At 71.8% G+C, this 40,396-nt stretch carries 41 protein-coding genes and 2 pseudogenes (1 of these 43 cut by a window edge); 20 read left to right on the top strand and 23 right to left on the bottom strand.

Annotation, left to right across the window (positions count from 1 at the left end):
- Together ACIBST_RS05710 and ACIBST_RS05705 are read right to left on the bottom strand one after the other, a co-directional pair.
- Nucleotides 1-116: pseudogene (locus tag ACIBST_RS05710) on the bottom strand (YbhB/YbcL family Raf kinase inhibitor-like protein); the annotation flags it as partial.
- A 204-nt stretch (nt 117-320) separates the two neighbouring features.
- Complete coding sequence (locus ACIBST_RS05705; RefSeq protein WP_397169437.1) at nt 321-518, bottom strand: epoxide hydrolase N-terminal domain-containing protein; 198 nt, start codon at nt 516-518, stop codon at nt 321-323.
- Nucleotides 519-697: 179 nt separating this feature from the next.
- Here ACIBST_RS05705 and ACIBST_RS05700 point away from each other — a divergent pair, with 179 nt between their 5' ends.
- Together ACIBST_RS05700 and ACIBST_RS05695 are read left to right on the top strand one after the other, a co-directional pair.
- Nucleotides 698-1,957 carry a carotenoid oxygenase family protein gene (locus ACIBST_RS05700; RefSeq protein WP_397169411.1) on the top strand — a complete coding sequence of 420 codons (1,260 nt, stop codon included), beginning with the start codon at nt 698-700 and terminating at the stop codon, nt 1,955-1,957.
- Between the two features lie 20 nt (nt 1,958-1,977).
- Nucleotides 1,978-2,859, top strand: a complete 882-nt coding sequence (locus ACIBST_RS05695; protein WP_397169409.1) for a GntR family transcriptional regulator — start codon at nt 1,978-1,980, stop codon at nt 2,857-2,859.
- On the opposite strand, the gene ACIBST_RS05690 is transcribed toward ACIBST_RS05695, so the two are convergent.
- From ACIBST_RS05690 to ACIBST_RS05665, 6 genes and pseudogenes are all read right to left on the bottom strand, one after another.
- Nucleotides 2,782-3,279 carry an HIT family protein gene (locus ACIBST_RS05690; RefSeq protein ID WP_397169407.1) on the bottom strand — a complete coding sequence of 166 codons (498 nt, stop codon included), beginning with the start codon at nt 3,277-3,279 and terminating at the stop codon, nt 2,782-2,784. The two genes, ACIBST_RS05695 and ACIBST_RS05690, sit on opposite strands and share 78 nt — an antisense overlap.
- A gap of 26 nt (nt 3,280-3,305) precedes the next feature.
- Nucleotides 3,306-3,887, bottom strand: a complete 582-nt coding sequence (locus ACIBST_RS05685) for a site-specific integrase (RefSeq protein ID WP_397169406.1) — start codon at nt 3,885-3,887, stop codon at nt 3,306-3,308.
- A 120-nt stretch (nt 3,888-4,007) separates the two neighbouring features.
- Nucleotides 4,008-4,169 (bottom strand): chromate resistance protein ChrB domain-containing protein, encoded by a 162-nt coding sequence (locus ACIBST_RS05680; RefSeq protein ID WP_397169405.1) that lies wholly within the window; start codon nt 4,167-4,169, stop codon nt 4,008-4,010.
- A 5-nt stretch (nt 4,170-4,174) separates the two neighbouring features.
- Nucleotides 4,175-5,128 (bottom strand): annotated as a pseudogene (locus ACIBST_RS05675) (hypothetical protein); the annotation flags it as partial.
- Nucleotides 5,129-5,140: 12 nt separating this feature from the next.
- Nucleotides 5,141-5,284, bottom strand: a complete 144-nt coding sequence (locus ACIBST_RS05670; RefSeq protein WP_397169404.1) for a hypothetical protein — start codon at nt 5,282-5,284, stop codon at nt 5,141-5,143.
- A 48-nt stretch (nt 5,285-5,332) separates the two neighbouring features.
- Nucleotides 5,333-5,710: a tyrosine-type recombinase/integrase gene (locus ACIBST_RS05665; RefSeq protein WP_397169402.1), complete on the bottom strand. Its 378-nt coding sequence runs from the start codon at nt 5,708-5,710 to the stop codon at nt 5,333-5,335.
- A 168-nt stretch (nt 5,711-5,878) separates the two neighbouring features.
- Here ACIBST_RS05665 and ACIBST_RS05660 point away from each other — a divergent pair, with 168 nt between their 5' ends.
- Nucleotides 5,879-6,562 (top strand): substrate-binding domain-containing protein, encoded by a 684-nt coding sequence (locus tag ACIBST_RS05660; RefSeq protein ID WP_397169401.1) that lies wholly within the window; start codon nt 5,879-5,881, stop codon nt 6,560-6,562.
- Nucleotides 6,563-7,177: 615 nt separating this feature from the next.
- Here ACIBST_RS05660 and ACIBST_RS05655 read toward each other — a convergent pair.
- Entirely contained in the window at nt 7,178-8,221 is a 1,044-nt protein-coding gene (locus ACIBST_RS05655; protein WP_397169399.1) for a LacI family DNA-binding transcriptional regulator, read from the bottom strand.
- A 153-nt stretch (nt 8,222-8,374) separates the two neighbouring features.
- Between ACIBST_RS05655 and ACIBST_RS05650 the strand changes: the two genes are divergently transcribed.
- The 6 genes from ACIBST_RS05650 to ACIBST_RS05625 all read left to right on the top strand — a co-directional run bounded on the left by ACIBST_RS05650 (nt 8,375) and on the right by ACIBST_RS05625 (nt 16,625).
- Entirely contained in the window at nt 8,375-9,634 is a 1,260-nt protein-coding gene (locus tag ACIBST_RS05650; RefSeq protein WP_397169397.1) for an extracellular solute-binding protein, read from the top strand.
- A gap of 63 nt (nt 9,635-9,697) precedes the next feature.
- Nucleotides 9,698-10,588, top strand: a complete 891-nt coding sequence (locus ACIBST_RS05645) for a carbohydrate ABC transporter permease (RefSeq protein ID WP_397169395.1) — start codon at nt 9,698-9,700, stop codon at nt 10,586-10,588.
- Nucleotides 10,585-11,493 (top strand): carbohydrate ABC transporter permease, encoded by a 909-nt coding sequence (locus ACIBST_RS05640; protein ID WP_397169394.1) that lies wholly within the window; start codon nt 10,585-10,587, stop codon nt 11,491-11,493. The genes ACIBST_RS05645 and ACIBST_RS05640 overlap by 4 nt, the downstream gene beginning before the upstream one ends.
- Before the next feature lie 24 nt (nt 11,494-11,517).
- Nucleotides 11,518-13,836 (top strand): glycosyl hydrolase 2 galactose-binding domain-containing protein, encoded by a 2,319-nt coding sequence (locus ACIBST_RS05635; RefSeq protein ID WP_397169392.1) that lies wholly within the window; start codon nt 11,518-11,520, stop codon nt 13,834-13,836.
- The gene (locus ACIBST_RS05630; RefSeq protein WP_397169390.1) at nt 13,833-14,603 is read left to right on the top strand and encodes an ROK family protein; all 771 of its coding nucleotides are present in this window, start codon (nt 13,833-13,835) and stop codon (nt 14,601-14,603) included. The genes ACIBST_RS05635 and ACIBST_RS05630 overlap by 4 nt, the downstream gene beginning before the upstream one ends.
- Before the next feature lie 456 nt (nt 14,604-15,059).
- Entirely contained in the window at nt 15,060-16,625 is a 1,566-nt protein-coding gene (locus ACIBST_RS05625; RefSeq protein ID WP_397169389.1) for a cellulose binding domain-containing protein, read from the top strand.
- Nucleotides 16,626-16,864: 239 nt separating this feature from the next.
- Here ACIBST_RS05625 and ACIBST_RS05620 read toward each other — a convergent pair whose 3' ends face one another.
- The 4 genes from ACIBST_RS05620 to ACIBST_RS05605 form a co-directional block, all read right to left on the bottom strand.
- Complete coding sequence (locus tag ACIBST_RS05620; protein ID WP_378789034.1) at nt 16,865-17,125, bottom strand: hypothetical protein; 261 nt, start codon at nt 17,123-17,125, stop codon at nt 16,865-16,867.
- 170 nt (nt 17,126-17,295) lie between these two features.
- Entirely contained in the window at nt 17,296-17,430 is a 135-nt protein-coding gene (locus ACIBST_RS05615; protein ID WP_397169435.1) for a hypothetical protein, read from the bottom strand.
- A gap of 195 nt (nt 17,431-17,625) precedes the next feature.
- Complete coding sequence (locus ACIBST_RS05610) at nt 17,626-19,701, bottom strand: DPP IV N-terminal domain-containing protein (protein WP_397169388.1); 2,076 nt, start codon at nt 19,699-19,701, stop codon at nt 17,626-17,628.
- Complete coding sequence (locus ACIBST_RS05605) at nt 19,698-21,101, bottom strand: MFS transporter (protein ID WP_397169386.1); 1,404 nt, start codon at nt 21,099-21,101, stop codon at nt 19,698-19,700. Before ACIBST_RS05605 ends, ACIBST_RS05610 begins: the two co-directional genes overlap by 4 nt.
- Before the next feature lie 130 nt (nt 21,102-21,231).
- On the opposite strand from ACIBST_RS05605, the gene ACIBST_RS05600 reads away from it, so the two are divergent.
- Both ACIBST_RS05600 and ACIBST_RS05595 read left to right on the top strand, forming a co-directional pair.
- Nucleotides 21,232-22,407: a sensor histidine kinase gene (locus tag ACIBST_RS05600; RefSeq protein ID WP_397169385.1), complete on the top strand. Its 1,176-nt coding sequence runs from the start codon at nt 21,232-21,234 to the stop codon at nt 22,405-22,407.
- Nucleotides 22,404-23,057, top strand: a complete 654-nt coding sequence (locus tag ACIBST_RS05595) for a response regulator (protein WP_397169384.1) — start codon at nt 22,404-22,406, stop codon at nt 23,055-23,057. The genes ACIBST_RS05600 and ACIBST_RS05595 overlap by 4 nt, the downstream gene beginning before the upstream one ends.
- A gap of 68 nt (nt 23,058-23,125) precedes the next feature.
- Here ACIBST_RS05595 and ACIBST_RS05590 read toward each other — a convergent pair whose 3' ends face one another.
- Together ACIBST_RS05590 and ACIBST_RS05585 are read right to left on the bottom strand one after the other, a co-directional pair.
- Nucleotides 23,126-24,397: a serine hydrolase domain-containing protein gene (locus ACIBST_RS05590; protein ID WP_397169383.1), complete on the bottom strand. Its 1,272-nt coding sequence runs from the start codon at nt 24,395-24,397 to the stop codon at nt 23,126-23,128.
- A gap of 215 nt (nt 24,398-24,612) precedes the next feature.
- Nucleotides 24,613-24,963: a hypothetical protein gene (locus ACIBST_RS05585; RefSeq protein WP_397169381.1), complete on the bottom strand. Its 351-nt coding sequence runs from the start codon at nt 24,961-24,963 to the stop codon at nt 24,613-24,615.
- Between the two features lie 202 nt (nt 24,964-25,165).
- On the opposite strand from ACIBST_RS05585, the gene ACIBST_RS05580 reads away from it, so the two are divergent.
- Nucleotides 25,166-25,429 (top strand): hypothetical protein, encoded by a 264-nt coding sequence (locus ACIBST_RS05580; RefSeq protein ID WP_397169379.1) that lies wholly within the window; start codon nt 25,166-25,168, stop codon nt 25,427-25,429.
- Here the strand turns inward: ACIBST_RS05580 and ACIBST_RS05575 are convergent.
- Nucleotides 25,426-26,367 (bottom strand): oxidoreductase, encoded by a 942-nt coding sequence (locus ACIBST_RS05575; RefSeq protein ID WP_397169378.1) that lies wholly within the window; start codon nt 26,365-26,367, stop codon nt 25,426-25,428. The two genes, ACIBST_RS05580 and ACIBST_RS05575, sit on opposite strands and share 4 nt — an antisense overlap.
- A 74-nt stretch (nt 26,368-26,441) precedes the next feature.
- Between ACIBST_RS05575 and ACIBST_RS05570 the strand changes: the two genes are divergently transcribed.
- Nucleotides 26,442-27,062, top strand: a complete 621-nt coding sequence (locus tag ACIBST_RS05570) for a TetR family transcriptional regulator (RefSeq protein ID WP_397169376.1) — start codon at nt 26,442-26,444, stop codon at nt 27,060-27,062.
- Nucleotides 27,063-27,161: 99 nt separating this feature from the next.
- On the opposite strand, the gene ACIBST_RS05565 is transcribed toward ACIBST_RS05570, so the two are convergent.
- Entirely contained in the window at nt 27,162-27,311 is a 150-nt protein-coding gene (locus ACIBST_RS05565) for a hypothetical protein (protein ID WP_397169375.1), read from the bottom strand.
- Nucleotides 27,312-27,735: 424 nt separating this feature from the next.
- Here ACIBST_RS05565 and ACIBST_RS05560 point away from each other — a divergent pair, with 424 nt between their 5' ends.
- Together ACIBST_RS05560 and ACIBST_RS05555 are read left to right on the top strand one after the other, a co-directional pair.
- A complete protein-coding gene (locus tag ACIBST_RS05560; RefSeq protein ID WP_397169433.1) occupies nt 27,736-28,533 on the top strand; it encodes a DJ-1/PfpI family protein in 798 nt (265 codons plus the stop codon).
- Nucleotides 28,473-28,688, top strand: a complete 216-nt coding sequence (locus tag ACIBST_RS05555) for a hypothetical protein (protein WP_397169438.1) — start codon at nt 28,473-28,475, stop codon at nt 28,686-28,688. The genes ACIBST_RS05560 and ACIBST_RS05555 overlap by 61 nt, the downstream gene beginning before the upstream one ends.
- Here ACIBST_RS05555 and ACIBST_RS05550 read toward each other — a convergent pair.
- The 5 genes from ACIBST_RS05550 to ACIBST_RS05530 all read right to left on the bottom strand — a co-directional run bounded on the left by ACIBST_RS05550 (nt 28,624) and on the right by ACIBST_RS05530 (nt 35,659).
- Entirely contained in the window at nt 28,624-29,250 is a 627-nt protein-coding gene (locus tag ACIBST_RS05550) for a S26 family signal peptidase (protein WP_397169373.1), read from the bottom strand. The two genes, ACIBST_RS05555 and ACIBST_RS05550, sit on opposite strands and share 65 nt — an antisense overlap.
- Before the next feature lie 16 nt (nt 29,251-29,266).
- Nucleotides 29,267-31,117 (bottom strand): ABC transporter ATP-binding protein, encoded by a 1,851-nt coding sequence (locus ACIBST_RS05545; RefSeq protein ID WP_397169372.1) that lies wholly within the window; start codon nt 31,115-31,117, stop codon nt 29,267-29,269.
- Complete coding sequence (locus ACIBST_RS05540; RefSeq protein WP_397169371.1) at nt 31,114-31,653, bottom strand: TlpA disulfide reductase family protein; 540 nt, start codon at nt 31,651-31,653, stop codon at nt 31,114-31,116. The genes ACIBST_RS05545 and ACIBST_RS05540 overlap by 4 nt, the downstream gene beginning before the upstream one ends.
- 529 nt (nt 31,654-32,182) lie before the next feature.
- Nucleotides 32,183-32,386 carry a hypothetical protein gene (locus ACIBST_RS05535; protein WP_352366027.1) on the bottom strand — a complete coding sequence of 68 codons (204 nt, stop codon included), beginning with the start codon at nt 32,384-32,386 and terminating at the stop codon, nt 32,183-32,185.
- Nucleotides 32,387-32,596: 210 nt separating this feature from the next.
- Complete coding sequence (locus tag ACIBST_RS05530; RefSeq protein ID WP_397169369.1) at nt 32,597-35,659, bottom strand: BTAD domain-containing putative transcriptional regulator; 3,063 nt, start codon at nt 35,657-35,659, stop codon at nt 32,597-32,599.
- Between the two features lie 404 nt (nt 35,660-36,063).
- Here ACIBST_RS05530 and ACIBST_RS05525 point away from each other — a divergent pair, with 404 nt between their 5' ends.
- The 5 genes from ACIBST_RS05525 to hypF are packed head-to-tail and all read left to right on the top strand — an operon-like array spanning nt 36,064 to nt 40,186.
- The gene (locus ACIBST_RS05525) at nt 36,064-36,459 is read left to right on the top strand and encodes a PadR family transcriptional regulator (RefSeq protein WP_397169368.1); all 396 of its coding nucleotides are present in this window, start codon (nt 36,064-36,066) and stop codon (nt 36,457-36,459) included.
- Nucleotides 36,456-37,049 carry an SIS domain-containing protein gene (locus tag ACIBST_RS05520; protein ID WP_397159171.1) on the top strand — a complete coding sequence of 198 codons (594 nt, stop codon included), beginning with the start codon at nt 36,456-36,458 and terminating at the stop codon, nt 37,047-37,049. Before ACIBST_RS05525 ends, ACIBST_RS05520 begins: the two co-directional genes overlap by 4 nt.
- Complete coding sequence (locus tag ACIBST_RS05515) at nt 37,046-37,261, top strand: HypC/HybG/HupF family hydrogenase formation chaperone (protein WP_358295829.1); 216 nt, start codon at nt 37,046-37,048, stop codon at nt 37,259-37,261. Before ACIBST_RS05520 ends, ACIBST_RS05515 begins: the two co-directional genes overlap by 4 nt.
- The gene (locus tag ACIBST_RS05510) at nt 37,258-37,920 is read left to right on the top strand and encodes an SIS domain-containing protein (protein WP_397169366.1); all 663 of its coding nucleotides are present in this window, start codon (nt 37,258-37,260) and stop codon (nt 37,918-37,920) included. The genes ACIBST_RS05515 and ACIBST_RS05510 overlap by 4 nt, the downstream gene beginning before the upstream one ends.
- On the top strand, nt 37,910-40,186 hold the full coding sequence (hypF, locus tag ACIBST_RS05505) for a carbamoyltransferase HypF (protein WP_397169364.1): 2,277 nt from the start codon (nt 37,910-37,912) through the stop codon (nt 40,184-40,186). Before ACIBST_RS05510 ends, hypF begins: the two co-directional genes overlap by 11 nt.
- Nucleotides 40,187-40,247: 61 nt before the next feature.
- On the opposite strand, the gene hypE is transcribed toward hypF, so the two are convergent.
- A protein-coding gene (gene hypE / locus ACIBST_RS05500) for a hydrogenase expression/formation protein HypE (RefSeq protein ID WP_397169362.1) crosses the window boundary here: on the bottom strand, nt 40,248-40,396 show its final stretch. The gene runs 991 nt beyond the window's last position; the window shows 149 of its 1,140 coding nt (coding positions 992-1,140); the start codon falls outside the window, past its right edge; the stop codon is at nt 40,248-40,250.

Below are 40,396 nucleotides of genomic sequence, written 5' to 3'. Positions count from 1 at the left end.
ACGGTGGCGGGGATGTCGGCCACGGCCCAGTGCCAGAACCCGGAGCCGGTCGGCGCGTCCGGGTCGTACACCGTGACGGCGTAGCTCTTCGTCCCCTCGGGGGCGCCGTTCCAGGCCCTCCGCTCGGGTCGGTGTCATAGGCCGCAAAGTAGAGGCGTATCCCGAGGTCAGGGCGTCGTACCGGTGCCTGTCGGAATCCACGTACCGAACCGTTCACCGACGTTGATTCTCGACACGAGTTTTCGACACTCACCACCTGCGACCTCGCGGCTTTCGGCGCGAGTGTCGACAGACGAGGGTCTGTCGACACTCACAAGCGGTTACAGAGAGCTACTTTGCACTTCATGGCACCGACCCGAGCGCCGGGCCTCTTCGAACGCACCCAGATAACGCCCGTACTCGGCCAGCCGGCGGACGCGCTTGACGCTCACGCCGTACTCGTCGGGCAGTTCCTCGGCGAAGCGGGTCAGGTCGAGGCGGGTCTGGAGGTCGTCCAGGTCGGCCTGGGGGATCTCAATGCGGAATCGGCAGGATGTCGGAACTCATGCCGTTCATCCTGGTCAGCGGGCGTTCTCGGCAGTAGTTCCCCGTGCATCGATCAGCATACAGATTGCACACCGGGTCCTGCACTAGTGCACATCACGGCATTTCCCCCTGCTGCACCAGGGGCTGGCGAGCTCTTGCGTACGGTGTCCACATGAAGTACCTGGAAGGGCCCTTCGCGCCCGTTACCGAGGAAGTCACCGCCTTCGACCTGCCGGTCACCGGGCGGATCCCGGCCGAGCTCAACGGCCGCTACCTGCGCAACGGCCCCAACCCGCTGGGCGTCGAAGACCCCGTCGTGCACGTCTGGGGCATGGGCCAGGGCATGGTGCACGGGATCCGCCTGCGCGACGGCCGGGCCGAGTGGTACCGCAACCGCTTCGTGCGTACGCCGGGTTTCGCCCCCATGGTTCACGTGATCGAGCACGCGCGACGCACCTTCGCCCTGGCCGAGGCCGGCCTGCCGCCCGCCGAGCTGGACGAGGAGCTGAACACCGTCGGCGTGTGCGCCCTGGGAGGGACCGCCGAGGGGTTCACGGCGGGCGCGCACTCCAAGCACGACCCGCTCACCGGCGAGCTGCACTCGCTGGCGTACATGGTGGGCCAGACCTTCGTCCAGCACATCGTGACCGGCGTCGAGGGGAACGTCGTCCGGGCCACCGGCATCCCCCTGACGCGGACGCCGTTCCTGCACGACTTCGCGCTCACCGAGAACCACGTGGTGTTGTGGGACACGCCGCTGGGCTTCGACGGGTTCGACTGCCGGTGGCTGCCGGGGCACCCGACGCGGGTGGGCGTGATGCCGCGTACCGGCGGCGACGTGCGGTGGCTGGACGTCGAGCCGGTCCACGTCAGCCACACGCTCAACGCCTACGACGACGGCGACTCGGTCGTGGTCGACCTGGTCACCGCCGAGGGCCCGTTCGACCCCGCCGACCCCGGGGCGATCCGGCCCGTGCTGGACCGCTGGACGATCACCCCTGACAAGGTCCACCAGCAGCGCATGGACGACCGCCCGCAGGACTTCCCCCGCCTGAACGAGACCCGTGCCACCCGCCCGTACCGGTACGGCTACTCGGCCGCGGCCGCCCTGTACGGCGTCCCGTTCGCCCCCGAGGGCCCGCCGCCGGACGACGCGTTCACCAACGCCCTGGTCAAGCACGACCTGGAACGGGGAACGACCGAGGTGCACGGCTTCGGCGACGACGAGGCGGTCGGCGAGGCGGTCTTCGCCCCCACCGGCCAGGGCGAGGACGAGGGTTACCTGCTCACGTACGTGCACAACCCGCGCAGGAACGCGAGCGACCTGGTGATCCTCCCGGCCCAGGACTTCACCGGCGAGCCCGTCGCCCGCGTCCACCTCCCCGTCAGGGTGCCGCTCGGCCTGCACGGCAACTGGCTGCCCGACCGCTGAGGCGTGGCAGCATGGCCGACGTGAACGATCCGCAACCGCCGTACCTCCGGATCGTCGCCGACCTCGAACGGCGTATCGCCGACGGGGAGCTGCGGCCCGGCGATCCCGTCCCTACCACCCGGGCGATCATGCGCGAATGGGGGGTCGCGATGGCGACGGCCAGCAAGGCGCTCGCCGCGCTCAAGCAGGCGGGCGCCATCGAGTCCACGTCCCGGGTCGGCGCGGTGGTCGCGTCCCGGAGGCTGCCCGCGCGTTCGGCCGGAGGGCTCGAACGCGACCGCGTCGTCCGCGCGGCCATGGAGATCGCCGACGCGGGCGGCCTGGCCGCGCTGTCCATGCGGGCGGTGGCGGCCGAGCTCGGGGTCGCGACCATGGCCCTCTACCGGCACCTGGAGGGCAAGGCCGAGCTCACGCAGCTGATCGCCGACGCCGCGTTCGCCGAGATCGGCTATCCGGAGCCGCCGCCGGGATGGCGTTCCCACCTGCGGGTGGCCGCGCAGTTGCAGTGGGCGGCCTACCAGCGTCATCCCTGGCTGCCGCGGCTGGTGTCCATCACCCGGCCGGGGACGCTGCCGGGGCAGCTCGCGTACGGCCTGTGGACCCTGCGCGCCCTCGACGGCCTCGGCCTCGACCCGGGCACCCGCATCCACATCTACGCCACGGTGGTCAACTACGTGCGCGGGACGGCGATCAACATCGAGAGCGAGGCCGCAGCCGAGCTGGACACGGGGATGACCAGCAAGCAGTGGGGCAAGGCCAAGCTGTCGGTCGACGGGCCGCTGATCGCCCGGGTCACGGACCCGGGCGCGGAGCTCGACCTGCAATCACTGTTCGCGTTCGGCCTGGAACGCCTGCTCGACGGCCTGGCCACGGTCATCGTCCCCCGGAAGCTCCGCCGCTGACCGGATCGTCGCGGCGGCCCTGATCCCGTCGGCCAGCGACGACAGCGACGACAGCGGCACCTCCCGGTGCGTCCACGCCTGCCTGAGGTCCTCGGTGCTGTAGCGGGGAAGCAGGTGCAGGTGGAAGTGGAACACGGTCTGCCAGGCGGTGGGGCCAGTGGCGTGCCAGATGTTCATGCCGCCGGGTTCCAGCGCGCGCCGCAGCAGGGCGGCCGTACGCACGGCCCCCTGCATCAGCAGGCCCGCGCGCTCGGGGCCGATGTCGGTCAGGTCGCGGCAGTGCTCGCGCGGGACGACCAGGGTGTGGCCGCGGGTCGCCTGCGAGAGGTCGAGGAAGGCGACCGCGTGCTCGTCGGAGTAGACGATCTCCGCGGGGACCTCGCCTGCGATGATCCCGCAGAAGGTGCACGTTCCGGCCATGGTCGTCCTTTCTCCGGCTGGTCGAGTCAGAGCGTACCGGGGAAAGATCTTGGTCGGGCACTTCCGACGATCTTGCGTGGTGGCCACCTACCTCGTGGCGGCCGGTCGCGGCCGCGCTTCGCGAGACGAGGGAGGAATCCGCCTCGCCCGTGACCTTGTCCGCGACCTCGCCCATGCCTCGACCTCGCCCACGGTCGCGTGCCCCTTCGTGAGCTCGTCCGCATCGCCCAGTCATAGAAGCTGGAGACCGCGGCCAGGATCCGGTCCACCGTGGCCGGCGACAGCAGCCTGCCCGGCCCGTCCTTTCCCTCCGCGACCACCGCCAGACCGAGCCGCTGCGCCGGACGATGGCTTGGCACCCGCCGCAGGAACGCCAGCAAAGCCAGCATGTGCGGCGCCCGGAAGTCCTGCCAGTCCAAGCCCTCCCGATCGAGGAAGGTGAACAGGTACTTCAAGTCGTATTCGTACGCGCTCAGGGTGTTCGGCGAGAACTCCCTGTCCCGCAGGTGATCCAGGAACCGGCAGACCGGCCCCACCGGCTCTCCCTCATCGTCGATCAGTCGCACCCGGCGGACGATGCCGCCGTCCCGCTCCTTGATGACCCGCATCTCGGCCTCCTCGCCTTGCGGCAGCAGGGATGTGGGTCAACGTATGCGACGAAGACGCGTCAAAGAGGAGAAACTCCAAGGTCATCCAAGGGATTGTCCAGATAAGAACGTGCTGGGCCGCTACTCCTCGCCCTGCCCGAGCTGCCGGGAGGATTGCGACCGCTGGGCGATCCAGGCGATGTCCACGACGACGACATCGGCGGCTGAGACGTCAGGGTCGATGAAGCGGCGGATCAGCCAGGGCCAGGCGATCCGGTCGGTCTGGGGCCACGTCCTGGTCACCTAGATCACGATGGGCCTCCAGTGGGGAGTTCGACGCGGCGGAAGATCCGCCACAGGGTCAGGTCATAGAGGGTCTTGGCGGTCCCGGCGATGAGGAACGGCCAGGCCAGACCGAGGGGCTGCAGCAGCCCGGCCAGCGCGGGACCGGCGGGCCGGGTCAGGTAGCGGGCGGTGTTGGTGACGGCGGCTGTGGTGGTGCGCTCGGTGGCCGGGACCATGGCCATGACGTAGGCCTGGCGGGTGGGCACGTCCATCGAGGACAGGCAGGCGCGGGCCAGCAGCATCCCCGCCGCCACTGGGAACCCTGGGGCGAAGGCGACGCCGATGAGCAGCAGGTTACTCGGCAGGTGAGTGAAGACCATCGTGTTCAGCAGCCCGATTCTGGCCGCGATGACCGGCGCGAGCAGGAAGGAGGCGGTCTGCAGGACGGCGCAGCCCGCGGACAGCAGCCCGATGCTCGCCGTGTCAGCTTGGTAGTGGACGCCCAGCCAGTAGGCCAGGTAGGCCTGCACGACGAAACCCCCGGCCAGGCTGTCCACGGCGAACAGCGCCGCCAGCCGGACCACGACCGGGCGGGGCCGGACCGGTCCGGAGACCTGAACCGAGGCCGCCTCGAGCAAGGCGGGAAGTCGCAGGGCCAGCAACGCACCAGCCACGCCCACGGCCAGCAACACAGCGCCGAGCAGCGACCGCGAGGGCGGGAGCGCGCCCAGCAACGCGCCGGCGGCCCCGGCGGTGGCGGCGACGGCGTTGTAGAGGCCGAAGCCGCGCACGGCCACGCCGCTGCCATCCAGCATGACCTGCTCCACGGTGGTGAACGGCCCGGACTCGACCACCTCGACCGACAGCGCGCCGGACAGGGCGGCCAGGCTCAGCAGCCACACCGGAGCTCCGACCGCGATCAGCAACCCGCACAGGGCCAGGGCCAGGTACAACACGGCGTAGGAGCGGCGACGGCCGAACCGGTCGCCTCAGCGGGCCAGGGCGATGCTGGCCAGCGCGCCTCCGGCCATCACGGCCGCCAGCACGAGACCGACTCCGGCGGCCTGCAGCCCCTCGGCCCGCAGCAGCGTGGCGAGCTGGACGGCGGCCAGTCCGTACGCCAGACCGCGCAAGGCCTGCGCTGCGAAGATCAACCGCGCGGCACTCACGCGGGTTCGCCCTCACCGCTTGCGGGCGGCAGGATCGCGTCCAGCCTGCCAGCGCCCGAGAGCTTCACTCGAGACCCGGGCATAGCGGGCCAGCGAAGCGACCGAGGTGTGCCCGGAGAAGGCGAGCAAGGTGGAAGTGTCGGCCCCATCCTCGGCCGCGTGGGTCAGCGCCGAATGCCGTAGTTGATGAAGCGTCCAGCCGCCGGTGGCCTCCTCGAACAGCTCAGCTGCCCGCCGCCCGTTCTCACCGACCAGCTCCATGCCCTCGGCGCGGGCCTGGTCCACCAGCCGGGCCACCAGCTCCCGATCCGTCGATTCCTCCGGCTTCTTGCGCGCCACCGTGGCGTCCTCCAGGTCGATCTCCGTCGATGCCTGGATCACAGTACTCATCAGGTGCGTCCTCCATGATCAGGAGTCACACCGTTCTTTGTACAGTCCCCGCACGCCAGACCACCGTAACCGAGGACCCGTTGCGTCGGCTCAAGCGCCGCCCGGTCGAGGTCGACCGTGGCGGCTGCTGTATGAGTCCGCGGCACGGGCGTCCGCCCGACATCGGTGATGACGGTCTTGGACCGGCTGCCGTTGCGCATGTTGCCGCTGTCCTTCGTGGCGATCGGCCACACCGCTGGCGCTGGAACCGGCACCGCGACCGGCACCTGGGTCGACCTGGACTACGAAGGGCTCGTGGCGAGCTGCGTGCACCACCTGGCCGATCTCGGGCATCGGACGATCGCCCTGCTCAACCGGCCCCAGGAGTACCTGGACTCCGGCTACGGCCCCGCCCGCCGCGCCCTGGACGGCTTCAACGCCGCCGCCGCCGCACGCTCCCTCACCGCGACGGCGTTCTGCTCCCCGGACGACGCCACAGCCGCGGAGACCCGCACGTACGACCTTCTCGCCGCTCACCCGCAGGTCACCGGCATCGTCACGATCAACGAGGCCGCCCTGCCCGGCCTGGAGCGCGCGCTGTGGCGCTCGGGGCGCGCGGTGCCCCGGCAGTTCTCCGTCATCGGCATCGTGGGGCGCCATTGGGCGGAGGCGTTCCACCCGCCCCTCACCGCGGCCGACGTGCCCGTCTCCGACATGGCCGAACGCGCCGTCGGCCTGCTCGCCGAACGGATGGTCCACCCCGGGACGCCGGCCCGCCACGTCCTGCTCACCAGGCCCGTCTCCTTGCGGGCAAGTACCGCTCCGCCCGCGTGCTCACCCATCGGATCGAGCTCACCTAGGCCGCCGACGTGAGCCATGCCGCGGACGCAGGAGAGCCCACCCCGTAGAAATCCGGTGCGGGCAGCCCCTCCAATCGACGGAGGAGGCGTTCTCCCGGGTTCTGGCCGCGGAGTCGGCCCCGGCGACATCCGGGTCATCGGCATCCGTTCACGGAGGCGGCCGCGTTCCCGGCTCCAAGTCGAGCCGGAGCCATGACGGGGACGACCGCCCACCTGCCCGACCGTCGACTGCGTTGACCAGCTCCCGGCAGGTGATCGCCAAGCACTTCGCCGCCCTTGACGCCACGCTCGCCGTGGACAACCGCCTCCCCGTAGAGCGCACGGCCCATCCGGGCCCAGGCCAGAGACGATCATCGCGCCCTTGCCCGAGCGGCCCGGACCCATGACCCGGTGGTCCGGCTCTCGTTCCAGGGCGGGCAGCAGCGGGGAGAGCCCGCCGCTGAGGATCACCTTCTGCGGGTCGAGAAGGTTGACGACGCCGGCGAGGGCGATGCCGAGTGCCTTGCCTACAGCAAAGCCGCCTGGCTGCCGCCTTGCTCAGGACGGCGGGCCGCCTTGGCGCAGAACGCTGCTCCCGCGTACGCGTGTGGATCTCCGCTGTTCCGCTGACGAGCGCAGGATCACAGGCTCACGAATCGCTTTCGGAAAGGTTGTGCCGGGTAGATGCCGGTCCGGTGCTGGCCCGCGGAGTCAGATGGGGCGCCACATCCTCGAAATGCTCGGTTCGCTCTCCAGCGATCACTGCCATGAGGGTGCGTGCGGCGTTCATGCCATAGGCCGGAATGTCCCGGCTCAGTGCGGTGAGCGCCGGCCGGACCACCTGGGAGAGCGGCGAGTCGTCCCAGGCCACGATGGACAGCTCGCCCGGAACGTTCATGTCGAGCTCCTGCGCGACGGACAGGCCGGCCACGGCCATGATGTCGTTGTCGAAGACGATGGCCGTGGGCCGGCGCGGTGAGGTGATGAGCCGGCGGGTGGCGCGTGCACCATGCTCCCCGGAGTAGTCGGTGTGCTCGATCGTCCACTCCTTGACCCCGGCCGCCTGGCAGACGGCGGCGAAGGCGCGGTCACGTATCGCGGTGTGGGCCAGCTTGGGCAGGCCGGCGACCCGGGCGACGTGGCGATGTCCAAGGGCGGCCAGGTACTGCACGGTTTCCCGGATGGCGGCGCTGTCGTCGGACCACACCGCGGGGAGGGAGCCCGACACGGACGGGTGGCCGATGGTGACCGCGGGCATGTGCAGCGATTGGACCACGGGGATGCGCGGGTCGTCAGCATGCAGGTCCACCAGGATCGCTCCGTCGATGCGGCCCTCGCCCCACCAGCGGCGGTACAACTCGATCTCCTCGGCATGGTCCCTGGCAACCTGCAACATCAGGGCGTAGGAGTGCATCGACAACGCATCCTCGATGCCGCTGATGAGCTCCATGAAGAAGGGCTCCATGCCGAGGGTGCGCGCGGGCCGGCGAAGGGCCAGGCCGATCGTGCGGGCCTTGGCCCCGTTCAGGGCGCGGGCCGCGCTGTTGGGCCGCCAGCCGATCTCGGTGGCGATGGCCAGGATGCGAGCACGGGTGGCCTCCGACACCCCCGGCTGGCCGTTCAGGGCGTAGGAGACCGCCACCTTCGACACTCCGGCACGCTGCGCGATGTCCGCGATGGTTGGACGCTTCACCGAGCCTCCTTAATTAGTTAAGTAAACCAAATGGAATCTAGCACGCCGAAATCCCTGGGAAACCCATCGTTGACAACGTTGCCATGCCACTCCTACATTAGGCGCAACTTACACGGTTAAGTGAACACCCCCCCACACTCTCAGGAGGACACCGTGAAGAGGCGCCGCACGGCCACGGTGACTGTCGTCGCACTCGGCCTGCTGGCCGGTGCCTGTGCGACCGGCACGGCACCCAAGCAGGAGCAGGCCCCGGCGGAGGGTCCGGCCAACCTGACGTTCTGGATGACCGGGTCGGAGGACGAGGCCCTGGCCGTCCAGAAGGCCGCGGATCTCTACACCCGGGCCCACCCCGACGTGAAGATCAAGGTCTCGGCGCTGAGCTGGGACGACGGCCACGCCAAGGTCCTGGCCGCGGCAACCAGCAAGACCGGCCCTGACATCGTCTCCGGCGGCCTGTCGTGGGGCATCGAGTTCGGAGCCCTCGGCGGCATGATCGACCTGCGCGACCACGGGCTGCCCGAGGCGATCAAGGCCAAGACCCAGCAGGGCGTCTGGGAGTCGATCACCTCGCGCGACGGCGCCGTGTACGGCACGCCGCTCGACATGACGGTGTACCTCACCTACTACCGCACGGATCTGCTGGAGAAGTCCGGCCTCAAGCCGCCGAAGACGTGGGAGGAACTCACCGCGGCCCTGGACAAGCTCAAGGCCGACGGCGTCAAGGTGCCCTACTCGATGGACTGGGGAAACATCGACTGGCTGCAGTACTTCAACTTCCTGCGTCAGGCCGGCGGCACTCTCTACACACCGGACTGCAAGCCAGCGCTCAACAACGACGCCGGCGTCACCGCGCTGACCTACTGGGCCGATCTCTACAAGAAGCACAAGGCGCCCACCCAGACCGCGGAGACCCCGGCGGCACTGGCCAACGGCGTGGCCATGGTGTCCGGCGGAAGCTGGCAGATCAAGGCCATCGACACCGCCCAACCGAAGATCAAGGACAAGTGGGCCACCGCCCCGCTGCCCGTCGGCCCGGCCGGCGCCGGCGCCTTCATCGGCGGCCGTATCGCCGGCGTCATGTCCTACAGCAAGCACGCCGCCCAGGCCGCCGACTTCCTGAAGTCCCTCTACACCCCCGAGGCGGTCAAGGTGATCACCGACACCGCCGCCACCAGGGGGGTGCTGTGGATCTCGCCGCTCACCGACAACATCGCCAACCTCCCCGTGACGCCGGATCAGGTGGAGGCCATCAAGGCCGCCTTCGCCTCCGGGTACGGCCCGCCGAACTGCCCGGGCTGGGAGACCAGCCAGGCCGAGGTGACCAAGAAGCTGCAGGAGGTCATCTACGGCAAGGCCGAGCCCAAGGCCGCCCTGGACGCCGCCGCGAAGATCATGGAGCAGAACGCCGGCTGATCCGCCCCCGGCCGGTCGTCACCTGGCCCGACCGGCCCGTACCCACCATCGAAAGGCGATCCGATGGCCACCAAGAGGGGCACTCTCACCTCCGTCGTGATGCTCCTGCCGTTCCTGGCGCTCTTCGCGGGCTTCCTGATCTGGCCGCTGATCAATTCGCTGTACCTGAGCCTCACCAAGTTCAACGGCGTCAAGCCGCCGGAGTTCGTCGGCCTGGCCAACTTCGCGCGCCTGCTGGAGGACGAGCGCTTCCTGCGGGCACTGTCCAACACGCTGGTCTACGTCCTGGCGGCGGTGGCGCTCACCACGGTGTTCGCGCTCCTGCTCGCGCTGGCCTTCCGCGGCCAGGGCTGGGGCGACCGGATCATGCGCACCGTCTTCTTCCTGCCTTCCGTGACCTCGACGATCGCGCTGTTCCTGATGTGGCGCTGGATCTTCGCCGCGGAGGACTACGGCCTGGCCAACACGGTGTCCGGCTGGTTCGGCGGCGAACCGGTGGCCTGGCTGGCCACGCCGTCGCTGACGATCCCGATCATGGTGTTGATGGCCGCCTGGTCCGGCATGGGCTACGCGATGGTCATCTTCGTCGCCGGGATCAACACCATCCCGGAGGAGTACTACGAGGCCGCGCGGATCGACGGCGCCACGACCTGGCAGCAGTTCACCCGCATCACCCTGCCGCTGCTGCGCCCGGTCACCACCTACGTCGTGATCACCACGATGATCGCGGCCTTCCAGGTGTTCGAGGCGGTCTACATCGTGTTCCGTTCGGTCAGCAACGTCGGCGGCGTCATGGACTCCGGCCTCATGATCGTCCCCTACCTCTACGACATGGGCTTCACCAAGTTCCAGCTCGGCTACGCCTCGGCGATCGCCTGGACGCTCTTCCTGATCATCTTCACCATCAGCCTGGTGCAGCTGCGCCTCGGCCGGACCACGAAGGAGCTGGGATGACGGCCCTGCACCGGGCGGCCAAGCCTCGCACGCGCATCCGCTGGGCCAAGGCGCCGCTCTACCTGCTGGCGTTCACGATGATCGTGCCGTTCTACTGGATGGTGATCACCGCGTTCAAGCCGGTCTTCGAGATCACCCGCAACCCGCCCTCGTTCGTGCCGCAGAACCCGACGACCGTCGGCTTCAGCGACCCGGACTGGAACCCGGCAGCCGACAACCCCGGCCACGTGGCCGGGTTGTTCCAGCGTTTCACCGAGGTGGACCTCGGCTTCTGGCGCTTCGCGCTCAACAGCGTGCTCATCGCCACCGTGATCACCGTGCTGGCGCTGCTGGCCGCCTCGCTGGCCGCCTACGTGATCACCAAGCATCGCGTCCCCGGCCGCCGGGTGATCTTCCTGATGATCCTCGGCTCGATGATGATCCCCTGGCAGGCCACGCTCGTCCCCAATTACCTGGTCGTGCGCAACCTCGGCTGGATCGACAGCTACCTCGGCTACATCGTCCCGGCCATCCCCAAGGCGTTCGTCGTCTTCTTCCTCGTGCAGTACCTCCAGTCGATCCCGAACGACCTCATCGAGGCCGCCAGGATCGACGGCGCGGGGGAGTGGCGCATCTGGTGGCAGGTGGTCATGCCGCTGCTGCGGCCGGCGCTCGCCGCCATGTCGATCTTCGTGATGCTCAACGAGTGGAACAACTTCCTCTGGCCGTTGATCATCGTCGAGAGCGATCAGATGGCCACCCTGCCCGTGGCCCTGGCCAGGCTGAACTCCGCCTTCACCGGCGCCCAGCACATGGGCGTGATCATGACGGCCTCGCTGCTGGCCTCGCTGCCGACCGTCGTGTTCTTCCTGCTGTTCCAGAAGCACTTCACCCGCGGCATCGCGATGTCCGGCCTCAAGGGCTGAGACCCGTCTTTAGGAGAAACCACGTTGAGCACTCACCGTCCGCTGCACGACGGCTGGACCCTCTCGGCCGTCTCGGAGGACGTCCGGATCACCGGCGTGCCCGCCGCCGTACCCGGCTGCGTGCACACCGACCTGCTGGCCGCGGGACTGATCGAGGACCCCTACCTCGACGACAACGAGGACCGGCTGGGGTGGATCGGCCGCACGGACTGGCTCTACCGGACCGAGTTCACCTGGGCCGGCGACGGGCACGAGCACACCGACCTGGTCTGCGCGGGGCTTGACACCGTAGCCACGATCACGCTCAACGGCGTCGAGGTGGGCGGCACGGCCAACCAGCACCGCTCCTACCGCTTCCCGGTGCGGCACCTGCTGGTCGAGGGGGTCAACACGCTCCAGGTGCGGTTCGCCTCGCCGTACGGCTACGCCGAGGCGAGACGGGCCGAGCTGGGCGAGCGGCCGGGGGCCTATGCCGAGCCGTACCAGTTCATCAGGAAGATGGCCTGCAACTTCGGCTGGGACTGGGGGCCCACGCTGGTCACCTCGGGCATCTGGCAGCCGATCGGGCTGGAGAGCTGGAGCGGGGCGCGGCTGGCGCAGGTCCGGCCGCTGGTGCACGGCGACGGCCGGGTCGAGGTGCACGTCGTCGTGGCGGGCGCGGGCACGGTCTGCGCCGAGGTGGCCGGGGTGACGGTCTTCGCCGAGGTCGCGGGGGAGGGCGTGCTGCGACTCCAGGTGCCCGAGCCGCGGCTGTGGTGGCCCCGCGGGTACGGCGAGCCGTACCGCTACGACCTGACCGTGCGCCTGGGCGAGCAGGTCGTGCACAAGCGGATCGGCTTCCGCGACGTGCGCCTCGACCAGACCAGTGGCGCGTTCGCCCTCCAGGTCAACGGCACGCCGGTCGCGGTGCGCGGCGTCAACTGGATCCCCGACGACTGCTTCCCCTCCAGGCTGACGCGCGACCGGCTGGCCACCCGGCTGACCCAGGCGATCGAGGCCAACGTCAACCTGGTGCGGGTCTGGGGCGGCGGCCGCTACGAGAGCGACGACTTCTACGACCTGACCGACGAGCTCGGCCTGCTGGTGTGGCAGGACTTCCCGTTCGCCTGCGCGGCCTACCCGGAGGAGGAGCCGTTCGCCAGCGAGGTCGAGGCCGAGGCGCGCGAGCAGGTGGCGCGGCTCAGCGCCCGGCCGAGCCTGGTGCTGTGGTGCGGCAACAACGAGAACATCGAGGGCCACGCGGACTGGGGCTGGCGGGAGCAGCTGGGCGAGCTGTCGTGGGGCGCCGGTTTCTACTTCGACCTGCTGCCCAAGGTGGTCGCCGAGCTCGACCCGACCCGCCCGTACTGGCCGGGCAGCCCCTACTCGGGCGCTCCGGACCTGCCGCCGAACGACCCCGCGCGCGGCACGATCCACATCTGGGACGTCTGGAACCGCGAGGACTACACCCGCTACGCCACCTACCGGCCGCGCTTCGTCGCCGAGTTCGGCTTCCAGGGGCCGCCCACGTACGCGACATTGCGCCAGGGCAGCACGCAGGAGCCGCCGGCCGGGCACCAGAAGGCGATCGCCGGCGAGCAGAAGTTGCTGCGCGGCCTGGGCGAGCACCTGCCGCAGCCGCGCGACTCCGACGACTGGCACTATCTCACCCAGGTCAACCAGGCGCGCGCGGTCGCGTTCGGCATCGAGCACTTCCGCGCGCAACTGCCCGTCTGCATGGGCACGATCGTGTGGCAGCTCAACGACTGCTGGCCGGTCGTGTCGTGGGCGGCGGTGGACGGCGGCGGGCGGCGCAAGCCGCTGTGGTACGCGTTGCGCCGCGTCTACGCCGACCGGCTGCTCACCGTGCGTGAGGGCGAAGTCGTCGTGGTCAACGACTCGGCCGAGGTCTGGTCCGGCGAGCTGGAGCAACACCGGCTGACCCTCGACGGCCGGACGCTGGCCAAGGGCAGTGTCGCCGTCGAGGTGCCGGCGCGGTCCACGGCCGTGGTCCCGCTGCTCGACGGCCCGGACGCCGACCTGGTGGCGATCACCCTGGGTGAGCAGCGCAGGCTGCACTTCTTCGCCGAGGACCCCCGGGCCGGACTGCCGGCCGCCGCCTACGAGACGCGCGTGACGGCGGAGCCGGACGGGGTGGCGGTCACCGTCACCGCCCGGACCCTGCTGCGGGAACTGGCGCTCTTCCCCGACCGGCTCGACCCGGCGGCCACCGTGGACGAGCAGCTCGTCACGCTCCTGCCCGGCGAGTCGATCACCTTCCACGTGGCCACCGAACGCGAGCTGGACCCGGCCGCACTGGTCGGCCACCCGGTCCTGCGCTGCGTAAACGAGGCGAGACCATGACCGTGCCGGCGCTGGATCTCGGCGGCACCAAGTTCGCCGCGGCGGCCGTCTCGTCCGGGCCGCTCGACCCGGCCGCGGGCACCGTCAGCCCGGTCAACATCCCGAGCTGGCGGGACTTCCCGCTCGTCAAGACGGTGGAGGAGACGCTGCCCGAGCGGGCGGTGCGCCTGGCCGGCGACGCCCAGTGCATGGCCCTGGGGGAGTGGTGGCGCGGCGGTTCCGGTACCGCACGCGCGATGCTCGGCCTGGTGGTCTCGACGGGCGTGGGCGGCGGCATCGTCCTGGACGGCCTGCCGTACACCGGGCCGACCGGCAACGCCGGGCACATCGGCCACCTCGCCGCAGACCCCGGGGGACCACCCTGCCCGTGTGGCGCGACCGGCTGCGTCGAGCTCTACGCCAGCGGTCCCAACATGGCAGCCTGGGCCCGCGACCAGGGCTGGGACGGGCCTGACGCCAAGCACCTGGCGGCGGACGCGGCGGCCGGGGACGTCATCGCCACCCGGGCCTTCGAACGCGCGGCGAGGGCGCTCGCCATCGGCATCCTCAGCTCAGCCGTCCTGCTGGACCTCGACCACGTCGTCATCGGAGGGGGCGTGGCCGCCGCAGGGCCGACTCTGTTCGGCCCGCTCAGGCGGGCGGTGAAGGAGAACGCCGGATTCGGCTTCCTCCGCCGCCTGCGGGCGGAGCCCACGCGCCTGGGCCGCGACGCCGGACTGCTCGGGGGCGCCGCTCTCGTCCTGAACCCGCCAAGGAGCACACCATGAAACCCGCCGCCCCGACGGCAGGGAACTGGCAGACCGACGCCGGGACCGTCACGCCCGCGAGTGAACACGCCACCGACGGCACCCCCAGACTGCGTGGAGGTCATCGGAAGTTCTGACAATGTCGTCCGCGCGGTTATTGTGTCGACGAATTCAGGCTCGGTGCGATTCGCGCCGGAGATGAGGCTGAGCTCAATGGTCGATATCTCGGAATTATCTTGTGTGTGCAGGAGTCGGTGCAGGTGGAAGCCGCAGTTTTCTTTCAGGGCCGCCCTTCCTTTGATGTGTGCATCACGGGCTGAGCCGATGGCGATGCGTTTCGGTTCGAGCCTAATTTGGATCGCTCCAGAAGAACCGCACGAATATCGCATTGCATCCGCCTGGCCTCTTGAAACTTAACTGGTTAAGAATTTCACTGGAGGTATGAACGCCCACCCCCCTGTAGCACGCGGCCCCATCGTGTGGGCCGCAGTCATCGCTCTGGTCGTCGCGGGAGCCGGACTCCTCGCGATTCGGCCCTCCGCGGCCGCCACCACTCCGCCCGGGTTCGCCTACCGCTGCGGCGTGCACTTCTGTCTCGACGGCAAGACCTTCTTCTTCGCCGGCGCCAACACCTACGACCTCTTCACGTACGGCAGCGCCTCGGGCGACACCGAGACGCAGTACATGGACAAGGCCCGCATCGACGCCCATTTCACCCGCCTTCAGGCGGACAAGGTGACCGTGCTGCGCACCTGGCTGTTCAACCACGAGAGCTGGCACGGCTTCGAAACCGAGAAAGGCGTCTACAACGAACAGCAGTTCGCCCTGTTCGACTACGTCATCGAGTCGGCCAAGCGGCACGGCGTCAAGCTGCTGCCCGTCTTCGAGAACTACTGGGAGGCCTACGGCGGCATCGACACCCGGCTCCGGTGGGAGGGCATGTCCGGCGGGCACCCCGGCCGCGCGGCCTTCTTCGACAAGACGCGCTGTGCCGGCTGCTTCACCTCCTACAAGAACTACGTCAGCTACGTGCTCAACCGGACCAACCACTACAGCGGCGTGAAGTACAAGGACGAGCCGGCCATCGTCGCCTGGGAGCTGATGAACGAGCCGCGCTACCAGGACGTCAGCCCCGAGGAGAACAAGTCCGGCCACACCCTGCGCAAGTGGGTCGACGAGATGGGCGCCTTCATCAAGGGCATCGACGCCAACCACCTGCTCGGCACCGGCCTGGAGGCGCACGAGGCGCGGTTCGGCTTCGGCGGCGACGAGGGCAACCCCTTCGTCTACATCCACCAGTCGCCCTACATCGACTTCACCTCGGCGCACCCCTACCCGACCGAGGACTGGGCCGATCTGAGCATCGAGGAGACCCAGGCGCTGGTGCGCACCTGGATCCGCGAGTCGCACGACGTCATCGGCAAGCCGTTCTACCTGGGTGAGTTCAACGTGCACAACGTGGACCGCACGCAGTGGTGGAACGCGATCTTCCAGACCTTCGAGGCGGAGGGCGGTGACGGGACGGGGTTCTGGTGGTACCAGGACCGGCAGGTCGACGGCAAGTTCGGCGTCGCCCAGGGCGCTCCCGAACTGGCCGCCTTCCGCGCCCATTCCGACCGCCAGGCCGCCAGGAACGGCCCCGGCCCTTCGCCGACGGTCACCCCGACCGGGAGCCCCTCCCCGACGGTCACCCCGACGTCGAGCCCCACTCCCACGACCTCGGCTTGCACGGTCTCGTACGGGCTGTCCGACTGGGGGTCGAGCTTCAACGCCGAGGTGACGATCCGCAACAACAGCGCCGTTGCGATCAACGGCTGGACCTTGCGGTTCGCCTTCCCGGCCGCTCAGACGATCAACAGCGTCTGGAACGCCAAGGCCACGCAGTCGGGCCGGCAGGTCACCGCGACCAACGAATCCTGGACGGCGACCATCCCGGCCGGCGGCACGGTGAGCTTCGGCCTCAACGGTTCCTCTATCCAGGGCACCAACGGCGTCCCCGCCACCTTCACCCTCAACGCCATCCCCTGTGCGGTGGCGAGGTAGACGTCGGGGATGCTGCCGCTTCCCTGGGGTCTTCACCGTCAACGCGAAGATCCCAGGGAGAGCGGCGCATGATGGGGTGGGTCGCCCAACGGCGGCAAGCCATCATGACGACGGAGCTCCTGGCAACCTGCGCATGATGGGGGGCAGACCAAGTACGAGAGAAAGGGGCAGCGACGCCTATGACCTGTGACGTTGCCCGTTCGATTTCGGCGTACGCGGTTTGACCGGGAGGCTCGCTGCTACAGGTACTGGCCCGCCTCGGCGCTGTCTGTCTTCGACACACGCGCCGACACCACGTTGGCGAGGTTGATGACTATGCCGTTCACGTCGGCTTCGCGATCATATCTCGCTCGCATCAACACCAGGCTGCGCCGCTCGTCCACAGCACGAGCGATCGCCGTCACCGCCTCCGGCTCTCCGTCGAAGTCCCCGCTGATCACGGAGACGTCTTCGCCGCTCATCAGGTGGAATCGAATGATCAGTGCGACATTCTCAGGCACGGCCGGCTCCTTTCACCAGTATCCGCATGGGGCCCTGCCCAGGGTCGAACTCTGTAGGCAGTTGCCCTCCACATTCGCCTACCGTGGCGCGGACGTGGTGCCCTCCAGCCGGGCTGGGATACGGGAGCAAACAATCGCGGCACCCGCTCCGAACCGGTTTGTTGTTCTGGTCAGTGGTCGGTGATGAGCGCGTCCAGGGCGGCGGCCTTGTCGGCTTCGGTCGGCAGGGCGTAGCGGCGGGTGGTGTCCAGAGAGCCGTGGCCGAGGAGTTCGGCGACCAGGACGGGGTCTTTGCCGTCGCGGATGAGCTGGGTGGCGAAGGTGTGGCGCAGGACGTGCGGCCCGAAGGGCGTTGAGGACTCCCGTCGCGGCGGCGGCCACCTCCGCGTCGCCGGTGGAGCCGGCGGTGAAGGCGAGGACCGCGCCGGTGACGCCGTGCTCGCCGGCCAACGCGTGGAGATCGGCCCGCAGATCGGGGAGCAGGTCGGGAAGGGCGGCGCTCATGCGGCGGCTCCGAAGGTCGGGTCGATGCGGTATCCGGCGGGCGGCTCCGCGCCGATCAGGTGGCGGGTGAGGAAGTCCCAGGTACGGCGCAGCACGTGCGCCTCCGCGTGCAGGTAGCCGTGGGCGGCGTTGGGCACCATGAGCATCTCGAAGTCGGCATCGGCCTCGACCAGCGCGTTGACCAGCCGCAGCGACAGGCCGGGATGGCAGTTGTCGTCCATCTCGCCGAAGATGATCAGCAGCTTGCCGGCGAGCGCGCCGGCGTGCGGCAGCATCGAGCCCGCGGCGTAGTCCTGCGGCGGCGGCCCCTGGTACGTCTCGCCCCAGACGGCGTAGTAGCCGTCGTGCTCGTAGTCGCCCGCCGAGGCGACGCCCACGTGGAAGAAGCCGGGATGGGTCAGCATCGCTCTGGCCGTGGCCGCGCCGCCGCCGGAGTGCCCGGTGATCCCCACCCGCTCCAGATCGAGGTAGGGCCGTTCGGCGGCGAGCTGCGTGATCGCCGCCACGTGGTCCTCCAGCCCGGCCGTCACCGCCGGGTCGCCGTACGAGACGTCCTGGAACGCCTTCCCCCGGTACGGCGTGCCGCGCCCGTCCAGCACCACGACGGCCATGCCGAGCGCGGCCAGCGACGGCGCGCCGCCCGCCGGATCGAGCAGCCACGGGTCGAGCGTGTAGCCGCGCAGGGTGGTGCGCAGTTGCCGGGTGATCTGCGGCCCGTTGTAGATCGAGTCGAGGACGGGATACCGCTTGCCCGGGTCGAAGTCGCCCGGCAGGAACAGCAGCCCGTGGACGTCGGTGACGCCGTCGGCGGCCTTGACGGTGAAGCGTTCGGGCGCCCGCCACCCGGCCTTCTCCAGCAGGCTGAGGTCGGCCTGCTCCAGCTCCATGACGAGCGCTCCGGCGGCGTCGCGCAGCACGGTGACGCTCGGCGTGCCGGGCGTGGCGTAGGTGTCGACGAGCCAGCGGCCGTCGGGGGAGACGTGGACCTGGTGGTCGGCGTCCTCGTGGGTGAGCACGGTGACCTCGCCCCCGTCCAGGTCCGCGCGGCACAGGCGGCGGTCGTAGGGGTTCGACCCGTGCCCGCCCGACAGGAACAGCACCTGCCTGGCCGTCCAGTCGACCTGAAGCAGCTCGCGGACGAGCCATTCCCCGGTGGTGACGGCGTTCGCGAGCTCGCCGCCCCGGTACAGGTACAGGTGGCCCCAGCCCGACCGGTCGGAGTACCACAGCACCTCCTCGCCGCGGGTGCGCACGAGGGGCGGGACGACGATCGTCGGGGCCGTTGCCACCACCGTCTCGGCGTGCTCCTCCAGGACGACCTCCGCGCGACCGGTCCTGGCGTCGACGCGGTGGAGTACGGCTCCCCGGTTGCCGCGGGTGCAGTGCAGCAGCCACAGCGTGTCGTCGTCCTCCCACCAGATCCGGTCGAGGTTGAGCGGGGCGTCGTGCGTGAACGGCAGCGGCCCGAGCGCGACGTCGACCCGCTCGCCCGTCTCCGCGTCGAAGATCGCGTGCGTGACCGTCGGCAGCGGGTCGCCGGGCATCTCGTAGTGCAGGGTGTGCGCCAGCGGACGGCCGCCGCCCGGGGGGCACGACTGCGTGATCGTCAGCGTGGGCACGTGCCGCTGGTCCACGCGGTGGGTGACGAACCGGCGGCCGTCGGGCGCCCAGGCCAGCAGCGGGGGCGTGGTCATGCCCTGCTGGGCGGCGACGATCGGCATCCGGTTCTGGTCGCTCGGCAGGCCGTAGGCGTGGCCGGGCTCGCCGTCGCGGGTGACGCGCGTACCGTTCACCAGCAGGTCGCCGGCCTCGCAGGTCACGGTGAAACGGCCGTCGGGCGAGGACTGGGCGCCGGTGAGCTCGGGCGGGAGCACCGGCTCGGCGGCCGGGGCCGGGCCCTCCACCCGTTCCTTCCGTTCGGGGAAGACCCTGACCTGGCGGGGGCCTTCGGGGGTGCTCACCAGGTACCAGAAGGAGTCCTCCTCCCAGACGGGCGTCACGGCCGAGCGGTGCACGAGCTTCGCCTCCCGCGAGACGTGCAGCGCCTCGGCGCGGCGATAGGCGTCGATCACTTGGTTTCTCCGATCGCGTGGTCGATGAGGGCGTCGAGATCGCCCATGAGGGTCTTGCGGATGGTCGCGATGAACCACGACCCGAGGACCGCGGGGACGAGCAGCAACAGCAGCGCGCCGCGCAGGTCGAGGAAGGCGGTCGCCAGGGCCAGCAGCCCGGCGCCCACCAGGCCGCCGGCCGCGATGATCAGACCGAGCGCGGCCATGGCGTGCGGACGGTCGGCGGGCCGTACGACCGAGAGGGCGCCGATGAACAGGCACGGCCCGATCACCGCGAGGAAGGCCTGGCCCAGCGCCAGCAGGGCCAGCATCACCCACAGCACGGGCACCACCGAGGACAGGGCGAACGCCGTGGCCGCCGCGGCCAGCGCCGCGCCCGACAGGGCCATGAACCGCGCCGGACCCGCCCGGTAGGCCGCCTCCGCCCTGGTCCCGAAGGCGGCCAGCGCCGCGATGGAGACCGCCGCGGCGGCGCCGGTGAACAGCCCGCGCTGGCCGGGCGTGAGCGCGTACTCCTGCTCCAGCAGGGTCGAGACCACCACCCCGTACGGCGCGGCCAGCGCCCCTACCGCGGTGAAGCCGACGCACATCCGGCGGACGGTCGGGATGCGCAGAGTCCGCGCGAACGCCGCCCGGAACCCGCCGAACTCCGCCGTCCCCGCGTCCGCGGCCGGTACGGCGCTGCCCGATCTGGCCTGGAGCTCGGCCACGTCCCAGCGGCCCAGCACGGGCTCGCGCAGCCGCAGCGCGTACAGGCAGGCCGCCAGCGACAGCCCGCCGAACGTCGCGAACACCGCCCGCCAGTCCATGCCGAGCCACGACACCAGTCCCGCCACGACCAGCGGCGCGAGGACGCCGGCCAGCGGCGACGAGGCCGAGTACAGCGACATGACCCGCATGCGGGCGGGCGGCGGGTAGGCGTCCACGAGAAGCGGCGGATGCAGCACCGCCACCGTGCCGGTGGTGGCCCCGTTGACCAGCATCAGCACGGCCAGCGAGACAGGCCCGGCCACCGACCCGGTGAACAGCGTGGTCAGGCTCCAGGCGAACCCGGTGCCCACCGCCAGCCGCACCCGATGGGGGTGGCGGCGCAGCAGGGCCGCCACCGCGAACGGGGCGAGCCCCGTCGCCACGCCCTGAGCGGCGACGATCCCCGACAGCGAGCCCGCGTCCATCCCGAGCGAGGCGGCGATCTCGGGCGCGAGCACGCCGAACACCTGGGTCTGGAAGTTGTCCACCACGGCCAGCACGGTCAGCGCGACCAGGAACGACAGGCCGACGCCGTGCTCCCTGAGCGTGCGCAGCAGGGGAGCGGCGTCGCCCTCCTTGCCGGTGACGCCCAGGATCGCGCGAGCGTCCTGCCTGGTCAGGGAGGCGTGTTCGCCTGGAAGATCGTTCACGCATCGAGGATCACGCGGCAGGGCAGGCCCGCACGAGCGCCGAACGGGGGCTGTCCCGTGGGGATCGTAGGCGCCGGCATCCTACTTTCGTCGGATCCGGCCGGCCTGCGCGGATCGGTAGCGTGGCGGTATGAACGCGCGGGTCAGAAGGCTGTCGGGGGACGTCGCGCTTGCCACGGCCGTGGGCGTGGTGGGCGTCGGCAGCGATCTGGCCATCAGCGGCGCGGTGCCGATGGCGCTGGTGCCCGACGTGCCCTGGCAGGGGGTGTGGGTGCAGGCCGTGGCCGCGGTCGCGCTGCTCGGCCGGCGGCGCTTCCCCCTCGCCGTCGCGCTGGCGATGATCCCGCTCGGCTTCGTCGAGGTGCCGGTGGCGATGCCGTTCGCGCTGTACTCGCTCGGCGCCCACCGCGGCGACCGGCGGCTGCTCGTGGCGGTGGCTGGGCTGGCGCTGGTCGTCCTGAGCCACCTGTGGGAGGCGCCCGACCTCGCCACGGCCCTGAACCTCGTCGCGATCTGCGGCCTGGTGGTGATCCCCGCGACGCTGCTCGGCCTCTACGCCGACAGCCAGCGGCGGCTCAACACCGCGCTCGCCGAACGCGCCGAACGCGCCGAACGCGAGCAGCGGTTGCTGGTCGAGCAGGCCAGGCTGGAGGAACGCACGCGGCTGGCCCGCGAGATGCACGACGTGGTCACCCACCACGTCAGCCTGATGGTGCTGCAGGCCGGCTCGCTGCGGATGGCCGCGCCCACGCCCGAGGTGCGTGCGGCCGCCGAGGAGCTGCGCGCCACCGGCCGGCGCGCGCTCGGCGAGCTGCGCGAGGTCGTCGGGGTGCTGCACGACCGGCAACCGGCCGATCTCGCCCCGCCGCCGACGCTGCTCGACGTCTCCCGCCTGGTCGCCGAGTCGGGGCTGCCGGTGTCGCTGAGCCAGGACGAGCGGATCGAGCTGTCGGCGCCGCTCGGCCGTACCGCCTACCGGGTGGTGCAGGAGGCGCTGACCAACGTGCGCAAGCACGCGCCGGGCGCGCCGGTCTCCGTCCGGCTGAGCCCTCGGGACGGCGGGGTCCGCGTCGAGGTGCGCAACCATCCGGCCGACCCGGCGCGCGCCGAGCCGATGCGCCTGGGCCTGCCGTCGTCCGGCACCGGGCTGCTCGGCCTGCGGCAGCGGGTGGAACTGGTCGGCGGCGCGTTCGCCGCCGGGCCGACCGAGACGGGAGGATTCGAGGTGCTGGCGACACTGCCGGCCAGACTGCCCGGACAACTGCCCGGACAACTGCTCGGAAGGGGGAGGGGAAGCGCCCGATGATCAGGGTCCTGCTCGTGGACGACGAGCGGATGGTCTGCGCCCACCTGCGAGCGATCCTGTCCCGCGCCACCGACATCGAGGTGGTCGGCGAGGCGCACGACGGCGCCGAGGCCGTCGAGGCGATCGTCCGGCTGGCGCCGGACGTCGTGCTGATGGACATCAGGATGCCCGGCGTCGACGGCCTGACGGCGACCGAGCGCGCCTGCCGGCTGCCGCGCCCACCGAAGATCATCATCCTGACCACGTTCGACCTCGACGAGTACGCGGTCCGGGCGCTGCGCGCGGGCGCGGTGGGCTTCCTGCTCAAGGACACCGACCCCGAGGACATGACCGGCATCGTCAGGGTCGCCGCCGACGGGCACGCCGTCGTCTCGCCCGAGCTGACCAGGCGGCTGGTGGCGGCCTTCGCCCCCGCCGAGCCCGCGAGGCAGGCCGCCAGGCGACTGGTCGACAGCCTGACCGAGCGCGAGACCGAGGTGCTGGTCTGCCTGGCCGAAGGGCTGTCCAACTCCCAGACGGGCAGCAGGCTCTACCTCAGCGAGACGACGGTCAAGGGCTATGTGTCACGGCTGCTCGGCAAGCTCGGCTGCGCCAACCGCACCCAGGCCGCGCTGCTGGCCCACGACGCCGGGCTGGTCGGCCGGGCCTGAGCCCACGACGCCGGGCTGTTCGGGCGAGCCGGAGCCCGCGACGCCGGGCCGGTCGGCCGGGCCTGGGCTCAGGCGATGCGGCGGGCGGCGAAGCCGCCGTTGAGCAGGCGTACCGCCCGGCCGTCCTGGACCACGAACGCCAGATCCCAGCCCCGCCCGCCCGACAGGTCCTGCTCGGGCAGGAACCGGTGCTCGTCCAGCGGCAGCAGCGCCACCGGCGGGCTGACGGCGCCCGAGGCCACGTCCTCCAGCGTGATCGTCAGCACCCCGTCCACCGAGGTCACCTCGTAGCGCAGGTCGCAGGCGGCGTACCGGCCCTCGTACGGGCCCGCGTCGGCGGTGAGCCGCGTCGCCGGCTCCACGTCCACGGCACCGGCTCCCAGGAGCTCGCGGGTCACGGCGGCCGCCAGCGGATATCCCGCGTGCGGGCTGTTGCACACCACCGCGACGATCACGCCGGTGGACGGCACCCACAGCAGCGTCGAGGAGCCGCCCAGGTTCGTCCCGCTGTGACCGAGCACGGTCGTTCCCCCGAGATCGCGCTGGTAGGGCCCCAGGCACCAGCGGTCGGCGAACCTCCTGGTCGGCAGCGACACCTGCGGCGCCTGCATGGCGGCGCACGCCTCCGCCGACAGCACACCGGCCCCCGCCCGTACGAACAGCTCGCCGAACCTGACCAGATCGGCGGCCGTGGAGCACAACGTGCTCCCCGCGGGCCCCGAGGCGCGCGAGAACGTCCACGGCCGCACCACCGACCCGTCGGGCGCGTGCCCGACCGCGACCCGGTGGTACGGCAGCTCCTCCCACGACGTCAGGCTCTCGCGCAGCCCCAGCGGCTCGAACACCCTGCGCCGCAACGCCTCGTCCCAGCTCGACCCGGTCAGTCGCGCCACCAGCGCGCCCGAGACGACGGTGGAGGCGTTGCTGTAGGAGTAGCCCTCACCCGGGGCGAACAGCATCGGCATGCCGGACAGCGTCGCCAGGTAGTCGGCCGGGTCGTCGTAGAACCCGTTGTCGATCCCGCTGGTCATGGACAGCAGGTGACGGGCCGTCACCGACTCGGTGGCGGCGGCGTCGGACAGCCGCAGCTCCGGCAGCCGGCGTACGACCGGCGCGTCCAGGTCCAGCACGCCCTCGTCGACCAGCGTCATCACCAGCACCGCGGTGTGCAGCTTGGTCGTCGAACCGATCTGGATCAGCGTGCGGGGGTCCATCGGCGTGCCCAGCTCGGCGTTGGCGACCCCGGTGGCGGTCTCACGCAACTCGCCGTCGGCGAGCACGGCGACCTGCGCGCCGGTGACACCCAGGCGGCGAGCGGCCTCGGTCAGCATCTCTTCCATGGCGACCGAGTCTCGGCCGCCCTCCCGTGCCCGATCAAGGAGATGGCGGGCGAAGCCGACCTTCGGCACGGCAGGACCGTACTTTGGTGGGCGTTCGAGCGCGGCGGCCGGGACGGTCAGCTGGGCTGGCCGGTGGGCATGGTGGTGACCTGCTGGAGGTTCGCCCGGGGCGGCAGGCTCGCGATGAACCCGAACGCCCTGGCGGAGTCGGCCTTCTACGCGGCGCGCGGCGTTCGCCCGCCGGCTCTGGTGGTGGAGGCGTCCGAGGTGGGGGTCATGATCAGGCGGCTCGTCGCCGCCACCCGCCGGGAGCTGCTGACCTTCGAGGACCCCTCGGGCTGCGTGAGCCAGGGCGTCCCGGAGCGCCTGCTCGCGAACGCGGCCGGCTGGATGCGCCTGGCGGGCGCCGCGGTCACCGCCGTACGCCAGATCACCTCTCCGCACGTCCGGAGCGGCCACTCGCGCGGGGGCCGCAACAGGGCCCGGCCGTGCCGGACCGCATCGAGCAGCCGGTCGAGGCGGCCGGACCGCCTCGGAGCGGCGTCGCCGGTGACAAGGCCAGACACGCGGCGCCGCATTCGACCATGCTGTGCTGGAGTACAACGGGAACACGCATGGAGCGGCAGTCTCCGCCACGCCCCTTCGAACCGGGTTGTAACCGCTTGGAACGCCTGCCAAGCGATCCTCATCCGGCCATCGCGGACGTCAGGGACGCCCCGCTCGGCCGGGCGTTTCGCTGCTCCTCGCGCGCCGCTTCGAAGAGACTTCGTGGTCTGGATCAGGCCCAGCCCGGTGAAGATCAGGCCGACGACCACGCCGAGCGAGGTGATGATCTGGAGGGTGGTGAGCACTGCCTGGTTCTGCTGGGCGCGGGTGGAGTTGTGCGGCTCAGCCCGCCGCTCGGCGGGTAAGGCGGCGAACTCGCCGGGCGTGCGACCCCACGTGGCGGACCTGCGCGGGCCCCGCTTGGCGGGCGGTGGGTCGGTCTGGCGGCGCGAGGTGCACCGGCCGCCCCCGGTCCGCCGCTTCTAGGCTGAGCCGGCGGACGGAAGCGCGAACCGTACGGCGGTCAGCCGTTCCGACAGCTCCCACAGTCGGCGGCCGGTCTCGGCGTCGGCGGCGGCCGGGGACAGCTGCACCCGTTTCGGCGCGCCGCGCAGCTCGGCCAGTCCGTCCGGCCCGTAGAACTGCCCGTCGGCGGCGTCCGGCGCGGTCGCCGCGTACAGCTGGGGCAGTGCGCCCTGGTCCGGGGACTGGGCGAGCGGGGCGAGGACGCGGCCGTACAGCAGTTTCACCATGCCGACCGGCGCGCTGGTCTGCAGGTTCGTGGCGGTGTAGCCGGGGTGGGCGAGCATGCTGCGCACCGGGCTGCCCGCCGCGGCCAGCCTGCGGTGCAGCTCCCGGCCGAAGACGGCGTTGGCGAACTTCGACTGGTTGTAATACGCCATGGGCGCGTACGTACGCTCGCCGGACAGGTCGTCGTAGAACAGCCGCCCCTGCCGGTGGTTGGCGGAGCTGACCGTGACCACGCGGGGGTCGTCGCCCTCGGCCAGGAGGTCGAGCAGCAGGCCGGTGAGGGCGAAGTGGGCCAGGTGATTGACCGCGAACTGCAACTCGTGGCCCTGCGCGCTGAGCGTCCGGGGCGGCGCCATCACGCCGGCGTTGTTGAGCAGCACGTCCAGCCGTGCGTGGTCGGAGCGCAACCCGTCGGCGAAGGCGCGGACCGAGTCCAGGTCGGCCAGGTCCAGCCGGCGCACCTCCAGGTGGGCGCCGGGGTGCTCGGCGGTGATCCTCCCGACCGTCCGGCGGGCCTTGGCATCGTCGCGTACGGCGAGGATGACGTGCGCGTTCTTGCGGGCGAGCGCCCGGGTGGTCGCCAGGCCGAGGCCGCTGGTGGCGCCGGTGACGACGAACACCCGCTTGGTCTGGTCGGGAATGTGCCCGGTGGTCCAGGACTCCTGCTTGGTCATGCGGCACACGTTGCCCTTAATGGCACTGAGTGTCAAGCTCGCGTCTTAGTGTCAATGGTGTGTACCATGGGCTCGTGCCGCACCCCGAAGTGAGCCTGGCCCAGCGCAAACGTCAACTCGTCGCGGACGAGCTGACCCGGGCGGCGCTGAATCTGCTGACCCGGAAGGGGTTCGACGCGGTCACGGTCGACGAGATCGTGGCCGCCGCGGGCGTCTCCAGGCGGACGTTCTTTCGCTATTTCGCCTCGAAGGAAGACGTGGTCGTCCAGTTCTTGGCCGAGCTGGGCGACGGCATGCGCGCGGAGCTGGCGGGCCGGCCGGCCGAGGAGCCGCCCTCGGTCGCGCTGCGGCACGCCGTCCGGGTCTCCGTCGACGCCTGCGCCGGCCACGCCGACCGGGCGCTGCGCGTCGTGCAGCTGATCCTGGGCACGCCCGCCCTCCTCGCCCGCTTCCTGGAGCGCCAGGCGCAGTGGCGCGACGACCTGGCGGCCGAGCTGGCCCGCCGGCTGGACCTCTCCCTGGAGCGACATCTCTACCCGCGACTGGCCGCCGGGACGGCGCTGACCGCCTTCGACGCCGTGCTGCAGCGGTGGAGCGAGAGCGACGGCGTCGAGGGCCCGGCCGCCTTGATGGACCAGGCCTTCGCCGTCATCGCGCCGGCACTGGACGCCGTCGTGCCGGAAGGGCTTGGGTAGCAGGCCGGGCCGGCCGGGGCCGCTTGTGGGACCGCTCCTCGTGATCGGGTGGTCGCTGACCGATCTCGCCTGAGCCGGCACCTCAGGTCGATCTGCAGGTCAAGCCCCCCTGCGACGACTTTTGAAGCAGTACAGGAGGCCGCGGCCGCCGCGCGGCTGCAGGCCCACGCCGAAGTGGAACTGCGCCAGGCCGGCACCGAGCGCGATCTCCAGCGCGAGCGCGCCGTGGCCGCCGAACAGCAAGCTCACACCGCCCGGGCCGCAAGTGAGCGCGAGGCCGAACAGGTGCGGGAACTACGCGACCGGCTGGCCGCCGCCCAGACAGCCGCCTGGCCGGTGCTGCCCGAACCGGCCGACCTTACCGCGCCGTGGCCCCAGGCCTGCTCGCCATCTCCTCACCTACATGCATGACGTGCAAGGAGAGCGCCCCAGGGACGCGATATGGGAGGAAGTGCCCAAACTCGACCTGGCGGTCGATCTTGAGGGTCCTGGCGGCCTCGGTGACCGCGCGGCGGCGCTGCGGTGACGGCGCCCTTTGAGCTCGTGCCCGGCCCCGATCCCGCAGACACTGTCCGCTTAACCTGCAGATACAGGGCGGCTCATACACCGCATCCGTGGACGCGACCCTGCTGAAGCCCACAGCGTGACCGTCGTCGTGCGAAAGCCTGAGGTGATGCAGCAGTCGTCCACTGCTTCCGGCGCGCTGCGGCCCATTCGTGGAACTTCGGCAGCGCGCGCGACTCCGATGGGCCGGCCCGTACGATGCGACTCCGGGCTGGAGCTGCCCGGCCAGGGACGGATCGACACGATGGGCGGCCCCATCGACACCCTGATCGTCTCGGGCGGCCAGGGGCATGAGACCGCCGCCGCCAACCCTCGGTTCGTGAGTCAGGTCATGCGGCTCGCCGGGCTGTCGCGGCGGGTCGCGTCCGTGTGCACGGGGGCGACCGTGCTGGCCGCGGCCGGGTTGCTCGACAACCGCCGGGCCACCACGCACTGGTACGAGGCCGGACGGCTGGCCGCCCGATTCCCGCACGTACGGGTGCTGTTCGAGACCGCCTACGTCTGCGGCGCGCGCGCCTCCGAGGTCTGCGGTCTCTACGTGGAGGATCTCGACGCATGGACGACGAACGCGTCCGCATCCATGGCAAGGGCGGCAGTTCCGGGCCAGCGTCAACGGCCGCGGCGGACCGCTGTCCTACGACGCCGCCCACCACCGCCGGCAGACCTACTGCACCGCCGCGCACGTCGAGATCGACATTCACCAGCTGCGCCACGCCCACGCCACCGAACTCATCAACGAGCCAAGGAAAGCTTGCAACCAAGAACAGCCTCAGCTCTCTGCACTCAAGATCTTTCTCAGCGCCAGCGGCCGTCCACCGGTTCCTCAACCGCGGGCACGGCCCGGCCATGGAGTGGCAGGAGAACGTGGTGCTGGTCGGGAGCGCGGCAGGAGCGGGCGACCGGCTGAGCGTACGGGTCGAGCGGGCGCTGAACGACCGGAGCCTGCCGGGCGACCGCCGCGAGCGCGGCCGCTCGTTCCTCGACCAGGGCCGGATGCTCAGGAAGCGGCCGGCGGCCGAGGCGTGCCGGCCCGTGCCCCGCGTCCGCCGTCCTCCTGCCTGACCTCGGGCGCCGGGGTGATGCGCCGTACCACCACGCCGAGCAGCCATTCCGCCGGCACGTAGCCGAAGTGCCGCGAGTCGCGCGAGGCCGCCGCGTTGTCGCCGAGCACGACCAGGCATCCGTCGGGCACGACCCGACCGGGAGCGTGCGGCAAGGAGGCGATCTCGCGGGGAACCGGGTCACCAGCCACGGCGGTCACGCGCTTGACCACCCGGAACGGCTCGTCCGCGGGTTCCCGCGCCGCGACGGGCCGTCCGGCCGGCTTCCGGCCGTTCACCGGTCGGTCCGACGGCGCGCGGGGGTCGGGGGTGAGCGCGGCCTCGGCCGCCATCTCCGGCCACATCTCCGTGAGGCTGCCGACGAGCAGCACCACCCGGCCGCGCCGGACCGCGTCCAGGGACGCCCGCCGGACCAGCACCCGGTCGCCGTCGCGGAACGCCGGCTCCATGCTCACGCCCGTCACCGTGATGACGAGGTAGCGACGGCGCAGCCGGACGGCGACCGCGGCCGACGCCCCGAGGACGCACCCCGCCGCCGCCAGCAGTGCCAGGACGGGTCTCAACGGCGTTCCCCTCCACTCATCGCGTCACCGGCTCCACGGGCTCCTCGGCGTAACCGGCCGCCTGAACGGTGAACAGCCGGGCGTACGTGCCCCGGGCGGCGAGCAGGTCGGCGTGCCGCCCCTGTTCGACGACCAGCCCGCCGGACAGGACGACGATGAGGTCGGCGTCCCGGATCGTGTTGAGGCGGTGGGAGATGAGCAGGCTGCTGCGGCCGTCGCGCATCCTCCGCAGCCGCTCGTGCACCTCGTGCTCGGCCTCGGGGTCCAGGCCCGCGTTCGGCTCGTCGAGGATCATCAGGTCCCGGTCCTCGCGGAGGAAGGCCCGCGCGAGGGCCACCCGCTGCCACTGGCCGCCGGACAACATCACCCCGTTCCCGGGGTCGTCGGCCTCGTCGTCGGCGAAGAACAGGCGGGTCAGCAGCGTCCCGTAGCCGTGGGGCAGGCGGGACAGGGTGCCGTCGATCCCGGCCCGGACGGCCGCGCCGCGGATGCGTTCCAGGTCGCCGAGCGCCGTCAGGTCGCCCATGGCGATGTTGTCGGCCGCGCTGAAGTCGTAGGTCATGAAGTCCTGGAGCACCGCGCCGACGCGGCGGCGCAACTCCTCCACGGGCACGTCGCGCAGGTCCACCCCGTCCCAGAGGATCGCCCCCCGGGTGGGGTCGTAGAACCGGCACAGCAGCTTGACCAGCGTGCTCTTGCCCGCGCCGTTATGGCCGACCAGCGCCGTCGAAGCGCCGTGGGGGAGGAAGAGGGTGACGCCGCGCAGCGCCCACGGATGGTCGTCGCTGTAGCGGAACCAGACGTCGCGCAGTTCGATGCCGCGGCGAAGCGCGGGCAGCGGCGCCGGGTCGTCCGGCGGGGGCAGGTCCGGCCCAGCGTCGACCACCGCGACGTAGTGGCCGAACAGGAGCACTTGGTGGTGCGCCCCGGCCATCGACGTGATCAGCCCGCCGAGCGCCCCCTGCAGGCCGGCGACCACGGCCACGAACATCGACACGTCGCCCACCGTCACCTGCCCCCGCCCGGCGGCCACGACGACCCACACCAGCCCGCCACCGGCGATGACCGCCGACAGCGCCGCCAGCGCCCCCTGGACGACGACCTCCCGCCGGTCCGTCCGCCGCCGGGCCTCGTCGGCGGCGCGCCGCTCGGCGACCAGCCGACCGCGGAGATAGGCGCCGAGGCCGAACAGCCGGATCTCCTTGGCCGCCGCCGCGCTGGCGAGCAGGTCGCCGTACAACATCTGCCGCCGCTCCGTCGGGCCGATCCGCCACATCATCGCGGCGCGCCGCCGGGACAGCTGCAGCTCCAGGATCACCGTGGGGACGGCGGCGGCCAGCACGACGACGGTGAACCCCGTGCTGATCACGGTCAGCGAGCCGAGGAACCCGACCAGGGTGAGCGCCCCGCGCACCACCTCGAACACCGCGTCGGCGGTCCTGGCCGGCGCGGACGCGCCCTGCTGGGCCAGCCGGAGCCGGTCCTGGAAGTGCGGATCCTCGAACCTGGCGACCCCCGCCACCTGCTCGACCGCCGCGAACAGCTCGTCGTGCCCGCGGAGGGCGGCCCTGCGGTCCATCTCGGCCCGCAGGTACTGGGCGACGCGCGGCACGACCCCGAGCGCGATCCCCGCCGCCGCGAGCCCGGCCGCGGGTCCCACCAACCCGGACGGCGAGCCCGGCACGGACGTCAACCGGTCCAGGACGGCCTTCGTCAGCCAGGCCACCGCGATCGGGATCACCGCGACCGCCGCCGTGCACACCAGGTACGCCAGGCCGTGCAGGGGCGCCGAACGGAACGTCAGCGCCACGACCCGCGCCGCGGTGGCCGCGAACGCGCCGGGGGATGTCCGGGGCTCCCGGCTCACGCAGCCCTCGTGACCCGCAGCAGGGCGACGTCGGGCGCGGTGGCGAGCAGCGCGCCGGTGCTGTCGACGACGTAGTGCGCGGGGAACCCGTCGACCGCGAAGGCCCGGCTGAGCTCGCCGTCGAACTCCTCCACGGTCACGCGGGCCACCGGTGTGAGCGTGCGGACCATCTCGTCGCTGTCCTCCCGGTCACCGGCCAGGACGGCGAGGACCTGCCGCCGCCCGCCTGGCAGGCCGCGGGCGAACTCGACGAACTCCGGCAGCGTCTCCCGGCACGTCGTGCAGCCGGGACTGAAGAAGGCGACCAGGGTCTCACCCGTCAGCAGGTCGCGGGAGACCGGCTCACCGTCGACGGTGGTGGCCAGGAAGTCGCCGACGCTCCCGCGGAGCCTCCCCGGCGGACGGTCACCGTGGGACATGAGGCTCCGCAGCTGATCGGTGTGCTCCCGCAGCCGTCTGACCACTCCCAGCGTCAGCACCAGGTCGAAGAGGCACAGCGCCCCCACCAGGATCATCCCGGTGACGAGCATCGACATGACGTTCTCCTTTCGGCACCGGTCCGGCGTTCGCCGCCGGGGACACGAACAGTTCGACCAGGTCGTCCAGCCGGCTGACGAGCACGGCCAGCACCAGTCCCGCGCCGCCCGCGACCGCCGTGCCGGCCGGCTGCGACCATGCCTGTGACCATGCCTGCGGGAGGGCGGCTCCGCAGGTCAGGGCCACCGCCAGGAGGCCGAGGTTGCGGGCCAGGTGGCGTCGTCCCAGAGGGGCCTGCGACGTCCCGAAGCACCGGGACGGCCGACTCGGCCACGACGACCAAGGCCGCCGCCCAGCGGGCGGTCCGCGGGCCCGTGCCGTGTCCCAGCAGGGCGGTGAGCAGGGCTCCGGTCGCCCGTACGAACTCGGCGTAGGCCGCGCGGCCGCGGATCTTGCTCAGTGCCGACATCGCGAAGACGACACCGATCAGACACTGGCCGCCAAAAGCGACAAAATCCACCAGATTTCCTCGATGCGGAGATCAAAGCGCGCTTGCCCGCCCCGGCCGGGCGGACAAGCGCTCAACGGCTAGCAGTAGCTGGAGATGACCGTGCACGCGCCGCAGTTCGTGCCGTGGACGAGGTCGTACAGCCTCTTGCCGTAGACGACCTGGCCGCCCATGGTGCAGCACATGTACCGCCACGTGCAGCCGGCCGCGGTCGCCGACGCGTCGGCCTTGGGCGCGACCCGCTCCAGCAGGCGGTCGCTGATTCTCGTGATCGTCGCGATCATGGTTCCGCTCTCCTTCACCAACTGGTCGTCAGCGAGGCCCGGGCGTGCCGTTCCTCGATGGACCACTCCATCCTGAACGGCGGATCTTGCGATTTTGTGGCGGTCGCCGGTACGCGGATTCCCGCACCTCGCAGGCGCGGTGACCTGGGACGACGGCGGCCCGGCGGCAGAATGCGGCTCCCGGTACGGGAAGGAGTACGGCCGTCGTGCTCACAGGTTCCTGAGGATGACGTCCGGCGTGCCCGGGTCGTCGCCGGCCTCGATGCGGGACCGTTCGCCGGCGCTGATGAGCCGCAGGTCGTGCAGGATCGTCACGGCGTTGCGCCGGCACTCCCGGGCGCGATCCTCCGCCCCGAGCGCACGATGGACCAGGCCCAGGCCCCACCAGTGGCGCGCCTCCGTGCAACTGCCGAGGTCGTCGGCCGCGCGGTCGGCGTCCAGCGCCATCCGGAAGTAACGCTCGGACTCCCGGTGGCGGCCCATGCGCCGATGGGCCTCGGCGAGATAGCCGAGCGCGATGGCCGTGCCCACCAGGTCCTCGATCTCGCGGGTGACGGACAGGGCGTCGCATAAGGCCGTGACGGCCGCCTCCGGGTCGCCGCCGCGCAGGTAGGTGAGCCCGAGGTTGGTGAGCGTGATCGCCTCGCCGTACCGGTTGCCCTGGCCGCTCTCCAGGTCGATCGAGAGGCGGAAGTGGCCGACGGCCTCCGCGAACCGGCCCAGCCTGCTGTAGACGACCCCCAGACGGTCGAGCTGGGCGGCCTCTCCCCGGCGGTTGCCGGTCTGCCGGTGTTGTGCGAGTGACACCTTCAGGTGGACCAGCGCGTCGTCCAGCCGGCCGAGGTCGGCCAGCACGTATCCGAGGTCGCCGTGGGTCACCGCCCGGTGGTGGGGCTCGCCCAGGCGGTCGGCCGCGGCGGCGCCCGTCTCGCTGACCTCCCACAGCTCCCGCCACCGCCCTCGTTCGTACAGCGGGAAGAACAGCGCCGCCGACAGGGCGGTGACCAGGTCGTCGGCGCCCAGCGCCGCCGCGCTGCCCAGCACCGCCGGAAGCTGCGCGGCCTCCGCGTCGACCCACGCGTACACCTCCTGCCGGTCGCGGAAGCCCGGCCCCGCGCCGGACGTCGTCGCCGGACCCAGCGTCGTCCGCCACACGGCGACGGGGATCACCTGCCTGCTCGCGTCTCTGGCGACGGCCAGCCCGCTGTGCAGCGCGCGCAGGACGGCACGCCGCCGCTCCTCCGGCGGGTCGTGCTCCGCGGCGAGCTCCCGGGCGAAGAGCCGGGCCAGATCGTGCACGCAATAGCGTCCGGGGGCGGCGGTCTGCACCAGATGCGCCTCGGTGAGCTGGTCGAGCAGGTCCTCGGCGGTCGGGGCCGGGAGGCCGGCGAGGGCGGCGGCGGTGTCCACGCCGAGCTCCGTGACGCCGAGCAGGCTCATGCACCGGAACATGCGGGCCTGCGCCGGGTCGAGATCCCGGTAGCCGACCATGAGACTGGCTCTGACCGCGCGGTCCTCCAGCTCCAGCTCCGTGAGACGCCGCCCCTCCTCGGCCAGCCTGTCCGCCAGCGTCCGCCAGGTCCAGGCGGGCCGCACCGACAGCCGGGCGGCCGCGATCGAGAGCGCCAGCGGAAGGTAGGCGCACTGCCGGGCGACGGCGTTCTGGGCCTCGGTGTCGTCCGGCCCAGTGGCGGGACCGGTAGCGGGATCGGCGGCGTGGCGGGTCAGCAGGGCGCGGCAGTCCTTCTCGGGCAGCACCTCCAGCTCGTACGGGACGCGGCCCTCCAGCGCGGCGAGCGTCCTGCGGCTGGTCACGATGACACCGCAGGTCGGGCTCGCCGGGAGCAGCGCGCGTACTTGCCTGACGTCCAGCACGTTGTCGAACACGAACAGCATGCGGCGTCCGGCGGTGCGGGACCGGAACTGGGCGGCGGCCTCGTCGACGTCCGTGGGGACGGCGGCCCGGTCCACGCCGAGCGACCGCAGCAGGCGACCGAGGGACCGCAGGGGTTCCAGCGGTTCGAGGTCGGGCGTCGAGCCGTGCAGGTTGAGGTAGAACTGCCCGTCGGGAAAATGGTGGGCGGCCTGCCAGGCGGCCTTGACCGCCAGCGCCGACTTGCCGATGCCGCCGCAGCCGGAGATCAGGATCGGCTGCGGACGCCTGCCGACCACGTCGCGCACGAGCGCGTCGATCAGCCCCGTCCGTCCGACGAAACCCGGCACCACGGGCGGCAGCTCGCGGGGAGCGGTCGGCGCGCCGGTGCCGGGCTCCGCCGGCGTGCCGGACGTCCGGATCTCCACGGCACCGTCCACTCCCTGCCGGAGCACGCGGAGCTGCGCCTCCACGAGTTCCGGGCCGGGGGACACCCCCAGGTCGTCGACCAGCCGCCGGCTGATCCCGCCGAACACCTCCAGCGCGGCGGCCTGCTCGCCGCAGCCGGCCAGCGCGATCATCAGCCGCGCGTGCGCCCGTTCGTGCAGCCGTTCCACCTGCGTGATCGCACGCAGCGGCGACAGGACGAGCTCGTGCCGGCCGAGCGACTCGGCCACCTCCACGAACTCCAGCGCGGCCGTCACCCGCTCCGCGCTCAACGCGGACACCTTCGGATGGTTGTGCAGCGCGGGGACGTCCAGCAGCGGGCTGTCCCGCCACAGGTCCATCGCCTGCCCGAACGACACCGCGGCCGCGTCGAGCTCGGCCCTGTCACGATGTTCGCGCGCCTGGCGAAGAAGCCGCCGGAATGCCAGGACGTCCACGTCGCCGTCCGCCACGGACAGCTGATAGCCGTGCTGACGGCAAATGATGAGTTTCTTGTTCCGGGCCCCGTGATGCAATGTGCGGCGCAGCTTGCTGACATGGCCGTGCACCGCTCGCACACAACCGTCGCCGGCCGCGTCACCCCATAATGCGTCGGCGATGGATTCCATCGGCACGACCTGGTTCGCGGACAACGCGAGCAATCCGAGAACGCCTCTCTGCCGTTCACCGCCCAACGCGACGAACGATCCGTGCTCCCGCACTTCGAGCGGGCCCAATATCCGCAGCCAGACCGCCGCCGACGCCGGACCGCGGAAGGGGTCGCCCGATCCGGACATGACCAGCGGGAGGACGTCCGACAGGCGGCGCAGGGTTTCGGCACGTGGGCGGCGCGTGCGGCCCTGCTCGACGTCGCGGATCACGGCGACGCTCACCCCGGACCGGGCGGCGAGTTCCTGCTGGGTCAGGCCGGCCTGTTCGCGTCGCAGCCGCAGTTCGTCACTCAGGTTCTCCATTGCTCATTGCCCTCGCTGAAGGATGAGGAGTTCGAGAGCGACCCGGCGGCGGCTCGCCCCGAAGAGCTTCACCCCTCCCGTGACGAGGCGCAAGGATTGTTCCGTCTTCTCGTGTCCGGGCGGGATATGTTCGCGGGCCGACTTACCGATTGGTTACGGCTCTGGAACCATTGGCCTTCCCGGTGACCATGCCCCAGACACACTGGAGGGCGACGTACTGCGCGGGGTGGGTGGCCGTCGCCTGACGCCGGCGGGACGTCGCGGTGCGCTGATCGCCCGAGACCTAACCCTTGGCTTGCCTTCTGCCAGAAGTTGGCAAGGACGGCGTGCGGAGCCGGGGAATCGCCCGGCGTGGACGTTCTACTACCCCTTGGAAGGTGCGTTCCGCTGGCGGGGGAGTTCGTATGGAAGGCGGCGAGAGGCGAGGATTGTTGTCCCCGATCCTGCTTCTCCTGATCTGGAACCGGCCCAGCCACGGCTACGACCTGATCGACCGGCTGGGGGAGCTGGGCGTGGCGGGGGCGGAGCCCGGCCATGTCTATCGGCTGCTGCGCGCCCTCGAACGCGACCAGTGCCTGGTCTCCTCCTGGACCGCCTCGCGTACGGGACCTCCGCGCAGGAAGTACGAGATCACCGCTTCGGGCCTGAGCGACCTGAAGGCCGCGATGATCCGGCTGCGGGACCTGGGGGACGTCCTGCGCGCCTGCGCGGCTCTGTGGGACGAGGGACAGCGGCCGCCGTCCCATGACGCGGGGCCGTCCCGCTCCCGCGTCGCCTCGCGGCAAGGAGAGGTGGGATGACGCCTGTGTCGCCGGCCTTCGAGCGGCGGGTCGCCCCAGGACGGGCGCTCGCAGGGGAGGCCGCCTCGATCGCCCTGGCGTGCCGGGCCATGGCCCGGCGGTTCGCGTGGGGCGGTCGGCTGCTGGTCTTCGGTGACGGCGGCGCCTCGGCGGACGCCCAGCACGTGGCCGTGGAGTTCGTCCATCCGGTCATCGTCGGCAAGAGGGCCCTGCCCGCCCTCTCCCTCAGTCATGACGCCGCCCGGCTGACCGCCATCGCCGCGACCAGCGGGTTCGAGGAGGTCTACGCCGAGCAGGTGCGCCTGCTGGCCGCCGAGCACGACATGGCGCTCGGGTTCTCCTGGGACGGCGGCTGCGCGGACGTGCTGCGCGGGCTGGAGGCGGCACACGGGCTCGGACTGCTGACCGTCGCGCTCGTGGGCGGAGAAGGCGGGGACGGCGGCGCCGTCGGCCGCAGCCCGGCCGTGAACCATGTCCTCGGCGTCCGGTCCGGCGACCCGTGCGTGGTGCGGGAGATCCACATGACGGTCTACCACCTGCTCTGGGAGCTGGTGCACGTCTTCCTCGACCAGCCGGAGGAGGCCCGATGACCGAGGAGCCGGGGGAGCGGGTGTGCCTGACCTGTTCCGACCTCGCCCTGCCCATGCGCGTGGTCGAGTTGCTCGGAGACGGCCTGGCCATCGCGCAGGGGGCCGCCGGCGGCCCGCAGGAGATCAGCGTGGCCCTGGTCGAGGCCGGGCCGGGTGACGTCGTCCTGGTGCACGCCGGTGAGGCCATCGCGGTGGGAGGGGAGTGCGGATGAGCACGGCGGAAGGCACCGGCGTCGAGGCCCTCTACCCGTCCCTGTACGTCCGGCCCACCGATCCGGATGCCCTGCTGGAGGAGGCGCGCCGCTCCTGCGCGGCCAAGGCGCACGAGATCGTCGCGCTGCGGGAGACGATCGCCGGGCTGCACGGGGAGGAGCTGGCGCGCTGCGCGGCGCGGACGGCGGCGGCCTTCGAGTCCGGCGGGAGGCTGTTCGCCGTCGGCAACGGCGGCAGCGCCACGGACGCGCAGGCGCTGGCCCAGCTCTTCGCCCACCCGCCGCGCGGGCGGGCGCTTGCGGCGACCTGCCTGGCCGCCGACGCCGCCGTCGTCACCGCGCTGTCCAACGACGTCGGCTACGACCTGGCCTTCGCCCGCCAGGTCGCCGCCTTCGCCCGGCCCGGCGACATCGTGGTGGGCCTGTCGACGAGCGGCGGCTCGGCGAACGTGCTGCACGCCTTCGCCGAGGCGCGTCGCCGGGAGGCGCTGACCGTCGGCCTGGCCGGCGGCGACGGCGGGCGGATGGCGGCCGACGGCCTGGCCGATCACCTGTTCGTCGTGCCGTCCCCGTCGGTGCACCGGATCCAGGAGGCCCAGGTGACCCTCTACCACGTCCTGTGGGAGCTGGTGCAGCGGGCGCTGACCGGTGACGGCTGAGCGGCCCGGCCGGCTCCGGATCAGGGTCGAGGGGCTGGTCCAGGGAGTCGGCTTCCGGCCGTTCGTCAGTGGCCTGGCCGGACGGCACGAGCTGGCCGGGTTCGTCGGCAACGATCCGCGCGGCGTGTTCATCGAGGCCCAGGGTGAGCCGTCGGCGCTGCGGGCCTTCGTCGCGGAGCTGGAGCGGCGGGCGCCGCCGTCCGCACTGGTCGAGAGCGTCACCGTGGCGGACGCCGAGCCCGTCGCGGAGTCGGGCTTCCGGATCGTGGCCAGCCGCGGCGAGGGCGCCCGCCAGGTGTGCGTGCCGCCGGACACGGCGCCGTGCGACGCCTGCGCGGCGGAGATCGCCGACCCGGGCGCGCGCCGGCACGGCTACGCCTTCACCAACTGCACGGCCTGCGGGCCCCGCTTCACGATCGTCACGGACCTGCCCTACGACCGGCCCAACACCACGATGGCCCCCTTCGCGATGTGCGCCCGCTGTTCGCGGGAGTACCGAGACCCCGGCGACCGGCGCTTCCACGCCCAGCCGGTGTGCTGCCCCGCGTGCGGACCGTCGCTGCGGCTGCTGGACGCGGACGGCCGGCCGCAACCGGGCGACCCGGTCGGGGTGGCGGCGCTCTGGCTGGCGCGGGGCAGGATCCTGGCGGTCAAGGGCGTGGGCGGGTACCACCTCGCGGCCGTGGCCGGGGACGAACAGGCGGTCGGCGCGCTGCGGGACCGCAAACGCAGGGAGGGCAAGCCGTTCGCGGTGCTGGCCGCCGACCTGGCCGCGGCGCGCGAGCTGGTCCTGCTCACCCCGGCCGCCGAGCGCGTCCTGAGCGGCCCGCGGCGGCCCGTCGTCCTGCTGCCGCGCCGGGGCGGGGCGCCGGTCGCCGAGGCGGTCGCGCCGGGCAACCGGGAGCTGGGGGTGATGCTGCCCGCGACGCCGCTGCACCATCTCCTGGCCGTACGGCTCGGCCGGCCCGCGGTCCTGACCAGCGGAAACCGGTCGGACGAGCCCATCGCGCACCGGGACGACGACGCCCTGGACCGGCTGTCCGGCATCGCCGACGGCTTCCTCGTCCACGACCGGCGCATCCACGTCCGGGCCGACGACTCGGTGGTGCGCCTGTTCCGCGGCCGGGAGCTGCCCGTCCGTCGCTCGCGCGGGTACGTGCCCGCTCCCGTGACGCTGCGACGGCCGCCGTCCCGGCATGTGCTGGCCTGCGGCGGCGAGCTGAAGAACACCTTCTGCCTGGTCAAGGGTCGCCACGCGGTCCTGTCGCAGCACATCGGCGACCTGGAGGGCTACGAGACCCTGCGCTCGTACGCGGAGGGGATCGGCCAATTGAGCCGGCTGTTCGGCGTCCGGCCCCGGCTCGTCGCCCACGACCTGCACCCGGAGTACCTGTCCACCAAGTACGCGTCCGGCCTCGACGGCGTCGAGCTCGTCGGCGTGCAGCACCATCACGCCCACATCGCCTCCTGCCTGGCCGACAATGGCGAGGAGGGCCCGGTGATCGGCGTCGCCCTGGACGGCCTGGGCCTGGGCTCCGACGGCACCCTGTGGGGCGGCGAGCTGCTGGTCGCCGACCTGCGGGGGTTCGAGCGGGCGGGGCACCTGGAGGCGCTGCCCATGCCCGGCGGGGCGGCGGCCGTACGGCAGCCGTGGCGCATGGGCGTGTCCTACCTCGACGCGATCTACGGCGACGCGCCGCCGGACCTGCCGTTCGTCCGGCGGCACCGGGACCGGTGGGCGGCCGTGGCGGCGCTGGCCCGCACCGGGACGAACGCGCCGCTCACGTCGAGCGCGGGCCGGCTGTTCGACGCGGTGGCCGCGATCGCCGGGCTGCGCGACCGGGTGCTCTTCGAGGGGCAGGCGGCGATCGAACTGGAGCAGTTCGCCGAGCCTGGCGAGCGGGCCGCCTACCCGGCGGCGCTGTCCGGCGGGCCGGAGCTGGTCGTGTCCGGGACCGACCTGGTCCGCGGCGCGGTCGAGGACCTGCTGGCGGGCGTGCGGACGCCGCTGGTGGCCGCGCGCTTCCACAACGGCCTGGCCCGTGTCCTGGTGCGGGCGGTGCTGGAGCTGAGCGGACGGACGGGGCTGCGCGAGGTGGCGCTGTCCGGCGGCGTCTTCCAGAACGTCGTCCTGCTGGAGCGGATGGAGGCAGGGCTGCAGGAGGCGGGCCTGCGGGTGCTCCTCCACTCGCGGGTGCCGCCCAACGACGGCGGCCTCAGCCTGGGCCAGGCCGCCGTCGCCGCCGCCCTCGACCACGCCGGATGAACCACGCCGGATGAACCACGCCGGATGAACCACGCCGGATGAAGCGCCGGTCGGCCGCGGCTCAGCAGATGCGCGGCAGCGGGTCCCCGACGAGCATGTCGACGATCCGGGTGCCGCCGAAGGCCGTGTCGAGCAGCACGAGCCCCGCGGGCTCGGCACGCACCCGGCCGACCACGGCCGCCTCCGCGCCGAGAGGATGGCCGCGCAGCG

This window comes from Nonomuraea sp. NPDC049684 (genome assembly GCF_044465345.1).
In the GTDB taxonomy this organism is placed as follows: Bacteria; Actinomycetota; Actinomycetes; order Streptosporangiales; family Streptosporangiaceae; genus Nonomuraea.
This window is presented reverse-complemented; position numbering and strand designations above follow the sequence as displayed.

Coding starts and splice junctions, on each gene's coding strand:
- ACIBST_RS05700 (WP_397169411.1), top strand. CDS start 698: ATGAAGTACCTGGAAGGGCCCTTCGCGCCCGTTACCGAGGAAGTCACC.
- ACIBST_RS05640 (WP_397169394.1), top strand. CDS start 10,585: ATGACGGCCCTGCACCGGGCGGCCAAGCCTCGCACGCGCATCCGCTGG.
- ACIBST_RS05510 (WP_397169366.1), top strand. CDS start 37,258: ATGAGCACGGCGGAAGGCACCGGCGTCGAGGCCCTCTACCCGTCCCTG.
- ACIBST_RS05560 (WP_397169433.1), top strand. CDS start 27,736: ATGCAGCAGTCGTCCACTGCTTCCGGCGCGCTGCGGCCCATTCGTGGA.
- ACIBST_RS05515 (WP_358295829.1), top strand. CDS start 37,046: ATGACCGAGGAGCCGGGGGAGCGGGTGTGCCTGACCTGTTCCGACCTC.
- ACIBST_RS05645 (WP_397169395.1), top strand. CDS start 9,698: ATGGCCACCAAGAGGGGCACTCTCACCTCCGTCGTGATGCTCCTGCCG.
- ACIBST_RS05660 (WP_397169401.1), top strand. CDS start 5,879: ATGACGGTCTTGGACCGGCTGCCGTTGCGCATGTTGCCGCTGTCCTTC.
- ACIBST_RS05665 (WP_397169402.1), bottom strand. CDS start 5,710: ATGAGTACTGTGATCCAGGCATCGACGGAGATCGACCTGGAGGACGCC.
- ACIBST_RS05555 (WP_397169438.1), top strand. CDS start 28,473: ATGGAGTGGCAGGAGAACGTGGTGCTGGTCGGGAGCGCGGCAGGAGCG.
- ACIBST_RS05595 (WP_397169384.1), top strand. CDS start 22,404: ATGATCAGGGTCCTGCTCGTGGACGACGAGCGGATGGTCTGCGCCCAC.
- ACIBST_RS05540 (WP_397169371.1), bottom strand. CDS start 31,653: ATGTCGATGCTCGTCACCGGGATGATCCTGGTGGGGGCGCTGTGCCTC.
- ACIBST_RS05575 (WP_397169378.1), bottom strand. CDS start 26,367: ATGACCAAGCAGGAGTCCTGGACCACCGGGCACATTCCCGACCAGACC.
- ACIBST_RS05520 (WP_397159171.1), top strand. CDS start 36,456: ATGACGCCTGTGTCGCCGGCCTTCGAGCGGCGGGTCGCCCCAGGACGG.
- ACIBST_RS05530 (WP_397169369.1), bottom strand. CDS start 35,659: ATGGAGAACCTGAGTGACGAACTGCGGCTGCGACGCGAACAGGCCGGC.
- ACIBST_RS05590 (WP_397169383.1), bottom strand. CDS start 24,397: ATGGAAGAGATGCTGACCGAGGCCGCTCGCCGCCTGGGTGTCACCGGC.
- ACIBST_RS05690 (WP_397169407.1), bottom strand. CDS start 3,279: ATGGCCGGAACGTGCACCTTCTGCGGGATCATCGCAGGCGAGGTCCCC.
- ACIBST_RS05535 (WP_352366027.1), bottom strand. CDS start 32,386: ATGATCGCGACGATCACGAGAATCAGCGACCGCCTGCTGGAGCGGGTC.
- ACIBST_RS05630 (WP_397169390.1), top strand. CDS start 13,833: ATGACCGTGCCGGCGCTGGATCTCGGCGGCACCAAGTTCGCCGCGGCG.
- ACIBST_RS05600 (WP_397169385.1), top strand. CDS start 21,232: ATGAACGCGCGGGTCAGAAGGCTGTCGGGGGACGTCGCGCTTGCCACG.
- ACIBST_RS05685 (WP_397169406.1), bottom strand. CDS start 3,887: ATGCGGGTCATCAAGGAGCGGGACGGCGGCATCGTCCGCCGGGTGCGA.
- ACIBST_RS05525 (WP_397169368.1), top strand. CDS start 36,064: ATGGAAGGCGGCGAGAGGCGAGGATTGTTGTCCCCGATCCTGCTTCTC.